Source organism: Streptomyces sp. NPDC046303 (assembly GCF_055588085.1).
The window spans coordinates 57,672-114,518 of sequence record NZ_JBVJFA010000002.1; the positions used below are offsets into that span (position 1 = coordinate 57,672).

49 protein-coding genes (2 of these 49 running past the window's edge) are annotated in these 56,847 nt (G+C 72.8%); 20 read left to right on the plus strand and 29 right to left on the minus strand.

From position 1 onward, the window contains the following. The 12 genes from ACZ6I1_RS02050 to ACZ6I1_RS02105 all read left to right on the plus strand — a co-directional run. On the plus strand, nucleotides 1-1,169 hold the 3' portion of the coding sequence (locus ACZ6I1_RS02050) for a sensor histidine kinase (RefSeq protein ID WP_469282075.1). Its footprint begins 232 nt before the window's first position; 1,169 of the gene's 1,401 nt are visible here — the last part of the coding sequence; its start codon lies off the left edge, out of view; it ends in the stop codon at nucleotides 1,167-1,169. 180 nt (nucleotides 1,170-1,349) lie between these two features. Then, entirely contained in the window at nucleotides 1,350-2,363 is a 1,014-nt protein-coding gene (locus ACZ6I1_RS02055; RefSeq protein ID WP_469282077.1) for a TauD/TfdA family dioxygenase, read from the plus strand. Next, complete coding sequence (locus ACZ6I1_RS02060) at nucleotides 2,360-3,361, plus strand: TauD/TfdA family dioxygenase (RefSeq protein WP_469282079.1); 1,002 nt, start codon at nucleotides 2,360-2,362, stop codon at nucleotides 3,359-3,361. The genes ACZ6I1_RS02055 and ACZ6I1_RS02060 overlap by 4 nt, the downstream gene beginning before the upstream one ends. 111 nt (nucleotides 3,362-3,472) lie before the next feature. Beyond that, the gene (locus ACZ6I1_RS02065) at nucleotides 3,473-4,810 is read left to right on the plus strand and encodes a hypothetical protein (RefSeq protein ID WP_469282080.1); all 1,338 of its coding nucleotides are present in this window, start codon (nucleotides 3,473-3,475) and stop codon (nucleotides 4,808-4,810) included. After that, nucleotides 4,807-5,553 carry an FkbM family methyltransferase gene (locus ACZ6I1_RS02070; RefSeq protein WP_469282082.1) on the plus strand — a complete coding sequence of 249 codons (747 nt, stop codon included), beginning with the start codon at nucleotides 4,807-4,809 and terminating at the stop codon, nucleotides 5,551-5,553. The genes ACZ6I1_RS02065 and ACZ6I1_RS02070 overlap by 4 nt, the downstream gene beginning before the upstream one ends. 50 nt (nucleotides 5,554-5,603) lie before the next feature. Continuing rightward, nucleotides 5,604-6,749: a glycosyltransferase family 4 protein gene (locus tag ACZ6I1_RS02075; RefSeq protein ID WP_469282084.1), complete on the plus strand. Its 1,146-nt coding sequence runs from the start codon at nucleotides 5,604-5,606 to the stop codon at nucleotides 6,747-6,749. Between the two features lie 301 nt (nucleotides 6,750-7,050). Beyond that, on the plus strand, nucleotides 7,051-7,266 hold the full coding sequence (locus ACZ6I1_RS02080; RefSeq protein WP_469282086.1) for an MbtH family protein: 216 nt from the start codon (nucleotides 7,051-7,053) through the stop codon (nucleotides 7,264-7,266). A 40-nt stretch (nucleotides 7,267-7,306) separates the two neighbouring features. Next, on the plus strand, nucleotides 7,307-8,545 hold the full coding sequence (locus ACZ6I1_RS02085; RefSeq protein ID WP_469282087.1) for a cytochrome P450: 1,239 nt from the start codon (nucleotides 7,307-7,309) through the stop codon (nucleotides 8,543-8,545). Nucleotides 8,546-8,599: 54 nt separating this feature from the next. Then, nucleotides 8,600-9,862 (plus strand): LeuA family protein, encoded by a 1,263-nt coding sequence (locus ACZ6I1_RS02090; protein ID WP_469282089.1) that lies wholly within the window; start codon nucleotides 8,600-8,602, stop codon nucleotides 9,860-9,862. After that, the gene (locus ACZ6I1_RS02095; protein ID WP_469282091.1) at nucleotides 9,846-11,831 is read left to right on the plus strand and encodes an aconitase family protein; all 1,986 of its coding nucleotides are present in this window, start codon (nucleotides 9,846-9,848) and stop codon (nucleotides 11,829-11,831) included. The genes ACZ6I1_RS02090 and ACZ6I1_RS02095 overlap by 17 nt, the downstream gene beginning before the upstream one ends. Then, entirely contained in the window at nucleotides 11,828-12,862 is a 1,035-nt protein-coding gene (locus ACZ6I1_RS02100; RefSeq protein WP_469282093.1) for an isocitrate/isopropylmalate dehydrogenase family protein, read from the plus strand. Before ACZ6I1_RS02095 ends, ACZ6I1_RS02100 begins: the two co-directional genes overlap by 4 nt. After that, nucleotides 12,855-14,078 (plus strand): aminotransferase-like domain-containing protein, encoded by a 1,224-nt coding sequence (locus tag ACZ6I1_RS02105; RefSeq protein ID WP_469282095.1) that lies wholly within the window; start codon nucleotides 12,855-12,857, stop codon nucleotides 14,076-14,078. The genes ACZ6I1_RS02100 and ACZ6I1_RS02105 overlap by 8 nt, the downstream gene beginning before the upstream one ends. Before the next feature lie 10 nt (nucleotides 14,079-14,088). Here the strand turns inward: ACZ6I1_RS02105 and ACZ6I1_RS02110 are convergent, their stop codons facing one another. The 18 genes from ACZ6I1_RS02110 to ACZ6I1_RS02195 all read right to left on the minus strand — a co-directional run bounded on the left by ACZ6I1_RS02110 (nucleotide 14,089) and on the right by ACZ6I1_RS02195 (nucleotide 33,193). Then, entirely contained in the window at nucleotides 14,089-14,853 is a 765-nt protein-coding gene (locus tag ACZ6I1_RS02110) for a hypothetical protein (RefSeq protein ID WP_469282097.1), read from the minus strand. Beyond that, complete coding sequence (locus tag ACZ6I1_RS02115) at nucleotides 14,837-16,450, minus strand: substrate-binding domain-containing protein (RefSeq protein ID WP_469282099.1); 1,614 nt, start codon at nucleotides 16,448-16,450, stop codon at nucleotides 14,837-14,839. The genes ACZ6I1_RS02110 and ACZ6I1_RS02115 overlap by 17 nt, the downstream gene beginning before the upstream one ends. After that, complete coding sequence (locus ACZ6I1_RS02120; protein WP_469282101.1) at nucleotides 16,447-17,691, minus strand: hypothetical protein; 1,245 nt, start codon at nucleotides 17,689-17,691, stop codon at nucleotides 16,447-16,449. The genes ACZ6I1_RS02115 and ACZ6I1_RS02120 overlap by 4 nt, the downstream gene beginning before the upstream one ends. A gap of 122 nt (nucleotides 17,692-17,813) precedes the next feature. Beyond that, nucleotides 17,814-18,113, minus strand: a complete 300-nt coding sequence (locus tag ACZ6I1_RS02125; protein WP_469282103.1) for a DUF1876 domain-containing protein — start codon at nucleotides 18,111-18,113, stop codon at nucleotides 17,814-17,816. A gap of 73 nt (nucleotides 18,114-18,186) precedes the next feature. Continuing rightward, nucleotides 18,187-18,390 (minus strand): DUF5988 family protein, encoded by a 204-nt coding sequence (locus tag ACZ6I1_RS02130; RefSeq protein ID WP_469282105.1) that lies wholly within the window; start codon nucleotides 18,388-18,390, stop codon nucleotides 18,187-18,189. Between the two features lie 51 nt (nucleotides 18,391-18,441). Continuing rightward, the gene (locus ACZ6I1_RS02135) at nucleotides 18,442-19,692 is read right to left on the minus strand and encodes an amino acid kinase family protein (protein WP_469282107.1); all 1,251 of its coding nucleotides are present in this window, start codon (nucleotides 19,690-19,692) and stop codon (nucleotides 18,442-18,444) included. Continuing rightward, nucleotides 19,680-20,729: an aspartate-semialdehyde dehydrogenase gene (locus ACZ6I1_RS02140; RefSeq protein WP_469282109.1), complete on the minus strand. Its 1,050-nt coding sequence runs from the start codon at nucleotides 20,727-20,729 to the stop codon at nucleotides 19,680-19,682. The genes ACZ6I1_RS02135 and ACZ6I1_RS02140 overlap by 13 nt, the downstream gene beginning before the upstream one ends. Nucleotides 20,730-20,776: 47 nt before the next feature. Then, nucleotides 20,777-21,736, minus strand: a complete 960-nt coding sequence (locus ACZ6I1_RS02145; RefSeq protein ID WP_469282110.1) for a GlxA family transcriptional regulator — start codon at nucleotides 21,734-21,736, stop codon at nucleotides 20,777-20,779. Between the two features lie 95 nt (nucleotides 21,737-21,831). Then, nucleotides 21,832-22,293, minus strand: a complete 462-nt coding sequence (locus tag ACZ6I1_RS02150) for a response regulator transcription factor (RefSeq protein ID WP_469282112.1) — start codon at nucleotides 22,291-22,293, stop codon at nucleotides 21,832-21,834. 56 nt (nucleotides 22,294-22,349) lie between these two features. Further along, on the minus strand, nucleotides 22,350-23,807 hold the full coding sequence (locus ACZ6I1_RS02155) for an aldehyde dehydrogenase family protein (RefSeq protein ID WP_469282113.1): 1,458 nt from the start codon (nucleotides 23,805-23,807) through the stop codon (nucleotides 22,350-22,352). A 43-nt stretch (nucleotides 23,808-23,850) separates the two neighbouring features. After that, nucleotides 23,851-25,137: a hydroxyacid-oxoacid transhydrogenase gene (locus ACZ6I1_RS02160; RefSeq protein ID WP_469282115.1), complete on the minus strand. Its 1,287-nt coding sequence runs from the start codon at nucleotides 25,135-25,137 to the stop codon at nucleotides 23,851-23,853. 215 nt (nucleotides 25,138-25,352) lie between these two features. Then, nucleotides 25,353-26,591 carry an ATP-grasp domain-containing protein gene (locus ACZ6I1_RS02165; protein ID WP_469282116.1) on the minus strand — a complete coding sequence of 413 codons (1,239 nt, stop codon included), beginning with the start codon at nucleotides 26,589-26,591 and terminating at the stop codon, nucleotides 25,353-25,355. A 38-nt stretch (nucleotides 26,592-26,629) separates the two neighbouring features. Beyond that, nucleotides 26,630-28,039, minus strand: a complete 1,410-nt coding sequence (locus ACZ6I1_RS02170; RefSeq protein ID WP_469282117.1) for an MFS transporter — start codon at nucleotides 28,037-28,039, stop codon at nucleotides 26,630-26,632. A gap of 78 nt (nucleotides 28,040-28,117) precedes the next feature. Then, nucleotides 28,118-29,227 carry a M14 family metallopeptidase gene (locus tag ACZ6I1_RS02175; protein ID WP_469282119.1) on the minus strand — a complete coding sequence of 370 codons (1,110 nt, stop codon included), beginning with the start codon at nucleotides 29,225-29,227 and terminating at the stop codon, nucleotides 28,118-28,120. An 80-nt stretch (nucleotides 29,228-29,307) separates the two neighbouring features. Continuing rightward, nucleotides 29,308-30,075 carry a hypothetical protein gene (locus ACZ6I1_RS02180; protein ID WP_469282121.1) on the minus strand — a complete coding sequence of 256 codons (768 nt, stop codon included), beginning with the start codon at nucleotides 30,073-30,075 and terminating at the stop codon, nucleotides 29,308-29,310. 13 nt (nucleotides 30,076-30,088) lie between these two features. Continuing rightward, nucleotides 30,089-30,817 carry a hypothetical protein gene (locus ACZ6I1_RS02185; RefSeq protein ID WP_469282122.1) on the minus strand — a complete coding sequence of 243 codons (729 nt, stop codon included), beginning with the start codon at nucleotides 30,815-30,817 and terminating at the stop codon, nucleotides 30,089-30,091. A gap of 22 nt (nucleotides 30,818-30,839) precedes the next feature. Further along, nucleotides 30,840-31,928: a hypothetical protein gene (locus ACZ6I1_RS02190; protein ID WP_469282124.1), complete on the minus strand. Its 1,089-nt coding sequence runs from the start codon at nucleotides 31,926-31,928 to the stop codon at nucleotides 30,840-30,842. A 197-nt stretch (nucleotides 31,929-32,125) separates the two neighbouring features. Beyond that, nucleotides 32,126-33,193, minus strand: a complete 1,068-nt coding sequence (locus tag ACZ6I1_RS02195; RefSeq protein ID WP_469282126.1) for a hypothetical protein — start codon at nucleotides 33,191-33,193, stop codon at nucleotides 32,126-32,128. 310 nt (nucleotides 33,194-33,503) lie between these two features. On the opposite strand from ACZ6I1_RS02195, the gene ACZ6I1_RS02200 reads away from it, so the two are divergent. The 5 genes from ACZ6I1_RS02200 (at nucleotide 33,504) to ACZ6I1_RS02220 (ending at nucleotide 36,859) form a co-directional block, all read left to right on the plus strand. After that, nucleotides 33,504-34,058, plus strand: coding sequence for a hypothetical protein (locus ACZ6I1_RS02200; RefSeq protein WP_469282128.1), 555 nt, complete (start codon nucleotides 33,504-33,506; stop codon nucleotides 34,056-34,058). Between the two features lie 84 nt (nucleotides 34,059-34,142). Then, the gene (locus ACZ6I1_RS02205) at nucleotides 34,143-34,616 is read left to right on the plus strand and encodes a transposase (protein WP_469282130.1); all 474 of its coding nucleotides are present in this window, start codon (nucleotides 34,143-34,145) and stop codon (nucleotides 34,614-34,616) included. Nucleotides 34,617-34,715: 99 nt separating this feature from the next. Further along, nucleotides 34,716-35,300, plus strand: coding sequence for a hypothetical protein (locus tag ACZ6I1_RS02210; RefSeq protein ID WP_469282132.1), 585 nt, complete (start codon nucleotides 34,716-34,718; stop codon nucleotides 35,298-35,300). A gap of 130 nt (nucleotides 35,301-35,430) precedes the next feature. Continuing rightward, nucleotides 35,431-36,432, plus strand: a complete 1,002-nt coding sequence (locus tag ACZ6I1_RS02215) for a serine/threonine-protein kinase (protein WP_469282135.1) — start codon at nucleotides 35,431-35,433, stop codon at nucleotides 36,430-36,432. Between the two features lie 34 nt (nucleotides 36,433-36,466). Then, complete coding sequence (locus ACZ6I1_RS02220; RefSeq protein ID WP_469282137.1) at nucleotides 36,467-36,859, plus strand: nuclear transport factor 2 family protein; 393 nt, start codon at nucleotides 36,467-36,469, stop codon at nucleotides 36,857-36,859. A 33-nt stretch (nucleotides 36,860-36,892) separates the two neighbouring features. Here ACZ6I1_RS02220 and ACZ6I1_RS02225 read toward each other — a convergent pair whose 3' ends face one another. The 5 genes from ACZ6I1_RS02225 to ACZ6I1_RS02245 form a co-directional block, all read right to left on the minus strand. Continuing rightward, nucleotides 36,893-37,123, minus strand: a complete 231-nt coding sequence (locus ACZ6I1_RS02225) for a response regulator transcription factor (protein WP_469282139.1) — start codon at nucleotides 37,121-37,123, stop codon at nucleotides 36,893-36,895. 189 nt (nucleotides 37,124-37,312) lie between these two features. Beyond that, complete coding sequence (locus ACZ6I1_RS02230; RefSeq protein ID WP_469282141.1) at nucleotides 37,313-39,724, minus strand: SpoIIE family protein phosphatase; 2,412 nt, start codon at nucleotides 39,722-39,724, stop codon at nucleotides 37,313-37,315. Between the two features lie 104 nt (nucleotides 39,725-39,828). Then, nucleotides 39,829-40,527: a 4'-phosphopantetheinyl transferase family protein gene (locus ACZ6I1_RS02235; RefSeq protein ID WP_469282142.1), complete on the minus strand. Its 699-nt coding sequence runs from the start codon at nucleotides 40,525-40,527 to the stop codon at nucleotides 39,829-39,831. 5 nt (nucleotides 40,528-40,532) lie between these two features. Then, complete coding sequence (locus tag ACZ6I1_RS02240) at nucleotides 40,533-45,155, minus strand: type I polyketide synthase (protein ID WP_469282143.1); 4,623 nt, start codon at nucleotides 45,153-45,155, stop codon at nucleotides 40,533-40,535. A gap of 70 nt (nucleotides 45,156-45,225) precedes the next feature. Further along, nucleotides 45,226-47,487, minus strand: coding sequence for an MMPL family transporter (locus ACZ6I1_RS02245; RefSeq protein WP_469282146.1), 2,262 nt, complete (start codon nucleotides 47,485-47,487; stop codon nucleotides 45,226-45,228). Between the two features lie 177 nt (nucleotides 47,488-47,664). Here ACZ6I1_RS02245 and recQ point away from each other — a divergent pair, with 177 nt between their 5' ends. Continuing rightward, a complete protein-coding gene (gene recQ / locus ACZ6I1_RS02250) occupies nucleotides 47,665-49,689 on the plus strand; it encodes a DNA helicase RecQ (protein ID WP_469282147.1) in 2,025 nt (674 codons plus the stop codon). Nucleotides 49,690-49,718: 29 nt separating this feature from the next. Here the strand turns inward: recQ and ACZ6I1_RS02255 are convergent, their stop codons facing one another. Genes ACZ6I1_RS02255 through ACZ6I1_RS02275 form a run of 5 tightly spaced genes read right to left on the minus strand, consistent with a single transcriptional unit; the run spans nucleotide 49,719 to nucleotide 54,929 of the window. Continuing rightward, nucleotides 49,719-50,591 (minus strand): STM4011 family radical SAM protein, encoded by an 873-nt coding sequence (locus ACZ6I1_RS02255; RefSeq protein WP_469282149.1) that lies wholly within the window; start codon nucleotides 50,589-50,591, stop codon nucleotides 49,719-49,721. Between the two features lie 5 nt (nucleotides 50,592-50,596). After that, entirely contained in the window at nucleotides 50,597-51,952 is a 1,356-nt protein-coding gene (locus ACZ6I1_RS02260; RefSeq protein ID WP_469282151.1) for an STM4012 family radical SAM protein, read from the minus strand. Then, entirely contained in the window at nucleotides 51,949-52,755 is an 807-nt protein-coding gene (locus tag ACZ6I1_RS02265; protein WP_469282605.1) for an STM4013/SEN3800 family hydrolase, read from the minus strand. Before ACZ6I1_RS02265 ends, ACZ6I1_RS02260 begins: the two co-directional genes overlap by 4 nt. 49 nt (nucleotides 52,756-52,804) lie before the next feature. Then, nucleotides 52,805-53,956 carry an STM4014 family protein gene (locus ACZ6I1_RS02270; RefSeq protein WP_469282153.1) on the minus strand — a complete coding sequence of 384 codons (1,152 nt, stop codon included), beginning with the start codon at nucleotides 53,954-53,956 and terminating at the stop codon, nucleotides 52,805-52,807. Nucleotides 53,957-53,966: 10 nt separating this feature from the next. Beyond that, on the minus strand, nucleotides 53,967-54,929 hold the full coding sequence (locus ACZ6I1_RS02275) for an STM4015 family protein (protein WP_469282155.1): 963 nt from the start codon (nucleotides 54,927-54,929) through the stop codon (nucleotides 53,967-53,969). Between the two features lie 165 nt (nucleotides 54,930-55,094). Between ACZ6I1_RS02275 and ACZ6I1_RS02280 the strand changes: the two genes are divergently transcribed. Then, nucleotides 55,095-55,421 carry a hypothetical protein gene (locus tag ACZ6I1_RS02280; RefSeq protein ID WP_469282156.1) on the plus strand — a complete coding sequence of 109 codons (327 nt, stop codon included), beginning with the start codon at nucleotides 55,095-55,097 and terminating at the stop codon, nucleotides 55,419-55,421. Nucleotides 55,422-55,466: 45 nt separating this feature from the next. After that, a complete protein-coding gene (locus ACZ6I1_RS02285; protein WP_469282607.1) occupies nucleotides 55,467-56,537 on the plus strand; it encodes a DUF6745 domain-containing protein in 1,071 nt (356 codons plus the stop codon). Between the two features lie 16 nt (nucleotides 56,538-56,553). Here the strand turns inward: ACZ6I1_RS02285 and ACZ6I1_RS02290 are convergent, their stop codons facing one another. Beyond that, nucleotides 56,554-56,847: the 3' portion of a DUF4383 domain-containing protein gene (locus ACZ6I1_RS02290; protein ID WP_469282159.1), read on the minus strand. The gene runs 162 nt beyond the window's last position; only the last 294 of its 456 coding nucleotides appear in the window; its start codon lies beyond the right edge, outside the window; its stop codon occupies nucleotides 56,554-56,556.

Genomic DNA, 56,847 nt, shown 5'->3' on the forward strand with positions numbered 1-56,847 from the left:
CGCACGCCGGCGCCGAACCCGTGCCGGCCCCGCCGCCGGGACCGACGTGGCGCAACGCCTGGCACTGGGTCGCCGGGGTCACACCCGACGGCCTGCTCGGCATACCGCTGCTGCGCGCCGCCGCCGACCTCGAACGCCTGCTGGCGGCCGCGGTGCTGCAGACCTCGGACGACGACGGGACCGCCGGGAAGCCGGCCCCCGCCCCCCGGCCGCGGAGCGCCGCCGTCTGGGGCGACCTCGGATACCTGGGCCTGCTGCTCCTCGGCCTGATCTGGCTGATGCCCGTCCTCGCGCTGTCGCTGCCCGTGGTCGCCTTCGTGGTGAGCCTGCCGTTCGGACGCACCGAGCAACTGTCCTTCGGCGAGGGCAACACCCTCGTCGTCGAGGGCGCGATGACCCGGATCGGCGTCGGGCTGGGCGCCACCGCCCTGTTCGTCCTCCTGGTCATGCTGCTCTTCTGGCTGGGCAGGCTGCGGGCGCGGCTCGTCCGCAGGATCCTCGGCCGGGTCGACGAGGACGAGCGCCTGCGGCGCGAAGTGCTGGCCGAACAGCAGCGGATCGCCGCGCTGCGGGTCAACGACGCCGACTACCGCAGGATCGAGCGCGACCTGCACGACGGGGCCCAGGCCCGGCTCGCCGCGCTCATGATGCGGATCTCGCAGGTCACCCGCCGCTCCGGGCAAAGTGCCGAGGACCTGCGGAAGGTGCTCCAGGAGACCCACCACGAGATCGACCGGGCGCTCGACGAGATCCGCGACCTCGTGCACGGGATCCAGCCCCCGATCCTCAGCGACCGCGGACTGCGCGCCGCCCTCGCCTCCCTGACCGCCACCTTCCACGTCCCGGTCCGCCTGGACTGCACCCTGGAGCGGCGTCCGGCCGTCAACGTCGAGGCGGCGGCCTACTTCATCATCGCGGAATCCCTGACGAACGCCGTCAAGCACGCCTCGCCCACCCTGATCACGGTGGACCTGGCGCAGGAGGGGAACCACCTGGTCGCCGTCGTCACGGACGACGGGGTGGGCGGCGCCACGCCCCAGGGCGGCACCGGAGTGCGCGGCATGGCGGACCGGGCCACCGCACTGAACGGCGAGGTGGTGCTCACCAGCCCGCCCGGCGGGCCCACCACCGTCCGCGTGGTCCTCCCGTGGTCGCCCGCACACCTGTGAACCCCCCGTTCCGAGGGCTCTGACCTGCGAACTTTCCTCCCAGGGAAACACCTTGCCGCCGCACATACGTCCGATCAAGGATGAAGGGGTACGGCTACCCGCACCGTGGCGTGCGGCAGGGCCGGAGCGATCGAGGGGCTGCCGCCGAACCTCTCGCTGCCACTGATCTGGAGATCCTTGATGACACAGCTGAACGACGTACGCGCCGGGGCACCGTCCGTGACCGTGTCGCAGGAATGGGACGGACGCACCCTGCCGGCCCTGGTCCGTGCGGATGTGCCCGGCATCGACCTGGCCGACTGGATCACCGCCCGCAAGCCGCTCGTGGACGACCTGGCCCGACGTGCCGGGGCGGTCCTGTTCCGCGGCTTCGCCGTCACCGACTCCGCCGCGTTCCGTACCGTGATGGGGGCGCTGTCCGAGGAGGTCCTCAAGTACGGCGAGCGCTCCTCACCCCGTACCGAGGTGTCGGACCACATCTACACCTCCACCGAACACCCCGCCGACCAGCACATCCTCCTCCACAACGAGCAGTCGTACACGGAGAATTGGCCGCTGCGGATCGTCTTCTGCTGCGAACGGCCCGCCGACCGCGGCGGCCGCACCCCGCTCGCCGACTCCCGCAAGGTGCTGGCCCGGCTGCGCCCGGAGACCGTCGCCCGGTTCGAGCGGCTCGGCGTGCAGTACGTGCGCAACTACATCCCCGGCATCAGCCTGTCCTGGCAGGAGACCTTCCAGACCGACGACCCGGAGCAGGTGCGCGCCTACTGCGAGGGCGCCGGGATCTCCGTCGAGTGGGTGGACGGCACCCAGTTGAGGACCCGTCAGACCCGCCCCGCGCTGCACCGCCACCCCGTGACGGGGGAGCGGACGTGGTTCAACCACGCCGTCTTCTTCCACGTCACCTCGCTGGCCGAGGAAGTCTGCGCGGGACTGCGCGCGGCCCTGGGCGAGGAGAACCTGCCGTACAACACGTACTACGGCGACGGCACGCCGATCGAGGACGAGACCCTCGCCGAACTGCGGGCCGCGTTCACCGCCGAGACCACCGGCTTCGACTGGGAGCTCGGCGACGTGCTCCTCGTCGAGAACATGATCACCGCGCACGCCCGCGAGCCCTTCGAGGGCCCCCGCCGCATCCTCGCCGCCATGTCCGACCCCGTCGCCACCGTCCGGGAAGGAGCGGCCGCATGACCGCCCAGGACGTCCGGGCCCGGTTCACCGGACCGGTGACCGCCGCCCCGCTCGACCCCGAACCCTTCCTGCTGCGCATCGAGGCGACCGCGCCCGGACTGCGCCTCGACGACTGGATCCGCGCCCACCGCGCCCGGCTCGGCGAGGAACTCGACCGGCACGCGGCCCTGCTCTTCCGCGGCTTCGCCGTGGACAGCCCCGAGGAATTCGGCGCCGCCGCCCGCGCGTTCTCGCCCGAGCTGCTCGACTACCTCGAACGGGCCGCCCCCCGCACCGAGATCGCCGACAAGGTGTTCACCTCCACCGAGCTGAGCCAGGACCAGTGGATCGCCTTCCACCACGAGATGTCCTACTCCCACAACTGGCCCGGCAGGCTCTACTTCTACGGCGACCGGCCCTCGCGCACCGGCGGCGCCACGCCCCTCGCCAGCGAACGGGCGGTCTTCCCCAGGATCCCGGCCGAACTCCGGGAGCGGTTCCAGCGGCACGGCGTCTGCTACGTGCGCAACTACGGCCCGGTGCTCGACATCCCCTGGCAGGTCGTCTTCCAGACCACCGACCGGGCCGAGGTCGAGGCGTACTGCCGGGCCTCCCACACCGAGTTCGCATGGGTGGGCGAGGACGGGCTGCGCACCCGGGCGGTACGCCAGGCCGTCTCCCGGCACCCCCGCACCGGGGAGGCGGTGTGGTTCAACCACGCCCACCTGTGGCACGTTTCCGCGCTCCAGCCCGAGGTGGCGGAGTACCTCCTCGGCGCGTACGGCCCCGAAGGGGTGCCGCGCAACGCCTTCTACGGGGACGGCACACCCATCGAGGACGAGGCCGTCGCCCTGATCGGGAAGCTGTACGAGGACAGCGCGGTCTCCTTCCCCTGGCAGCGGGGCGACGTCCTGGTGGTGGACAACCACCTTGCCACGCACGCCCGGGAGCCGTTCCGCGGCGACCGGCGCATCCTCGTGGCCATGTCCGACCTCCAGACCGGCCGGGGCCTCGGCTGACCGCCGTGGTGGGGGAAACCCGACCCCCACCTCTCGACCTACCTGTCATGACCCCACCCCTGCCGCTCGGATGCAATGAACGGTGTGCTGATGCGACAGGCTGGAACCGCAATGACCGCAATGACCGCCGCGGCGGACAAGGCCGTGCGCCGGGTGGGCCGACGGCGGATCCGGGTGGGCGGCTGGCTGCTCGCGGCGGCCTGGGCCGCGCTCTTCCCCCTCGTCTCGACCCTGGACACCCACCGCGTCTGGGGCACGTGCGCGGCGGCCGGCTACGGGGCCGCGGCCCTCGCCTCCTGCCTGCTGCCCCGCCCGCGCGCCCGCACCTGGGCCGTGGCCTGCGCCCTGCTCGGGGCGCTCGTCCTGCCGCTGCTCCACCTGCTGCTGACCGGCAACGGGCAGAGCGAGGTGGCGGTGATCGAGCGGTCCGCCGAGCTGATGGCGAGCCAGGCCACGCCCTACCTGGCGGACCCGCAGACCGTCACGGACTACAACCCCTACCTGCCGGGGATGGCCCTGTTCGGCCTGCCCCGCGCACTCCTCGGGGACGGCGGCCCCGCCGGGCCCCTCGGGGACGCCCGCGTATGGTGCGCGGCGGTGTTCCTGCTGAGCCTGTGGGCGGGCCGCCGCGTCCTCGCCGCACCCGCACCCGCGCACGGCCGGGCCGGTCCGCGGCCGGCGCATCCGGCGTCCCGCACACCCCTGGCCGTCCTCATCGCCTCCCCCGTGGTGGCCCTGCCGCTCTGCGTCAGCGGGGTCGACCTGCCCATGACGGGACTGTGCTGCCTGGGGCTGGCCCTCGCGGCGCGCCGCCGGCCGGTGGCCGCCGGCCTGGTGCTCGCCGCCGCCTGCTCGCTGAAGTGGACGGCCTGGCCCGCCCTCGCCGTCGCGGTGGCCCTGCTCGCCGCTGGGTCGTGTCGTCAAAGTCCCTCCTCTGTGACGACACTCCCTGGGGGCGGATCCCGCCCTGCCCTGCGCTGCGCGGGGACGGCACTGGCCGGCACGCTCGCCGTGCTGCTGCCCAGCGCCCTGCTGGCGCCCGGCCCGATGGTCCAGCAGGTGCTGGCCTTCCCCACCGGCCGCGCCCCCGTGGCCACTCCGGCCGCCAGTCCGCTGCCGGGCCGGCTGCTCGCGGACCTGGGTCCCGTCGGCTGGTACGCGGCCGTCGCCCTGCTGCTGTGCGGCGGGATCGCCGTCGCGGTCTCGCTCGTCGTGCGGCCGCCCGCCGGGGTGGTGGCCGCGGCCGACCGGCTCGCCCTGGGCCTGTGCACGGCCTTCCTGCTCGCCCCCGCCGGACGGTTCGGCTACCTCGCGCTGCCCCTCGTCCTCGTCGTCTGGCCGAGGATCACCACCCGGTCCGACCGCACAACGGCCCGGCCCACAGCGGTCGCCAGGGCCGCCGCTCCCCGCCGCCCCGCACCGGCCGTCACCGCCGGAGGCGTGCGATGAGGGCGCCGCGTACGGCCGGCCGGCGCACGGCGGGCGTGGCCGGGGCCCTGCACTGGGCCGCGGCCCGCATGCCGTTCGTGGAGGACGAGGTCGCCGGGCTGCGGGAGTTCGTCCGGCCCGGAGACGTCTGCCTCGACGTCGGCGCCGAGTACGGGCTGTACACCTGGACGCTGTCCCACCTCGTCGGCCGCACCGGACAGGTCCACAGCGTCGAGCCGCTGCCCGGCCCGGCGCGCTGGCTGCGCCTGGCATCGCGCACCCTGGGCTGCGCCAACGTGGTCGTCCACCGCACCGCGCTGGGCTCCCGGCCGGGACACGGCGTGCTGAGCCTGCCGATGCGCCGCGGCACGCCGGTGCACGGGCGCGCGTACCTCACCGACGGCGCCCACGGCCCCGGCCCCAACGCGGAGTTCCGCACCGCCCGGCCGGTGCCGACCACCGTGGACACCCTGGACCGGCTGGTGCGCGGCGCGGGGCTGGAGAAGGTGAGCTTCGTCAAGGCCGACGTCGAGGGGGCCGAACCGGCCGTCCTGGAAGGCGCCCGCGACACCCTGCTGCGCCACCGGCCGGTGCTCCTGCTGGAGATAGAGCGCAGGCACCTCGAGAAGTACGGGGCGAGCCCGGCGGACCTGGTCCGCCGGCTCCGGCCGTTCGGCTACCGGATGCGCCGCTGGCACGGCGGCCGCTGGGCCGAGACCCGGGAGATCCGCGACGACTGCCGCAACTACCTGTTCACCGACTGAAGCCGCCCACGATCGACATCGTCCGGCCCCCGAGGAAAGGAGCCTGCCCCATGGGCACCACTCTGATCATCACCAACGACTTCCCGCCCCGGCAGGGAGGCATCGAGACCTTCGTGCACGCCATGGCCACCCGCGTGCCGGACAACGACGTCGTCGTCTACACCTCCTCCGAGCCCGGCGCCGCCGCGTACGACGCCACCCTGCCCTTCCCGGTCATACGGGACTCCGCCCGCACCCTGTTACCGACGCGCCGGGCCACGGCCCGCGCCCTGGACATCGCCCGCCGGCACGGCTGCGACCGCGTCTGGTTCGGTGCCGCCGCTCCGCTGGCGGCGATGGCCCCCGCGCTGCGCCGCGCCGGGATCCGGCGGATCGTCGCCACCACGCACGGCCACGAGATCTGGTGGGCCCGCGTACCCGGCGCACGCCGCCTCCTGCGGCGGGTGGGCGACAGCGTGGACGTGGTGACCTACCTCGGGGAGTACACCCGGGCCCGCATCGCCCCGGCGCTGGGGCCGCGGGCCCGGATGAGCCGCCTGGTGCCGGGAGTCGACCCGGACGTGTTCCGCCCCGACCTCACCACCGGCCGCACCCTGCGCCGCCGGTACGGACTCCAGCACCGCACGGTCATCGTCTGCGTGGCCCGGCTGGTTCCCCGCAAGGGGCAGGACACCCTCATCCGCGCCATGCCGCTGATCCGGCGGGCGGTGCCGGACGCGGCGCTGCTGGTGGTGGGCCGGGGACCGGACGAGCGGCGGCTGCGCCGGCTCGCCGACCGGCACGCCCCGGGGTCGGTGGTGTTCGCCGGGGGGCTCGAACACGCCGAGACGCCCGCCTGCTACGCGGCGGCCGACGCGTTCGCCATGCCGTGCCGCACGCGCCGGGCCGGACTGGAGGCGGAAGGACTCGGCATCGTGTTCCTGGAGGCCTCCGCGAGCGGTCTGCCCGTGCTCGCGGGGGACTCCGGCGGAGCCCCGGACGCGGTCCTCGACGGCCGGACCGGCAGGGTCGTCGACGGCCACGACGTGACCGCGGTCGCGGACGCCCTGGCCGGGCTGCTGGTCTCCCCGGGCCGTGCGGCGATGGGCGCCGCCGGACGCCGGTGGGTCGAGGAGGAGTGGTCCTGGGAGGCCTCCTCCCGGCACCTCACCCGGCTGCTGACCCCCGTGGACGTCCCCACGGCCAAGCGGTCGTGAACTGGGCCTTTTCCTTGCAGGGAAACTTCTTGCCCCCGGTGTGAGGTCTGAACAACGATGAAGAGGTACGGCTACCCGCACCACTGAGGTGCGGGTAGCCGCACTTCCACCGCCCGGGCCGGCCGTCCGGTCGCCCGTGAGGCCCCGTCACCGGGGCCCCGGCCCGGGGCCGTTGCCCGCACCGGCGGCTTCCGCCGTCCGGTCCGCCCGCGGCCGGCGGGACACCGCGCCGTATCCGCACCGGCGGCACGCCGCGCCGCGCCGCCCTGCCGGCCCCGCGCCCATGTGAGAGGGACACCCCATGAGCAACCCCTTCGAGAACGACGACGCCTCCTACCTCGTCCTGGTCAACGACGAGGGGCAGCACTCGCTGTGGCCGGCCGCCACCGAGGTGCCCGCCGGCTGGCGCTCCGTCCACGGCGCGGCGGGCCGCCAGTCCTGCCTGGACTACGTCGAGGAGCACTGGACCGACATGCGGCCGCACAGCCTGACCGGCTCCGTACCGCCCGCCGCGTGACCTCCCCCGCCCGCGAGCCGAGCGAGGAGCCCGCCGCACCATGACCTCAGCCCCCGCCACCGTCCCGGACCTGACCGACCCCCTCACCCACCTGCCCCCCGACGGCCTGGACGAGACCTGGGCGCACCTGCGCAGCGAGGACCCGGTCCACTGGCACCCGGGCGGCACCGACACCCCCGGCTTCTGGGTCCTCACCCGGCACGCCGACGTCTCGGCCGTCCTGCGCGACTCCACGCGCTTCACCTCCGAGCGCGGCAACGTGCTCGCCACCATGCTGCACGGGGGTGACAGCGGGGCCGGCAGCATGCTCGCCGTCACGGACGGGCCGCACCACACCGCCCTGCGCACCCTGCTCCTCAAGGCGTTCTCCCCGCGCGCCCTGGAGGGCGTGGTGCGGCAGGTGCGCCGGACCACCCGACGGCTCGTCACCGAAGCGCTGGACAAGGGCGGTTGCGACTTCGCCCAGGACATCGCCTCGTACGTGCCGCTCGCCACCATCTGCGACCTGCTGGCCGTGCCCGAGTCCGACCGGGAGTACATCCTCACCCTGACCAAGTCGGCCCTGGCGTCGGACTACGCCAACCTCCAGGAGGGCGAGGACCGTCTCGCCCGCGCCGAACTGCTCCTGTACTTCCACGACCTGGTACGCCACCGCCGCGCGCACCCCGGCGCGGACGCCATCAGCCTGATGGCGACGGAGCCCGCGGGCTCCACCCTGCTCGACGACGACGCCATCGTCCTCAACTGCTACAGCCTGATCATGGGCGGTGACGAGACCAGCCGCCTCTCCATGATCGGCGCCGTGCGGATGCTGGCCCACGACGCCGGGCAGTGGCAGGCGCTGCAGTCGGGCGCGGCCCCGCTCAAGGAGGCCACCGAAGAAGTCCTGCGCTGGACCACCCCCACCCTGCACTTCGGCCGGGCCGCCACCGAAGACGTCGCACTGCACGGCCGCACCATCGCCAAGGGCGACCTGGTCACCCTCTGGCTCTGCGCCGCCAACCGCGACGAGCGGGTGTTCACCGACCCGTACCGCTTCGACCTCGCCCGGACGCCGAACAAGCACCTCTCGCTCGGCTACGGCCCGCACTTCTGCCTGGGCGCCCATCTCGGCCGGGTCGAGATCACCGCGATGCTCGACGCGCTGCGGACCTTCGTCGGCTCCATCGAGCAGACCGGTGCGGAGCAGCGCATCTACTCGAACTTCCTCACGGGCATGAGCAGCCTGCCCGTCTCGCTCAGCCCCCGTACCGGGCCGCTTCCCGCCTGGCAGGAATGACCGCCGGAACCTGCCCTTCTTCCCGTACCACCACCAGAGCACGCGGAGGTCGCAGTGAACAGCAACACCGGCCGGAATGCGCACCCCAGCCCCGACGTCTGGTTCAACTGGAACAGCGTCGAAGCGGTGCCGGCCACCCCGGCGCCGGCGTACACGGGGAAACTCTTCGACGAGACGCTGCGCGACGGACTCCAGGCTCCGAACATCCGCAACCCGTCACTGGACCAGAAGCTGGCGCTGGTGGAGCACATGGCCCGCACCGGCGTCCACTCGGCGGACCTCGGCTTTCCCGGCTCGGATCCGGTCGCCCTGAAGGAATGCGTGGAGATCGCCCGGTACATCGCCGACCACCGGCTCCCCCTCGTCCAGGGGTACGCGGGCCGCACCCACCCGGCGGACATCCACGCGATCTGCGAGATAGCCCAGCAGGCCTCGGTGCCCGTCGACGCCTACCTGTTCATCGGCGTCAGCCCCATCCGCCAGTACGTGGAGGACTGGGACCTGTCCACCATCCAGCGCCACGTCCGCGACGCCGCCGTCGCCTGCCGCGGCGAGGGAGTGGAGTTCGTCCTGGTCCTCGAGGACGCCGTACGGTGCACGCCCGAGGTGCTCGCGGGGGTGTACGACGCGGCCGTGGAGTCCGGGGTGTCCCGCCTGACCCTGTGCGACACCGTGGGCGCGGCCCTGCCGGCCGGCGCGGCCTCGCTCCTGCACTGGTCCCGGCGCCACTTCCTGGACCGCGGCCATCCGGTCGCCTTCGAATGGCACGGGCACAACGACCGCGGACTGGCCCTGGCCAACTCGCTCACCGCCCTCGCCCTGGGCTGCGAACGCGTCCACGGAACGATCCTGGGCATCGGCGAGCGGGCCGGGAACGCCTCCCTGGACCAGCTCATCGTCAACACCCACCTGGACGGGCACGACAGCTACGACCTCAAGGCGCTGCGCGACTACTGCGACTACGCGGCGCCCGTGCTGGGAGTCGACATCCCGCAGAACTATCCCGCGCTGGGCCGGGACGTGTTCAAGACGAGTGCCGGAGTGCACGCCTCGGCGATCCTCAAGGCCCACGAGAAGGGAAACCTGCTCGTCAAGGACAGCGTGTACTCCAGCGTCCCCGCGAGCTTCCTGGGCCGCGAACAAGAGGTCCTCATCGACGAGGCCTCCGGCACCAACAACGTCAAGTACTGGCTCACCGTCAACGGCTACGACAGCTCCAACGCCGCATACCTCAAGAAGGTGCTGGCGAAGGCCAAGTCCACCCGCGGCCCCCTCACCGACGAGCAGATAAGGCAGATCATTGCGACCGCCGAGTGACATCACGGACGGCGCCGCCGAGCGCCGCACGATCCGCCTCCGGGGCAACGTCCTCGTCGTGACCGAGGACACGGACGCGCTCGCCGCCCAGCTGGACGGCGGCAGCGGCCTCACCACGGCCCAGCTGCTGCGCACCCCGCTCATGAACAACATCTCCACGGACGAGATGATCCCCGGCTGGTGCTGCTACTGGTACGACGAGAAACTCGGCGACTACGCCTATCTGGGCCTGCGCGGCAAGCGGGTCGGCGAGGGGGCCCTGCGCGCCTTCGGCCCGCAGATCATCGTCAGCGGTGAGGCGAAGGGCTGCGGCTCCTCCCGGGAACACGCCGTCTACGCCGAGAAGTACGCGGGCGTCGAAGTGGTCTTCGCCCGTTCCTTCGAGCGGATCTACGAACAGAACTGCCGCAACGTCGGCATCGTCACCTGCGACGACTTCGAGCTCCTCGACGCGCTGCTGGCAGGCGAGGAACTGCCGCTGGAGGCCTTCACCCGGCGGGCCAACGACATCGAGCGCGCGATCATCGACCTCGGGGGACTCTTCGGCTTCAACCGGGCCGGCTCCCGCATCGAGCCCGCGTTCGAGGCGGGCCGCCCCCTCAACGTGGTCGAGAAGATCATCCAGAGCCGGCTCTCGGACCGGAACCGGCTGCCCGCGGACGCGAGCATACGGATCGGCCAGTCCTACTTCGTGAGGACGGACGTCCGCTTCTCCCACGAATACGTCACCCCCATGGCCGCGGGCATGTTCACCCAGCAGTTCGGCCCCGGCGCCGCCCTGGCCGACCCGCGGTCCGTGTACTTCTTCCAGGACCACCTGTCGCTGGCCGCGCCGGTGCTCGCCCGGCGCGCGAACGGCGCCGAACTGATCGAACGGGTGGAGAACCTCGGAAGCCGGCAGCAGGAGTTCGCCGCCCTCAGCGGCGGCAACTTCATCGGTCCCGCACCGGACGGCGGCAGCCGCGCCATCTGCCACAACCACATCGTCGAACACGTCGCCCGCCCCGGAGACGTGATCATCGGCACCGACAGCCACACCTGCACGGCCGGCGCCGTGGGCGCGTTCGCCTTCGGCGTGGGCGCCACGGACATCGCCAACTCCTGGTACAACCGCGAGATCCTGCTGAAGGTCCCGGCCGTGATCCGGATCAACCTGCTCGGCGCACTGCGCCCCGGGGTCTGCGCGAAGGACGTCATGCTCGGCCTGCTGCGGCACCCCGCCATCGAAGGCAGCCAGACCCTGGGCAAGGTCCTCCTGTTCACCGGACCCGGCTGCGCCGGACTGTCCATGGACGAGCGCGCCACCCTGTGCAACATGGCCGTCGAGGCCGGCGGCATGACCGCCCTGTTCGAGCCCGACGCGATCACCCACGCCCACCTGGCCCGGCGCGATCCCGCCGAGCCGCCCGGCAGCACCCTCACCTCGGACGAGGACGCCGCCTACGCCGCGGTCGTCGACATCGAACTGGGCGCCACCGAGCCCATGGTGGCCCTGCCCGGCGACCCGCGGAACTCCGTCCCCCTCGCCACCCTGCGCGAGGAGGTGAAGGTCGACAAGATCTACGGCGGCTCCTGCACCGGCGGCAAGGCCGACGACATGGACATGTACGCCAGCGTGTTCGAGCGGGCCCGGGCCCGCGGCGCGCGGGTGCCCGCCGACGTGCAGGCGTTCATCCAGGTCGGCAGCGAGGCCGTGATGCGGTACGCGTCCGAGCGCGGCTACCTCGAGCTCTTCTCGGAGGTCGGCGTGACGGTCCTGCCCCCCTCCTGCGGAGCGTGCATCAACGCCGGTCCGGGGGTCTCCGAGAACCCGACGGAGGTGACCGTCAGCGCCCAGAACCGCAACTTCCCCGGGCGTTCGGGGCCCGGACAGGTCTACCTGGCCTCGCCCTACGTCGTCGCCGCCAGCGCCATCGCGGGCCGGCTCAGCTCGGTGGAGGACATGTTCCCGATGCGGACGGGCTCATGAAGATAGCGGTGGTTCCCGGCGACGGCATCGGCCGCGAGGTCGTCCCGCCGGCCCTGGAGGTACTGGACCTGCTCAGCGAGGAGTTCGGCCTCGGGATCGGGTACGAGGTCTTCGGCTGGGGCGCGGACCAGTGGCTGAGCACCGGCGTGGGGCTTCCCGAAGGGGCGCTCGGCATGCTGTCCGAGCAGTACGCGGCGGTGTTCCTGGGAGCCCTGGGCGATCCCAGGATCCCCGACATGGCCCACGGCCGGGACATCCTCCTCGGCATGCGCAGAGGACTCGACCTCTACGTCAACCACCGCCCGCTGACCCTGCCGACGGGACCGGTCGACGTCTACCGCGAGAACACCCAGGGCCTCTACGCCGGGGTCGGCGGCACGGTGCTGCAGGGCGGGCTGGCCGGAGTCGCGATCGACGAGTGCGTGTACACCCGCCCCACGGTGGAGAAGTTCGTCCGCTACTGCCTGCGCCGACTCGCCGAGGGACACCGCAGGCGCGTCGTGCTCGTCCACAAGTCCAACGCCGTACCGCACACCGGGAGGCTGTGGCAGGAGGTCTTCCGCCGCGAGCTCGAGGACTTCCCGCAACTGGAGGGGTCCGAGGAGTACGTCGACTCCTTCTGCTACCACCTCGTGCGCGATCCGTCCCCCTACGAAGGCGTCGTCACCTCCAACCTCTTCGGCGACATCATCAGCGACATCGGCGCCGCCCTGATGGGCGGCCTCGGCCTCGCCGCGAGCGCGAGCATCTGCCCCGAGACGGGGTTCGCCCTCTTCGAACCGGTGCACGGCAGCGCCCCCGACATCGCCGGAAAGGGGGTGGCCAACCCGTACGCCGCCCTCCTCTCCCTGGCCATGATGCTCGACCACCTCGGGCACGGGGCACCGGCCGCCGTGCTGCGCCGGGCCCTGGCCGGTGCGCTGCGCAGCAGCGCGGCCACCCCCGACCTCGGCGGCCGGGGGACCACCGCCCGGTTCACGGCCGAGGTGACCACGCGGATCTCCCAGGAACTCGAGGTGCGCCGTGCGTAGACGCGTCCCGCCGCCCGGGCTGGCCCGCCGGACCGACACGGCCGGCAGCTCGGTGATCCGCGAGGCCCTCGCGCTCACCGCCCGGCCCGAGGTGATCTCCTTCGCGGGCGGCCTGCCCGCCTCGGAACTGATCGACACCGACGGCATTCGCGCCGCGTACGACCAGGTGCTGCGCGAGGCCCCGCACCGGGTCCTGCAGTACTCCGTCACCGACGGGGACCCCGGCCTGCGCGAGGCGGTCGCGGCGCGGCTGGTCCGCGGCGGGCTCGCCGCACGCCCGGACGGCCTCCTCATCACCACCGGCGCGCAGCAGGCCCTCACCCTGCTGGCGACCGTCCTGCTCGAACCGGGCGACACCGTCCTCGTCGAGGAACCCACCTACCTGGCCGCGCTCCAGTGCTTCGGCTACGCCGGCGCGCGCGTGGTCCCGGTGCCCACCGACCGGCACGGCATCGACGTCGAAGCCCTGGCGGAAGCCGTCGGACGCGAGCGGCCCAAGCTGCTCTACCTGGTGCCCGACTTCCAGAACCCGACCGGGCACACCCTGCCGCTGGAGCGGCGCCGGGAGGTGGCCCGGCTGGCCTCCGAGCGTGGGTTCTGGATCGCCGAGGACGATCCGTACGGCGAACTGCGCTTCCGCGGCGCCCGGCTGCCGTGGATCTCCGCCCTGGAGGGCGCCGCGGACCGGACCGTGCTGCTCGGCAGCCTCTCCAAAGTGGTGGCACCGGGCATCCGGCTGGGCTGGCTGCACGCGCCGCCCGGCCTGCGCCGGGCCGCCGTACTCGCCAAGCAGGCCCTCGACCTGCACAGTTCGACCGTCGACCAGGCGGCCGCGGCCCGCTACCTCCGCGACCACGACCTCGACGCCCGCCTGGGCCCGGTCAGGGACCTGTACCGCGAACGCTGCGACACCCTGCTCGACGCGCTGCCGCAGGTGCTGCCCGCCGGCAGCACGTGGAGCCGTCCCGACGGAGGCATGTTCGTCTGGGTGCGGCTGCCCGACGGCTGGGACGCGGCGGCCCTGCTCCCGCACGCCGTGGCGCAGGACGTCGCCTACGTGCCCGGCGCCCCGTTCTTCGCGGGGCGCCCCGACCCGGCCACGCTGCGGATGTCCTTCGCCGGCCACGGACCGGCCGACATCAGGGAGGGGACGCGCAGGCTGGCCGTGACGTTCGCGGGGGCCGCCGCGCCGCAGCGGGTCCAGCTGACATGCTGACGACGAAGGTCTAGCGGAAGATGGCCATCGCCTGGACCTCCAGGACCCCCTCGTCCGGGTTCCACTCCTGGACCTTGCCCAGGCAGCGGGCCGAGAAGGTGCCCCGGGGGACCTGGTTGCGCAGGCCCTCCGTGGCGCAGGTGACCCGGACCCGGGGCCCGCGGGACGGGTCGGCCGGATCCCCGTACGGGGCGAGGAACACGGTGGAGCCGGCGCGCTCAGGGTCGTCGCCGGTCGCCCGGAACCGCCCCCGGATCAGGACGAAGCCCTCGATGTCGCGCAGCCGGACGGCGCCCTGCGCGCCGGAGGCCGTGCGCAGCAGGGCGGGGCTGCGGGTGACGGAGTGGCTCGGGAGGTCGACGTGCACGATGACGCGCTTCTCCTCGAGCACCTTCATGATCAGGCCGATCACCGTGATCGGTTCCGCGACCTCCAGGTAGCGGCTGACGATCTCGGTGTTCTCCTTGCGGCCGCCGTCCGCGCCGACCCCGAAGACCTTGGCGCGGACGGTGCCGTCCTTGCTGTCGCTGGTGCGCTGTTCGACCTCCTTGCGCAGGGCGGCGGTGTACCCGCGCATCTGGTAGTGGTCCATGACCGTCTTGTCGTGCAGGTAGAAGCAGATGCCGTCGGTGAGGTCCTGGGCGGCGGCCCGCCGGGCGCGGACCAGCCGCAGCACCGCCACGGCCAGGAGCGCCGCGAGCCCGGCGCCCGTGGCCGCCCACAGCAGCATCCAGGGCCACCACACGGCCCACCACGCTTCACTCGTGACACCCACGGATCTCCTTGAAGGCGTTGAGGAGGGACTGCCCGGTGGCGTCGGCCATGTGCCCGCCGGTGGCCCGGGCAGCCCGGTCGAGCTCCTCCGGGTCGGCCTCGCCGTACCGGACGGTGTACGTGCGGACGGCGCGGGCGGCCGGCGGCAGGGCCGCGTACCGGGCGAGGAACGTGTCGAGGCCGATCCCGGCGTTGTTCTCGCCGTCGGTCATGAGCACGAGGGAGACGCGCTGTCCGGCATCCTTCGCCACCGCGTCGGCCGCCGTCCGGTAGCCGTGGTCGAGCGCCGACCACACGGCGGTGCTCGCGTCGAAGCCCTCGCCGGCGACGGCCGCGCGCAGCCGTTCCAGGTCGGCTTCGCCCGTGTACGTCACGGTCTGCTCGTCCAGGACGCGGCCGCCGAAGCGCACCACCGTGATGGTCTCGCCCTGGTGGAAGCGGACGAACTTGCCGGAGCGGGAGCCGTCCGCCCCGCTGAGCCCGGCCATGGTGGCGCGCAGGCCCGCGATGCGCTCGCCGCGCATGGATCCGGAGAAGTCCAGCAGAAAGATCACCCGCGCCCGGCGGCCGCTGCGCGCCTCGCCGTAGTCGGCCAGCAGCCGGTCGATGACCGCCTGGCTGTCCGGGAAGTACAGGGCGTTGCCGAGCGGGGCGCGCAGGCTGGGCACGCGCGTGAGGCCGGGGTCGACCGGCCGGCGCAGCGTCCGTTCCATGATCTTCCGCTGGACCGGCTCGCTCCGCAGCCAGGCCGTCAGCCGGTCGTACGCGGCCCGCCGGGCCGGATCCAGCAGCATCAGCGGGTAGTCGGACAGCACGATGCCGTCCTTCGGGTAGACGAGCTCCAGGGGCACGCGCAGGGTGCCCGCGCGGTTGAGGGCGAGCAGCTCGGACTCGTAGGTGATCAGCCCGTCGAGGCCGTCCTCGCCCCGGGCGTACGCGTCGGTGAGGCGGCCGGAGGAGTCCTCGGTCACCGCGTGCCCGGCGAAGAAGCCGCGCAGCCGGTCGCAGGAGACGTCCTCGGGGCGCAGCGCGCCGCCGGTCCCCGCGGCCGCCGTCGCGACGCCCACGAGTGCGGCGAGCCCGCTGTGCGCGGTGCGGGGGTCGGCCATGGCGTACTTCAGCGTGCCGGCCGCGGCGGCGTCCGCCAGGTCCGCCCACGACAGCTGCCCGTCGGGGGCCGCCCGCCGCAGCCGCTGGGCCGCCTCGGGCTTGAGGCCCACGACGACGGGGGAGCGCATGGTGCTCGTCGACAGCGGACCGTCGGACTGGCGGCCCCTCTCCTTCAGCAGGAGCTGGAGCGGGCGGGAGGAGGAGAGCCAGGCGAGGTCGTGCCGGTAGTGGCCGCCGGCCAAGGAGGCGGTGGCCTCGACGGTGCCCTGGTACTCCATCGCCAGCGTGATCCCGGTGTCGCGGCGAAGGTCCTCCAACAGGGGCTCCATGTCGGCCAGTTCGGAGCCGGCGAGCACCCGCAGCGTCACCGGTTCGTCCCGGTCCCCGGTGCAGGAGGTGAGCGGGGCCAGGACGCACAGGCAGGCCGCCAGGGCGAGCGCGGCCAGCGCCCGGCGGCGGAGCCGGCCGGGAGCAGGCGGGGCCGTCACGGCGCCCCGTCCGGCAGCGGCGCGGGCGGGCAGTCGCCGACGATGGAGATCATCTGCTCCAGGTGGCGGATACGGGGCATGGGCGAGCGGGTGTTGTCCGTGCGCAGGGCGGGCACCGGCACCCTCCGCTCGGTCAGGAACCGCGACAGCTGGTCGCCGGCGATCTCGCCGGCCGGGTCCAGGATCCGGAAGCCCAGCTCCATGGCGCGCCGGCGCAGCTGCGGGTCCTTGAGGACGAGGTCGCCGAGCCGCTCGCCCCGGGCGTTCAGTGCGATGAACTGGGGCTGGGTGACGAACTGGCTGGAGGGGTAGAGCAGGACGCGCTCCGTGTCGAGCCGGCCGGACTCGGAGCGGTGCCGGACCTGGTAGGTGAGGTACTGGTGCTCGTACGCCACGACCACCGGGGCGATCCCCTTGCCCTCGGGCGAGAGGTACGTCCGGAACACGTCGGCGGCGGGCAGCCCCTGCTCCATGAGGTGCTTGACGGAGTTCGCCCGGCTGGTCGCCTCCTGCGGGGTGGAGGGGACGTCGGGGCCCTCGCCGCGCCAGGTGAAGGAGACCAGTGCCAGATAGGTCCCGGCCGAGTTGGAGGTGCACACGTCGGGGCTCTGGGCGACGATCCGGTTGGCGTTGGAGATCCCGTGCCGGCGGATGCCGAGGTCGTTCCAGCGCTGTTCCCGGTGGATGTGGTCGAGGAACTTCTGCATGTCCAGCGCGTAGTAGAGCGGCTGGTCCGCGCCCTCGGCGGGCAGCGGCGCGGCGATGCCGGCGTCGTGCAGGGTCTCGGCGTACTCCCGGTAGGTCGCGAGCACGATGGGGCTCACGAACGGCCGGTGCACCTTGGCGTACTGGCCGGCCGCCCCGCGGACGCCGGTGATCAGGTCCCCGGCCGGCTGGCCGGAGGGGAAGACGAAGTCGAAGGCGGCGAGGTCCCGCAGGGCGACCTCGCGCGAGCCCGAACTGGTGATGTGGACCTTCACGCGGTGTTTCAGGAGGATTCGCTGGACCTCCTCGTCCTCGAAGAAGTCCCGCTTGGAGGCCATCTTGCCCTCGAGCACGACGATGCTCTCGAAGGGCAGCAGCAGATTGCCCGACACGGCCAGCGTGGTCAGCCCCGTCAGTACGGTGGCCAGCGCCGGCAGGAAGAACAGCAGCAGGCCCCGCCGCGACCACGAGCCGGACGGCCGGCGCCGGACGGCCAGCCGGGGCTCCTCGACGACCGGTCTCTCCCCGACAACCACCCATGCCCCCCAGCACGCCAGCGTCACCCTTGAAGCGGCAGCATCCACCGCCCGGTTGGCCATTCACTCACAGCCGGGCCAATCCCGGATGAACAACTGGGTTGAAAACGTGGAGGGTTGGCTCAGGAACCGGCGTCTTCCGGCCATCCGTAACCCGTGCGCGGATCGGGAGGTACGGCGCCCATCGCGGCCAGGTCCCGGTCGGCGGCGCGCATCAGCTGACCGGCCAGGTCGCGCATCGCCCTGCTCGCCGCGAGCTCGTCACCGATCGCGGGGACGTCCAGGTCCTGCGGATTGCAGCGTGCCGCACCGCGGCCGACCATCGTCGACTTCCCGTTCTTGTCGAGCACCGCCCGGGCCTTGGTCGTACCGCCCTCCTCGATCAGGTAGACGCCCACCTTCCATTCCTCGGCGTGTGTCATGACGTGCCTCCTCACACCCCGGATCCGCCCTGTCTCCAGGATGCATCCGGGTGCGCGGTACCGGCCACTGCCGCTACTCGGCGATCTCCGTCCGCTCCCACCACTCGTACACGGGCAGCTGCCCCTGCGGGCTGTCCTGGAGCCGCGACGTGGGCTTGAAGTGCTCGTATCCGCCTCGGTGCGGGATCTTCAGGTCTTCTCCCGGGGAGGGGGCCGCGACGATCCGCTCGGGCAGGTCGTCCGGGCCGCCCACGAGTGCTGCGCTGTCTGAAGCCATGCCTCCAGTCTTCCGACCCGCGCGCGCGTCCGCATGTCGAACCCGGGGCGCTCAGCGCCCGCCGTCCCCCGCCGCGCGGCCGGGCCGGGGGCCGGACAGGAGGTCACTGTGCGCGGAGCGGGCCTTGACCGGTGCCGGTACGGCCGGCCCCGCGGCGCCCACCGCCTCCGCATGCGGGTGCTGGTCCGGGTCCGGGGCCTGGTCCGGGTAGAGCAGGCCGTGGCACCGGCGGGCCTCGGCGTCGGCGTCCGCGCGGGACACCAGGACGTGCTCGGCCCGCCCGTCGGCGTGCACCGTGGTGATCAGGCACAGGCCCTCGTGCCGCCGCCCGGCGCCGAGGTGCCGCGCCGTACCCCTGACCCCGCCCGGCACCACCAGATACGTGCCGCTCGCCGCGTCGAACTCCGTGGTCCGCAGCCCCTCCGCCAGCAGCCCCCGGGCCGCCGCCCTGCGCTCCGGCCCGGACCGGAAGCGCCAGACGTCGCTGCTCTTGTGCGCGACGACCGCGGCCGCCTCGGGACCCTCGCCCACCACGGTCCCGTCCCCGCCCGCGCCGCCGGTCCACGGGAAGGGCCGGCAGTGCAGCCGCACGTCCCCGCGCTCCGCCCAGTCCACGGCGCTCTCGTGGACGACCTTGGCGCCGTGCCGCGACATCCGCCGCACCCCCTCGTAGCTGATCGCGGGCAGCGTCCGCGCGGCCGGCACCAGATAGGGGTCCGCCGTGCACACCCCGGGCACGTCGGAGAAGAGCACGCAGGTGCCGGCGCCCAGCGCCGCGGCCATCGCCGCCGCCGACAGGTCGGAGCTGTTGCGCCCCAGCATCACGGTCCGGCCGGCCGCGTCGACCGCCTGCCCGCCCGGGACGACCAGGACCGGACGGTCCTCCAGACCCGACAGCAGCGCCGCGGGATCGGCCCGGACCAGCTTCGCCCGATCGGCGGGCCCCTCGCCCAGCAGCCCGGTGCCGGCCGCGGAGAGCGCCAGCGCGGGGACGCCCCCGGCATGGAGCGCGGCCGCGAGCAAGGCCACGCTCACCGTCTCGCCGCTGGTCAGCAGCATGGCGGCGACCGGTGCGGGCGGATCGTCGGCCAGCACGCCGAGGGTCTGCTGGAGCCTGCCCGTGGTGCCGGACATCGCGCTCACCACGACCACCACGGGCCGCTTCCCGGCGGCCACCCGACCGGCCGTGTACCGGGCCACCCGTGTGTAGCCGTCCAGGTCCGCGAACGCCGATCCGCCGAACTTCACCACCAGCGGGCCCCGGTCCGGCGAGGCGGCGCCGCCGCCGGTCAACCCCACCACCCCTTCTCCACGGCGAGTTCCACGATCTGCAGGGCGTTGAGCGCCGCCCCGACCCACAGGTTGTCGGCGACCACCCACACCGCCACGGCCCGCGGGTCCTCCGGCTCGACCCGGATGCGGCCGACGTGCACCAGCGCCCGGTCCTGCGGCCGGGCGAAGACGGAGCGGGGCATCGGGTACGAGGGGCTGTCCGACCGGGTGTAGACCCGCAGCCCCGGGGTGGCCGTGAGCGCCTTCTCGACGGCCGCGGTGGTGACCGGCTCGCGCAGCCTGACGTGCACCGCCTCGGAGTGGCAGTGGAAGACCGGCACCCGCACCGCCGTGGCGCTCACCCGCAGCTCCGGCAGGCCGAGTATCTTGCGCGGTTCGCGGACGAGTTTGCGTTCCTCGTGGGTGAGCCCGGAATCGTCCTGGAGACCGATCTCGGGCACGAGGCTGAAGGGCAGCGGCTGCCCGAACCGCCCGCCCGGCCCGCCCTGCGCCCCGGGGTCGGCCAGGATCGCCCGGGATCCCGAGGCCAGTTCCTCCAGCCCCTGCAGTCCGCCGCCCGACGCCGCCTGGTAGGTGGCCACCACCACGCTGTCCAGCGTGGCGAGTTCGTGCAGCGGCTGGAGGGCGCGCACCAGCTGGATGGTCGAGCAGTTCGGATTCGCCACCAGGCCGGAGGCCGGCCGGACCGCGAGGGCGCCGGGGTTCACCTGCGGTACGACGAGCGGCACGTCCGGCCGCATCCGGAACGCGGAACTGTTGTCGACGACCAGCACACCGGCCGCGGCCAGCCGCTCCGCCTCCCGGTTGCTGACGTCCACGCCCGCGCAGAAGACGGCCGCGTCCAGACCCCGGGGGTCGAGTTCTCCGACCGTGACCAGCGGGGCCATGGGCAGGGACAGCCCGAGTTCGGCGCCCAGGTCCCGGCCGAGGCTGCGGGCCGAGCCGACCGGCACCACCTGTTCCACCGGCACGATCCCGCCGTCGAGCAGGGCCAGGCACTCCCTGCCCACAGCGCCGGTGGCGCCGACTATCGCGATGCGCAGCATTCCCGTCCTCCTGTTCGCCCGGGCAGGGGCCCGGTGTGTGTGCCGTATCAGGTGAGAGAACCCCGGAAGGCGCGCCGGTAGGCGTTCGGGGTGGTGCCCAGCGAGCGGACGAACTGGTGGCGCAGGGCAGCCGCGTTGGGGAATCCCGTACGGGCGGCCACCGCCTCCATCGTCTCGTCCGTCTTCTCCAGAAGCCGCTGGGCGCTCAGTACCCGCTGCGCCAGCAGCCAGCGGTACGGGGTGGTGCCGGTCTCCATGCGGAAGCGCCGGGCGAAGGTCCGCGGCGACATGCACGCCAGGGCCGACAGCTGTTCCACGCTGATCTCCTGGTCCAGGTGCTCCTCGGCCCAGGCCAGGACGTCGCGCACGCCGTCCTCGCGGAACTCCGCCACCGGCCTCTCGATGTACTGGGCCTGGCCGCCGTCCCGGTGCGGGGGGACGACCATGCGCCGGGCGATGGCGTTGGCGACGTCGCTGCCCTGGAGCTTGCGCACCAGGTGGAGGGCCGCGTCGATGCCCGCGGAGGTGCCGGCCGAGGTGAAGACCGGATCCTCGTCGACGTACAGCACGCCCGGTTCGACCTCCGCCTTCGGATAGCGTGCCGCGAGCGCATCGGCGTACCGCCAGTGCGTGGTGCAGCGCCGCCCGTCCAGGAGCCCGGCGGCCGCCAGGACGAAGGCCCCGACGCAGACGCTGAGCACCCGGGCGCCGCGCGCCACCGCCTGGCGCAGGGCTTCCAGGAGCTCCGGCGGGAAGTCCCTGGTGTGGAAGTCGTCCCCCACGGGGATGGCGATGAGGTCCGCGTCCGCGAGCCGGTCGAGGCCGTAGGGCGTGCTGATGGTGAATCCGGGGACCGCTCGCACGGACGAGGATTCCGCGGCGACGAGCGCGAAGTCGTAGGCGGGCAGCCCCTCCTCCTGGCGGTCGATCCCGAACACTTCGCATACGACGCCCAGCTCGAAGGGGTGGACGTTGTCGAGTAGCACCGCGGCTACGTTCTTCAGCATGGGATCCAATGTGGCAGGGATTCGTGGTGTTCTGACAGTCCCACCACTGTCAGGTGGCCAAAAGCTCCCGCACACTGACGGCATGGATCCCGCAATCATTCGCCGATGGAGACGATACCGCCGCGGATTCCCATGACGACGGCTTGGGTTCGATCGGAGGCGCCCACCTTCGAGAAGACGGCGGACAAATGGTTCCGCACGGTCTTCTCCGATATGCCGAGCGAACTGGCGACCCGCCGGTTCGACTTCCCCTGGGAGACGAGGACCAAAATCTCCCGCTCGCGCGCCGTCAGGGAGGAAAGGGGTTCCCGGGACGTCGGATCCGCCGGGGGAGCGGACGGGGCGGGATTCGCCTCCGGCTCTTCTCCGGTATCCGTGCGCAAGACCTCGATCATCTGCTCCTGGGCTTCCAGCGCATCCTGCACCTCACCGAGGGCCTTGTGCATCCTGTCGACCGCTTCGGCCAGGGCCGTAACGGGCTGCGGTGGCGCACCGCAGAATTCGCAGCACCTCTCGCCATTCAACTCCACAACTCGCCTCTGCACGACACGTGCCATCAGGTGCACTCCCTTGATGCAGATGTGATAACCGAACCGCTCTTTTCGGTGAGGGGTCAAGAAGGAAGCTGCGTGTGGAGGGCCACTGTCTTGCACCGCGTGTATTCGCGCAGCGCCTCCAGCCCCTTCTCCACGCCTATGCCCGAGCGCTTGTATCCCCCGAAGGGAAGCTCCACGCCTCCCGCCGCGCTGTAGTTGTTCACGAACACCTGCCCCACCCGCAGCCGCTGGGCGAGCCAGTGGGCGGTGGTCACGTCGGAGGTCCAGACACCGGCGGCCAGCCCGTAGGTGGTGTGCTCGGCGAGCTCGACCGCTTCGTCCAGCGCGTCGAAGACGGTCACGCACAGGACCGGGCCGAAGATCTCCTCGTTGAACACCCGGTGTTCCGGTGCCACGCCGTCCAGCAGGGTGGGCTGCACGTAGAACCCTCCGGCGTGGCCCTCGCCCTCGGGTACGCCGCCGCCGGCGCGGACCTCGGCGTGCCGGGCGCCCTCGGCCATGTAGCCGAGCACCCTGTCGCGCTGTTTCGCGGAGATGAGCGGTCCCATGTCGGGATCGCCGATGCCCGGGCCGATGCGCAGGGCGCGGAACGCGTCCGCGAGGGCCGCCACCAGCTCCTCGTGCACGGACCGGTGGACGAGCAGCCGGCTTCCGGCCGAACAGTTCTGCCCCGCGTGCTCGGTGATCGAGTCGACGATCAGCGGCACCGCACGTGCGGCGTCGACGTCGGGGAGCACGATGTGCGGGGACTTGCCGCCGAGCTCCAGGGTGACCGGAACGATGGTGCGCGCCGCCGCCGCCATCACGGCCTCGCCGACCTCCCGGGAACCGGTGAAGGCCAGGCGGTCCAGGCCGGGATGCGCGGCCAGCGCGGCGCCCGCCTCCTCTCCGTACCCCGGCACCACGTTCAGCGCGCCCGCCGGGAGCCCCGCTTCCAGGACGATCTCCGCCAGGCGCAGCGAGGTCAACGGCGCGTCCTCGGCCGGCTTGAGCACGCAGCAGTTCCCGGCCGCGAGGGCGGGTGCGACCGTCCGGGCGGCGATCTGCAGGGGGTAGTTCCACGGGATGATGTGCCCGCACACCCCGTACGGCTCGCGGAGGGTGAAGGCGAAGCGGTCCGCTTGGTGCAGGATCGTTTCGCCGCCGAGTGCTTCCACCGCACTGGCGTAGAAGTCGAAGTAGCGTGCGGCGACATCGGCGTCGACCAGCGACTGCCCGAGCGGCTTGCCGGTGTCGAGGGTCTCCAGCACGGCCAGTTCCCGGCGTTCGGCGCGGATCGCCGCGGCGATCCGGCGGCAGACCCCGGACCGCTCCGCCACCGTGGCGAACCGCCAGGAGGACTCGTACGTGTGCCGGGCCGCGTCCACGGCGTCGGCGACCTCGGCCGCGCCGCAGCGGGCCACTCGCGCGAACGGGCGGCCGTTCGACGGATCGAGGACGTCGATCCACGCCACCGCGGGAACCTTCTTTCCCGCGATCACGGCCGTGTACTCGGTTAAGTCTGCTTCGCTCACGGGGGTCTCAAGCTCCTTGCATGGGGGACCGCAGCACTCGTCGTCAGCCGGTCATCGAACCGCCGAGGATTCTTTCCAGATCATGAGCGGCGACGCGGCGCGGGCAGCACACCAGCAGGCGCTGCTGTTTGAGCGCGCCGTCGACAAGCGCAGGGAGATCCTTGCCCGAATAACCGAACGACGCAAGGCCGCCTGGTCCGCCGGTATCCGACACCAGCCGTTGTAAAGTGGCCGGAAGTACATCCGCTCCATGGGACGTTGACACTCCGGCCAGATTCGCGCCGAGCAGCTCGGCCGCACGCAGATGGCGTTCGGGCGATGTCGGATAGGTGAATTCGAATGCCGCGGGGGCGGTGGAGACGACCGCGGCGCCGTGCGGCACCATCGCGTGATCGACCGCATATCCCTCCGGCCGGTAATCGCGTACGAGTCCGGCTATCGGATAGGCGCACGCGTGCGGAATATGGGTTCCGGCATTGCCGAACCCCATTCCCGCATAGCTTGCCGCCTGGCTCATTCCGATACGGGCTTCCAGATCGTCGGGGTTGAGCACGGCCCGCCGGAGATAGCGGCCGACCAGCCGCAGTGCCTGCTCCACCCACACGTCACTGATCGGGTTGGCGCCGACGTACAGCGGCCGGTCCTCCGGAGCGGGGTAGGGGGGACGCCGGTCGTAGGGGCGGGCGGTATACGACTCGCAGGCGTGCGTCAGCACGTCGTACCCCGAGGACGCGGTGACCGCCGGCGGCAGCGTGAGGGTGTTGGCGGGGTCGACCAGCGCCAGGGCCGGCAGCAGCCGCAGGTCGCTGATCCCCGTCTTCACGTTCAGGCCCGACACGCCGAGGGCGACCATGGCGGTGCACTCGCTCCCGCTCCCGGCCGTGGTGGGCACCGCCACCAGCGGCTTCAGCGGGCCGGGGATCCTCAGTCCGGCGCCTATCGGCGCGTTCAGGTAGTCGCGTACCGACCGGCCGGGGTAGGTGAGCAGCAGGTTCAGCATCTTGGCGGTGTCGATCGCGCTGCCGCCTCCGAGGCCGACGTACCCGTCCACCCGGAGGGACGCCAGTTCGCGGGCGGCCCGGGTGACGCTCTCGTCGGTGGGCTCCACCTGGGCGCGGTCGAAGACCGAGACCGCGATCCCCTCCCGCTCGATGAGGCCCGCGACCCGGGCCGGCAGGCCGAGGCCGGCCAGCACCCGGTCGGTCACCAGCAGGACCGACCGCAGGCCCGCCCTGCGCAGTTCGTATCCGATCTCCCGCGTGGCGCCGACCCCGATCTTCAGTGGCGGGGCCTGCCAGCCGATGATCCTCTCGTGCTCTGGAGAACTCATCCCGACCCACGCAACCGGCTCCACCGTCTGCCCTCGCCCTCTTGGCCGCCCGGCAACATTACGTTGCATATTCCCACCGCATTTGATCAGGTGAGAGCCACATTAGTCGGGTGAATTCGACCTCACCATAGGACTCTCGTCCCATGCGGAAAGGGGCGGGGTGGCCGAATTCCCACCCCGCCCCTTTCCGCTCCCCACCCCGCCCCCACCAGCGGTCAGACGGTTTCCACGGTCAGCCGCGCCTCGATCTCCTTGACACGGACGGTGTCCGCGTCAACGGATTCCTGACTCGGGCCGGCGAGAATGACCCAGCCCAGACTGGTGAACAAGTCCTCCGTGCACGGCACCAGTTCACCGTTCGCGTACGGCAGGCCCAGCCGCTGGAAGGTCGGCAGGGCCCGGACCGCGTCCAGCGCCTCGGCGTTGCGCAGGATCCCCTCGCGCGGACTGGACAGCCACACCACGCGCACCGGCTGCACGATCTCGTAGCCGGGGGTGAACGTACCGTCGAGGTGGTGGCGGACCGTGCGGTCGATCTGGCAGTCCCCGGTGGCCAGCCGCGCCGAGTACTGCAGACAGCTCCCGGCCAGCCGTGCGGCCGTCTCGATCAGCCGCGGGCCCTCGGCCGTCAGCATGACCTCCGTGTGCGTGCAGCCGGTCCGGATCCCGACCGCCTGCGCCACCTGCCGGGTGTACTCGCCCAGCGCGATCGCGATCGGGTCCTGCGGGGCCAGGTAGTCGACCGCGTCGTAGATCCCGATCCTGTCGTTCTTGGCGGACTTGCTGTAGCGGCTGACCGAGACCAGCCCGAACTTCCCGTCGACCGAGTACGTGTCGACGATGTACTCCGTCCCCTCGGCGAACTCCTGCACCAGAACGGTGTCGTTGCGGAGGTCGAAGCGGTTGACCGAGCCGAGGAGGCGGTGGAAGTACGGCCGCCAGTCCTCCCGCGCGCCGACCTTGTGCACGTCGTCCGTGCCCCCGCTGCGGCGGGGCTTGAGCACGAGCGGCCGGCCCTCGAGGCCGTTGTCCCGGATCCACGCGGCGACCTCTTCGGGGTCGTCGGTGGCGATCTGCCGCAGATGCGGAATGCCGGCGGCGGCGACCGCCTGGCCCATGGGCCATTTGTCACGGCGCGCTTCGGACAGCTCGAACACGTTGCCCGTGCCCGGCATCAGCTCCTCGATCAGCGCGTCGACCAGCATGACCGCGGATTCGTTGCCCGGGACGATGGCGACGGGGTCGTACTCCTTCACCGTCCGGACGAGCTCGGCGAAGTCCCCGTCGTGGTGGTGGGTACGGAAGAAGGCGTCCGGATTCCAGGTACGCCGGTAGGAGTTGAGCGGGCCGGGCGTACTGAGCACGGCCACCGGTTCGACGTCTCGCGCCCGGAAGGCGTTCGCGTACTCGGCCGCGCCGGAGTAGGGGTCGACGAGGATCGCGTAGCGGGGCATTTCTTCTCCTCCTGAGTAGTGCGTGGGCGCTGCCTGCCTCACCTGCCGACGGTGGCCTCCGTGCCGGTGCCGGTGCCGGTGCCGGTGCCGGTGCCGGTTCCGGTTCCGGTCCCGGTCCCGAGGCCTTCGCCGGACCCCGTGCCGCCGTCCGGCTCCGTGCGCGGAGGCTTGCGGTCGGCGGCGGGCGAGGGCCGCACGCCCAGCCAGGCGGCGCCCACCGCGAGCAGCCCCAGGGCCCCGCACCCGAGCCACAGGCCGTCTCCGAACCGGTTCCAGAACATGACGCCGAGGAACGGGCCCACCGCGGTGCCGAGTCCGTACAGCGAGTTCGACGCGCCCAGGTAGCGGCCGCGCAGTTCGGGCGGTCCGGCCTGCGCCGGATAGGCGAAGAAGAGCGTCGGATAGCCGATGATCTCGCCGAGCGACCAGACGAGGGTCGCGATCACCAGCGCGGCGATCCCCCAGGGCAGTGCGTACAGGCTCATCCCGATGCCCGTCAGGGCCACACCGGCGATCACCGCGATCCTGGCCGGCCAGCGCTGCACGACCTTGGCGACCAGCAGCTCGCAGGTGATGACGAGTGCGCCGTTCAGCGCGACCATCGCCGCGTACACGCCGGTGCCCAGGCCGAGCTGCTTGACCGTCAGCGGAAGCGTCGACACGTACTGGATGTAGATCACCGAGCTCACGAACATCGCCAGCAGGAACAGCAGGTAGCGGCCGTCCGCCAGCACCGCGAGATAGCTCGGCTTGCGGCCGCCCGCGGCCCCGGACTCCGAGGCCCGGCCGGCCTCCTTCTGCGCGGCCGCGGCAGCGGCCGCGTCCGGGCCGCGGGGCAGGGTCACCCCGGCCACGGTCGCGAAGACCAGGATGGCCACGGCCTCGCCCCAGAAGAGGAAGTCCCACGACACCTGGACCAGGGCCGCGCCCAGCAGCGGGGCCGCCGTGGTGCCGAGGTTGATGGCCAGCCGGACCATGGCGAAGATCATGACCTGGCGTTCGGCGGGGATGAGCTGGCTGATCATGCTGGTGGACGCGGGTCGGTACGCCTGGCTCAGCGCCGCGCCGACCCCGATGACCGCCAGGATCGCCGGATAGCTGTCCAGGTAGAGGACCGCGGGGAACAGCAGGGCCGAGCCCACCAGCGTCGACATGATGGTCAGCCGCGGACCGACCCGGTCGGACATCCAGCCGCCGGTCAGCACCCCCAGCACGGTCCCCGCGCCGTACACGCCGAGTGCGACGCCGGCCTGGGCGTCGGAGAACCCGCGCTGCGTCATGTACAGCACCATGAAGACCTGGATGAAGCCGCCGAGTCTGTTCACCGCCGTGCCCACGAGCAGGGACTTCACCGCGGTCGGCGACTCCCGCCAGACCGTCTTGACGCCGACATGGACGGGCTCCGGCTCCGTCTCGTTCACTGCGGAGGGGGAATCGCTGCTTGCCATGGGATTACTCTGCGGTGGGGCAGGCCGCGCCGACAGTGGCCAGACTGACGACCATCCACGATTTCCTGCCACGCGCGGTCATCCGGCGTCCCCCGGCTTCGCCTCCGCGAGACCGGCCAGGGCCTGGGCGAACACCTCGCGCGCCCGCCGGCCGATCTGCTCGCGCCACACCGGGTCCTGCGCGGGGCAGAACGCCGCGCGGATCAGCTGCTTGAGTTCGGAGCGGACCGCCTCGGCCGGCGCGAGGTGCCGGTGCAGCCAGGCGTCCGCGCACAGCGCCAGCAGCACCTCGGGACCGGGCTGCGTGCCGAACTCCAGGGTGATGGCCGTGAGCAGGCTGCCGGGGCCCAGGCCGTCGGCCACCGCGGTCGCGGTATTGCCCACGATGGGCGTGGAGGAGGAGGTGCCCAGCTCGGAGGCGGTGAGCGCGTCCCCGTACCAGCGCCGGGCGCGCTCGTGGGCGCGGGTGTCCCGGCCGCCGCGGAAGATGGGTTCGCCGACACCGCGCTCACCGAGTCCGGTGTGCAGGTCGATGTAGGCGACGTGCGCGGCGCCGGCGATCTGCTCGGCGACCACCGTCCGGAACACCCGCTGGGACCAGGTGGGCCGCAGTCCGCCGTAGAACAGGCCGTCGGGGTGCCGGTATTGGCCCCGGGTCACGGCCTCCTGCAGCATCTGCGGGCCGAGCCGGTCGCGGAGCGCGGTCAGGCCGGCCACCAGTTCGCTCGGGGAGAACGCGGGGGACTCCAGCGGCACCAGCGCCGCGTGGACGGCGTCGTACGCGTCGTTGTGCGGCGGAGCCCCGTGGTCGACGAAGTTGCGGTTGAGGTCGACATTGTCCTCGTTCACGCGCCGCAGGTACGCGAAGCCGTACGGATTGAGGGCGTGCACCAGCAGCACCCCGGTCCCCGGCCCGGCCTGCCGCGCCACCCCCTCCCGCAACAGGATGCCCGTCTGGCACGCCGAGCCGCAGAACCCCTCGATGCCGTGCGTCCCGGAGACCGTCACCAGCAGCTTCTCCGGACCGGCCGGACCCACATAGGCCGTGTCGACGTGCAGTTCACCGCCGTCCGGCCCGCGTTGCCCCGGCAGCGCGAACGTCCTCAGCCGCGCGCCCGCCGCTGCGGCGGCCTCGAGGAAGTCCGCGCGGGCCTGCGCGTAGTCGGAGGGGAAGACGACGTCTGCCATGGCTGTCTCGCGTTCCTGGAGATGCGGGTACGGAGTGGCGGGGCCGGGCCCGGGCCCGGGCCCGGGCCCGGGTCCGGGCCTCAGCCGCGCCCGGTGGGCAGCGGCACGCCCAGGGCCGCGAGGATCGAGTGCGCCCCGTCCCGGGTGGGGACGTGCAGCATGCACAGCACCCGGTCCCCGGGCGCCGCGTGCCGCTCGAAGTACGCGTTCGCCTCGGGGACGTAACTGGTGGGCCGCTCCCGGTAGAGGTCGCGCGGGCGGCCGATGCCCGGGAACACGCCCAGAGCCGCGTCGAAGGCGGCGCCCGGCGCGAGCGCCGCGGCCACCTCGGCGGCCAGCGCCGCCAGACGGTCGTCCTTGCCCGTCAGATCCGGGTACATGCCGATGTCCGGATGCCCGCTGAACGCCGACATCGCGCAGTGCACCACGGGGTTGTACGTCTTGAGCGCGATCACCTCGGGGAACGGGCGCCCGTCGGCCAGCAGCCGGGCGAAGTGGACGGACCAGCTCTTCCCGAAGACCGGCCCGTTGCGGTACTTGTCGCCCACGAACTGGATCATGACGTGCAGGCAGGAGCGCCCCGAGGGCATCTGCGCCCAGTGGGAGGTGAGCAGCGAGACGACGCGGTCGCGCTCCCGGTCCACCCCGGCCACGATGTAGTCGGCCTCGGTCAGCATGTCCCGGCGGAGCGTGAACAGCTGCCGGGCGTGCAGGCCCGGCATGGCTTCCACCAGGCCGTCCACGATCCACTTCTCGGTCTCGGTCGGCAGCTCCCGGCCGGGCGGCAGGGCGATCACCTCGACTCCCTGCCGCCCGTTCGGCCGTGCGGCCCCGTCGTTGTCCGGCACGGAAGGGCCCCGCTCAGACGTCGGCCGACGTGGGCAGCGGGATCTGGGAGCCCGTACGGCCGAGCACGGTGAGCTGGTGCAGCTCCACGAAGTAGAGCTTCCACAGCCAGTACACGTGGTTCAGGTGCTCGACGACCTTCTGCTCGTCCGCGTCCGTCGTGACGAGGGTGGACATCACCCGCCACACGAAGTCGTCGTGGTCGTCGTCGAGGTCGGTGTTGACGTGGGCGCGCGCACCCTTCACCTTCTCCTGGCCGAGGACGTTCTCCAGGTTGTCCAGCCACTCGGGCTGGGTGCGCGTGGTCACGTACTCCACGAAGTACACGCTGGTGATCAGCGCGAGCGGGCTGTCCTCGAACTCCATGCCGTACTGGAGGTAGCCGGTGAGCAGCTTGGTGGAGAGCATCGGCTCGGTGGAGTAGATCTGGTCCTTGGTGACGCCGACCTTGGCGAGGTCCGCGGCGAACAGCCGGTCGTGCAGCATCTCGTCGTCGGTGTAGTGCGCCCACGCCTTGGCCTGCACCGGGTCGACCTTGGTGAAGTACTTGATGGCCAGCGCGTCGATGGTGCGCTTGCGGCGCAGCCGCAGGATCGTCTCGATGTTGTGGCGCTTGTAGTAGTCCAGGTGCAGTTCGGCGGCACTCTTCTGGTGCTGGGCGAACGGCACCGTCTCGTAGAAGTCCTTGATGAAGGTGTCGAGGATGGCGTCGACCCGCTTGCGCAGTTCGGGGTTGATCGTCATGGGCTTGCTTCCCTCCTGGGGGTCAGTGACAGCCGCAGCTCGCGCTGGAGACGCGCTGCATCCGGCCGCGGCGCACCGCTTTGCGGGCGCCGAGCACGGCCGTTCCGTCCGATGTCAGCAGCGAGCTGCGGGGGCAGAGGAAGGCCAGGGCGAAGCGCGTGGCCGGGGTGATCCCCAGACCGAGGTTCACCACGCCGCCGCCGGCGCCGTACACCTCGTTGGGCCCGCAGTTCGCCGGAATGACCTCTGTGGTGGTGTTGATGCCGAAGCCGAGTTCCCAGATGACGCGGTACCGCGGATCCTCGGTGAGGAGCTTGTCCAGCTCGGCCGCGGCCGGCGCGGCCCCCGGGGTCTGCGGGGTGACGCCCTCGATGCTTCCGGCGGTGACGTGGAGCGTCACGGCGTGCGAGACGAGGGGGGTGAGCGCTTCGAAGAGCCGCTGCTGCTCGGGGCCGTCGGCGGGGTCCGCGTGCCGGTGCACGATCGGCCACCCGCGCAGGGTCAGGTCCCCGTGGAGACCGAGCAGCCGGGCTTCCGGCGCGAAGGTGGTGATCTCCGCGGCGGTGACGCTCACCTTGCCGGAGGGGAAGATCTGCTGATCGCCCGGCTCCAGGACGCCCGCCTGCATGTTCCACACGCAGTCGCCCACCGTGTGGTCGAAGACGGCCTCGGTGCCGGCCGCGTCGTCGACGATGGTCAGCCGGTCGCTGTCCCCGACGAGGTCGAAGAACTCCTCGGCGGTGGCCGCCTGTCCGGCGACGTCGGTCTTGGCCGCGGAGCGCAGGAAGTAGCGGACGTATTCGTCGGTGAGCGGGGTGGAGCCGGCGGGCAGCACGGCCAGTTTGCGCGCGCCCAGCTCCTGAGGCGTCGGCGAGTCGAGGAAGCGGCCGGGGCAGACGGCCAGTACGTGCGCGTCCGGCGGAACGCCCTCCTCGATCAGGGTGCCCAGGCGCGTCCCGCGGGGCAGGGTCAGATGGACCACGCGCGCGTACCCGTCACCGGGAAGCAGCGAGAGGGCCTCGCCGGCGTCCTCGCTCGTCACCAGACAGAACGTCTCGGCCGGCTCGCCGAATTGACTGAAATCACGGGTGCTGAGTTCCAGCGGTGACACGTGCGCGCTCCTTACTGAAAGACGACGAGAACCCCGTGGCGGGGCATTCGCATGCCCCGCCACGGGTCGGTACTCAGCCCAGGAGCGTGCCCAGGTAGTTGCGGTTCTTCTGCACCTTGATCTTCTTCATGACAGTCACCTCCCGCCTCCATGGATTCCTTTGTGTTCACCCCGAACGGTCCGAAGGCCGAAAGCCGCTAGTCCGCGGTGACGACCCTCTCCACCGTGGGGTGGTCCGGGTGGCCGATCAGCGCCAGTCCATTGCTCGTGAGGACGCGCGTGTCGGGCGAAATGATGTCCAGGTGGTATTGGGTGTACGGGGTGAGCCCGAGGCCGTAGTGGAGACAGCCTTCCGTGCCGCCGTACACCTCGTTCATGGCGTGGTTGCCGGGCAGGATGTCGAGGGACGTGTTCAGCGCGTGGCCGATCTCCCAGACGATCCGGTAGCGGGAGTCCACCGCGAACATCTGCTCCAGCATGTCGACGGCCGGCGCGGCTCCCGGGTCCAGCGCCTCCAGGCGCGTGATCCTGCCGTCCTCGACCTTGGCCTTGATGGCGTGGTCGCGCATCGTCCAGAGCCGGGAGTGGATGCGGGCCTGGTCGGTCCGGGAGAAGGACGGGGTGCCGTTGTGCAGGATGGGGTACCCGCGCAGCGTGATCTCGCCTTCCAGCGGCAGCTTCAGGGCCTCGTCGAACTCCCTGATCTCCACCGGCAGCACGCTGATCTCGCCGGACGGCACGATCTGCTGGTCGCCCCAGTCCAGCGGACCGGCCTGCTGGTTCCACACCAGGCCGTCGCGGAGGTGGTCGAGTACGGCGCGGGTGCCGTGCACGGGGTCGCTGTACACCAGGTGGTCGGCCTCTTCGGCGAGCTCGAAGAAGGTGTCGCAGAACGCCGCCTGCTCGGCCGACGAGGTCCGCTCCATGACGCCGAGGAAGTGCCGGATCTCCTCGAGGGTGGTCGGCGTCGAGTTGCACGCCATGCCCATGATCTTGCGCTGCCCCACCAGATCGGGATCCGGGGACGCGAAGAACCTGTGGGGTGAGACCACCAGGACGTGCGCGGGCTCCGGTATCCGCTTTTCGAGGATGTCCTCGAAACGGTCGCCCGTGCCCATCGGAATCGTGAGGCAGGCCTTGTACGCGGCGGATTCGACGATCTCGAACTGATCGACCAATTCGGGGTTCGTGACCAGGCAGAAAGTGCTTCCGGTGGCCTCGCCGAACTGGCTGAAGCGTCCGGGATCTATGGATATCCGAGTCATGGTCACTCCCTCATGGCCTGCGCCGCTTGCCCTCGCCGTGGTCATCACTCTGGCTTCCGGGAGCTGTCGGGCGCTATAGGACCAATGTCCCGGGGCGCTCCGTGCCCGGTCAGGACGCCGCGGAGCCGTCCGGGCGGGCCTTTTATCCGACGTTTAGGGACGTGTCAAGTCCCGACTTTCCGGAACATGACCGGGGTGTGGCCCCCGGGGCTTACTTGTGGTGCGGGCCTCACCGGAAACGAAACGAGGAAACCGCACCCCCCGAATTACCGGGACCTCGCAAATTCATCGGAATAGGTAGGAGAAAGTCATGAACCGCAAGATTCGAATCGCCACCCTCGTTGCCTCCGCTGCCGTCATCGGCGGCGGGATCGCCCTCCCGGCCACGGCGTCCGCGGCTCCCATGCCGAGCCACGTCGTCGCCCTCGTGGAGGACGGCGGCGCCGGAGGCAACGGCGGTAAGGGCGGCGGCGGCCTCATCGGCGGCGGCGGTGGTTCCGGTGGTGCCGGCGGCGGCAGCGTCCTGGGCACCGGTGGTAAGGGCGGCGACGGCGGCGCCGGAGGGGACGGGGTCCTCGTCGGCGGTGGCGGCGGCGGTGGCGGCGGCGGCGGTGAAGGCCGCATCGGTGGCGCCGGAGGCAACGGCGGCAAGGGCGGCTCCGGAATCTTCGAAGGCGGCGAGGGCGGCGGCGGCGGTGGCGGCGGCGACGGCTGGCTGGTCGGCGGCAAGGGCGGCAACGGCGGCGACGGCGGCTTCAGCATCTTCAAGGGCGGCAAGGGCGGCAACGCCGGAGACGGCGGCTTCGGCGGCCTGATCGGCGGCCTCGGCGGCAACGGCGGAAAGGGCGGTGGCTCCCTGTTCTGACCGGCACACCCCGCCCCACGGGGGAGGCCTCCGGGCCTCCCCCCACCCCCCAACCCCTTCTTGACCACACCAACGGAGACCCCCATGTTCACGATTTCCTGGCAGCGTCCGCTCGTCCTGGCCGCGACCTCGTTCGCCCTGGTGACCGGTACGGCCTGCGCCGCGCAGGCGTCGGTGCACGACGCTCCGGCAGGCATCAGCACGGCGGCCGTGTCCGCCGACCTGCCCTCCCACTGCATCGAGGGCGGCAAGGGTGGCGAAGGCGGGAAGGGCGGCGAGGGCGGCAAGGGCGGGCAGCCCGGCCAGCCGGGTGAACCCGGCAAGCCCGGCCGGGTGGGCTGCCTCCTGCAGTTCGGCGACCTGCCCGACAAGGAGAAGTCGGAGCTGACGGTGGTGGACAAGGTCCGCATCGTGCTGACTCTGCTGGCCGACGACTCGGACGAGACCAAGGAGAAGATCGCCAAGAAGTACGACATCTCGCAGGAGCAGCTCGACACCTGGAAGCGGCAGTACGTCGACGGCGACTGGTTCGCCCTGATGGGAAGCGGCCTCACCTGAGGCAACGGGCCGGCGGATGAACCGCCGGTGAGGCACCGGGCCGGCGGGTCGACCGCCGGTCCCTTCCGATCAACCGATTTCTTGGCAAGGGAGAATCTCATGCGCACGCGACGTTCTTGGAAGTTCCGTCTCGGTCTCGTCGTTTCGACGACTCTGCTCGGCGCCGGTGCGATGGCCCCCGTCGCCACGGCGGCGCCGGCACCGTCGGTCCAGGCGGTCGAAACCCTCGGCAGCCAGCAGAACGGTCTCGCCTACGGCGGGGACGACCGGCAGGGCGGGAGCCGCTTCGGCGGGGGCTCGGCCTTCGGCGGCGTCAAGGTGGGCAACGGCAGCGTGCGCGTCGGTGACAAGGTGTGCGCGGGCAACTGCACCGGGTCGGTCAACGGCACGAACGGCGGCAACGGCGGGGTCTGCGCCGGCCTCTGCAACGGCAGCGCCAACGGCGGCAACGGCGCCAACGGACGTCCGGGCGGGGGCAACGGCCAGAACGGCGGCCACGGCGGCGTCTGCGCCGGGGTCTGCCACGGCAGCGTCAACGGGGGCAACGGCGGCAACGGCGGGGCGGCGCCGGCCGGCGGCGACGGCGGCGCCGGGGGCTGGGGCGGCAACGGCGGCATCTGCGTCGGCGTCGGCTGCCAGACCAGCGGCCAGGGCGGCCGTGGCGGCGACGGCGGCGAGGGGTGATCCCGACCGGCCCGAGCAGCCCCCGCTGCCCGTCACCCGCCCTCGCGGCGGGTGACGGGCAGCACGCGTGTGGATCACTCGATAGACTTCTCTGTACGGCTGGTCACGGACGATCGAGGACGGGGTCGGCATGACGGCACCGAACCTGAGCAGCTACGCGGGCCGGCCCTCCGCCCTGATCGGCAAGCAGATCGCGGGCTACCGGGTCGAGCGGATGCTCGGCCGCGGCGGCATGGCCGTCGTCTACTGCGCCAAGGACCTGCGCCTGGACCGTACGGTCGCGCTCAAGCTGATCGCCCCCGAGCGGGCCCGCGACGAAACCTTCCGGCGCCGCTTCACCCACGAATCGCGGGTGGCCGCGTCGATCGACCACCCGCACATCGTGCCCATCTTCGAAGCCGGTGAGACCGAAGGCGTCCTGTACATCGCCATGCGGTACGTCTCCGGGCTGGACCTGCGCGCCCTGCTGGACCAGGAGGGCCCGCTGCCCGTCGCGACCGCCCTGCGCATCGCCGCCCAGGTGGCCTCCGCCCTGGACGCGGCCCACGAGCACGACCTGGTGCACCGGGACGTCAAGCCCGCCAACATCCTGGTCGCCGCCGGAACCGACAGCGAGCACCCCGAGCACATCTACCTCACCGATTTCGGCCTCACGAAGAAGGCGCTCGCGATCACCGGGTTCACCACCACCGGCGAGTTCGTCGGCACCCTCGACTACATGGCGCCGGAACAGATCTCCGGCCGGCCGGTCGACGGCAGGTGCGACCTCTACAGCCTCGCCTGCGTCGTCTACGAATCCCTCGCGGGCGGCCCGCCCTTCGAGCGCGACGACGCCGCGGCCCTGCTGTGGGCGCACCAATACGACCAGCCCCCTCTCCTGACGGAGAGGAGGCCGGATGTCGCACGTGCTGCCGACGAGGTGCTGGCGAAGGCACTGGCGAAGGTCCCCGAGGACCGCTACGGCTCGTGCCTGGAATTCGTGGCGGCCCTGCGCGCCGCCACCGGGAACGGGGCCGGCCATCGGGCCGGCCCGTCCTCCCCGGTGGACGCCCCGCACCCCGGGACCGTGGGCGTCCCCCTCGCCCCGCCGGAGCCCCCGGCCTGGGCCAGGCCGGTCTTCGGAAACCTCTAGAACCCCCGTACCGCGCCGATCAGAGGAGGCTGCGATGGCCGATCACCCGAACATCGAGGTGTTCCACCGGACCCTGGAGGCGTTTTCGGCCGGCGACATGGAGGCGCTGGCGGAGGTGTTCCACCCGGACGTGGTGTGGCATCTGGGCGGCCACGGGCCGCTGGCCGGCGACTACCGGGGCCGCGACGCCGCCTTCGCCATGTTCCGGCGGGAATTCGAGCTGACCGGCGGCACGTACCGCCCCCAGCTCCACGACGTGCTCGCCAACGACGAGCACACGGTCGCCCTGCTGCACGTCACGGCCTCGCGCGAGGGCAAAGAGCTGGACATGAACGAGACGATCGTCTTCCACATCCGGGACGGCCGGATCACGGAAGCCTGGGGGCTGTGGTCCGACCAGAAGGCCTACGACGCGTTCTGGTCGTAGGCCTTCTGGTCGCACCCCTGAGGACCGGTCCGCTCAGAGGCCCATGGAGATCGCCAGCCGGGTCATTTCCGCCGTCGTGTTGATGCCCAGCTTGGCGCGGATGCGGCGGAGGTAGGCGTCGACCGTGTGCTTGGAGAGCCCCATGTTGCGGGCCGCCTGCAGGTAGGTGCAGCCTGCGGCGATGTGGCGCAGTGCTTCCTGCTCGCGGGGGGCCAGCGCGGTGGCGGGGGCTTCGGTGTGCGGCGCGACGAGGGTGAGGCTCATGATTTCCTCCGACGGATCGGCTCGGTCATCACTGCTCACGCCCTCGGAAGCAGGGGACTTATTGGCGAATGTCGCCGTTTGTCCCTGATAAAGAGATTCCTCTCCCTACTTCATGACGCTGTCCGCCGACTGTCACAGGCGTGTCACAGGGGACGCCACACGCCCGCACGCCCCGCGAAAACCCGCCCCTCAGAGCCCCACGAGCGACTGCTCGGCCCAGATGGTCTTGCCGATCGGGGCGTGCCGGGTGCCCCAGCGCTGGGCGAGCTGGGCGACCAGCAGCAGGCCCCGCCCGCCCTCGTCGAAGGTCCGGGCACGCCGCAGGTGCGGGGCCGTGTTGCTGGAGTCGGAGACCTCGCAGATCAGCGTGCTGTTCTCGTGGATCAGCCGCAGCTGGATGGGCGGCTGGCCGTAGCGGATGGCATTGGTGACGAGTTCGCTGACCACCAGCTCGGTGACGAAGGCGGCCTCGTCGAGCCCCCAGGCCGTCAGCTGCTCGGTGGTGTGGCGGCGGGCGCTGGCGACGACGGAGGGATCGGGGGGCAGGTCCCAGACGACGACCCGGTCGGAATGCAGGGCCCGGGTCCGCGCCACGAGCAGGGCGACGTCGTCATCGGGAGGGTGCGTCAGCATGGCCGTCAGCACCCGGTCGCACACCGTGTCCAGCGTGGACGCCGGGCGGGAGAGCGCCGCGAACATGTTGTCCAGGGCCTCGTCGAGGTCGTATTCGCGGGCTTGCAGCAGACCGTCGGTGTACAGGGCGAGGACGCTGCCCTCGGGAAGCTCCACCTCGAGGGGCTCGAAGGGCAGGCCGCCGAGGCCCAGCGGCGGGCCGGCGGGCACGTCGAGGAGGTACACCGAGCCCTCCGGGGACACCACCACGGGCGGCGGGTGGCCGGCCCGCGCGACCGTGCAGTGCCGGGTGACCGGGTCGTAGACCACGTACAGGCAGGTGGTGCCGATGCCCCCGGCGGACTCCCCGGCGGCGTCCCGGTCGGCCTCGTCGGCGGCCAGGTGGATGATCAGGTCGTCGAGGTGGGTGAGCAGCTCGTCCGGCGGCAGGTCCACATCGGCCAGCGTCCGTACCGCGGTGCGCAGCCGGCCCATGGTGGCGGCGGCGCGCATGCCGTGGCCGACGACGTCCCCCACGACCAGGGCCACCCGCGCGCCGGACAGCGGGATCACGTCGAACCAGTCGCCGCCCACCCCCGCATCGGTACCGGCGGGCAGGTAGCGGGAGGCGATCTCGAGCGCCGCGTGGGCGGGCAGCGTCCGCGGCAGCAGGCTGCGCTGCAGCGTCATCGTGCTCGTGTGCTCCCGGGTGAACCGGCGCGCCTTGCGGATGCCGAGGGCGGCCCGCGTCGCCAGCTCCTGGGCCAGCCACAGGTCCTCCGGCGGGAAGGGCTCGCGGCGCTGGTGACGGCCGAAGAGGGCCAGACCGAGCGCGGCGCCGCCGGCCCGCAGCGGCACCACCATCATCGAGTGGGTTCCGTACTCGCCGATCCAGGCGGCCCCGGGGTCCTCGGCCATCCACCGGGCGACGGCGGGATCGCTCGTCGCGTACACGGCTCCGCGGCCCGCGGCCAGACACTCGACAGGAGGGGACAGCGCCGGATAGACGGTCGTCCCGCCGACCGCGGCCTGGGACGCCGGGCTCCCGCCCAGCACCGACCGCGCGGCGGTACGGGACACGGTGACCGGGCCCGCCACCGGACCCGTGGACGGCTCATCGCCGCGCGGGGGAGGCTCCAGCAGGTCGACGACCGCGAAGTCGGCGAACCGGGGAACGGCCGCGTCGGCCAGCTCCTGCGCGGTGCGGGAGACGTCCATGGTGGTGCCGATGCGGGCTCCCGCGTCGTCCGGCAGGAGCATCAGCTGGCGGTCACCCTCGATCCCGGTCCTGTCGTGCGCCGCCAGGCACACTCCGTGCACCCGGCCGTCCGCGTCCCGCAGCGGGGCCAGCGAGGTCGCCCAGCCGTGCTCCGTACTCGCACCCGTGGGACGCACGAAGGCCTCCACGTACTCGGCCTCACCGGTCTCCAGCACCGAGCGCATCTTGCGCTCCGTCTCGTCGCTCACGGGATCCGGCGCGATCTCCGGCAGGCGCAGCCCGCGCATCTCGGCCTCCGTGAGGGACAGCGTGCGCTCCATGCCGGCGTTCGCCCGCACCAGCCGCAGGTCCGCGTCGAAGACCGCCAGGAAGCAGGGGGACTGGCTGAACGCCCACTCCTCCAGCGGTTCGCCCCAGGCCGTGGGGGGTTCGCCCGGCACGGCGGAGACCACGAACCACTTGGCCGCCCCGCCGGTGGACGTCCAGCGGTGCGCGAGCAGTCCCAGCTCCAGCCGCCGGCCGTCCCGGTGCCGCAGCGCCACGGTGCCGCTCCACCGGTCCTGCCCGGGCGGGATCCGCCGAGCCGGATCGCCGGGGTCGCCGGGCTCGGCGGCGTAGTCGGCGAGCAGGCGGACAGCGGGCACGCCCAGGACCTCCGAGGGCGCGTAGCCGAGCAGCCGGCCGGCTTCCTCGCTCCACTCGGTCACGACGCCCTGCTCGCTGAGGGTGGCTGTGGCCGTGTAGGCCGGCTCATGGGAGGCGTCGCTCATCTCACCCTCGCTAGTTCCTGCCGCGGCTTCACGGCAACCTGCACGGCCAGGGGCTCCACTGACAAGCATGATCCGGCCGGGCGAGGAGCACCAACGCAGTGCCGTCAGGGCGGCGCGGCCCGGTGCGCGAGGACCAGGGCGAGGACCGCGTCGCCCGCCTGCCACACCATCGCGCGGCGCGGTCCGCCGAGTACGGGCGGCCGCAGGCCCAGGATCACGACGCGGCGCGGAGCGGCGCCGAAAACCCCGCTCCGGTCGGCCTTGACCGCGGCCTCCTTCAGCGCCCAGGCGCCGGCCAGGGCATCGGCCCGGTCCGTACCGATGAGGGAGAGCTCCCCGGGCGAGAAGGCGTGGTCCGCGACCCGCCGTACCGTGTCGGCCGAGGCGGTCTCGCACAGGTCCACCCCGAGCGGTTCCGGTCCCAGGGCCGCGGCGACGTGGTGGGCGGTGTGGCTGATCGAGACGTGCGGGGCGGGCATCGGGCTGCCGCCCACGACGGCGCGGGGACTGCCGTCGTCCCGCGGGAGGATCTCCACCTCGTGCGCGGGCACGGCGAGGAGTGCGCAGACCAGGCGCTTGGCGAGCAGCCGGCCGGCCAGCCACTCGGCCTGCCGCCAGGCCGGCAGCGCCCGGACCACGCGCCGCTCGGCCGGTGAGAGCGGCGGTGCCTGGCGGAGGCCGGCGCGCCGGGCCACGACGAGGCGGGCTCCGCCCCACCGGTGGATGTGTCCCGGCGCGATCGGCTGGAAGGCGGTGTCCGCTCCGCGCGCGGGGTGCGCGGTGTGCACGGCGACGGATGCCATGCCGATCACGCGGCCGCGGGGACCGGGTCCAGGCGCCGCAGCTCGCGCTGCAACGCGGCCACGGTGTACCGGATCTGGTCGGGTGTGTGGTCACAGGTGAGGAAGAAGCGCAGCCGGGCCAGCTCCTCGGGCACCGCCGGGTAGAGGATCGGATTGACGCTGACGCCCTGCTCGAACAGGGCCTCGGCGAGGCGCAGCGTCTTCAGCGAGTCCCCGACGATGCACGGGACGATCGCGGTTTCGTGGCTGTCCCCGGTGTCGATGCCCGCTTCCCGCGCGAGGCGGACGAACAGCGCCGCGTTCTCCGCGAGACGGGCCGGCCGCTCCGGCTCGGCACGCAGCACGCGCACGGCCGTCAGGGAGGCGGCGGCGTCGGCCGGGGTCATACCGGCGCTGAAGACGAAGCCCGGCACGGTGTAGCGCAGGTACTCGACGACCGAGCGGCTCCCGGCCACGTAGCCACCGCAGGACGCGAGGGCCTTGGACAGCGTGCCCGACCACAGCTCCACCGCGGAGCGGTCGATGCCGAAGTGCTCGCCGATGCCGCGGCCCGTCGCACCGATCGTGCCGATGCTGTGCGCCTCGTCGATCATCAGCAGCGCGCCGTGCCGGCGCTTGACCTCGACGAGGGCGGGCAGGTCGGCGATGTCCCCGTCCATGCTGTAGACGCCTTCGATGACGATGAGCACCCGCCGGTACTGGTGGCGGACCTGCGTGAGGATGGCGTCGAGGGCGGCCGCGTCGTTGTGGGGGAACGGCCGCCGGGTCGCGCCGGACAGCTTGCATCCCTGGAGGATGCTGTCGTGGGCGAGGGAGTCGTGGACGACCAGGTCCCCGGGCCCGACCAGGTGCCCGATCACGGTCACGTTGGTGGCATGCCCGTTCGCCAGGGTGATCGCGGCTTCGCATCCGAGCAGGCCGGCGAGCTCCGCGTCGAGTTCCAGGTGGAGCGGACGGCTCCCGGACAGCAGCCGGCTGGCGGACACCGAGGTCCCGTAGCGCTCGATCGCCTCCTTGGCCGCCTCGTTCACCCGGGGGTGCGTCGCCATGCCCAGGTAGTTGTAGCCGGAGAAGGACAGCAGCTCCCGGCCGTCGATCACGGTCGTGTCCGTCATACCGCCCTCGTGCACGAGGAAGTACGGGTTCGGCAGCCCCAGCCCGGAGAGGGAGGCGAGGCGCTCCCGATGGGCGGTGACCTCCGGGAAGCATTCGATCCGCGTGTGCTCCTCGGGAACCGGAGCGGTGACGGGGGCGGCCGGCTCCGAGGCGGCGGGCTCCGAGGCGGCCGGGACCACGTCTTCGCGCAGGGTGCGCTGCGCGGGGACGGCCGCCGGCCGGGCGTCCGCGGAGCGGCCCGCGATCATCGCGGCGATCCGGCCGGCGGTCGGCCGGTCTGCGGCCGATGCGTCGAACGACCACGCCGGCCACTGCCGCTTGAGGGAGGTGAACAGGTCCGTCAGCATCAGCGAGTCAAAGCCGAGCTCGTCGATCAGCAGCTGGTCCTCGCGCAGATGACCCACCGGGAACGCGCTGATCCGGGCCACGTGCGCCAGTACGGCCCGGGTGACCTCGTCGACCTCCGCGGTCGGCGACGGCTCCTCGGCGGCCGGCGCGGGGGCGGGTGCGGGCGCAGGGGCGGCCGCAGCGCCCGGGAGCGCCTCGGTGAGGCGGGTCAGCAGCGACACCTGCTGCCGGGCCAGCTCGAGCAGTGCGTCCACCGGGTCGTTCGCCGAGTCGTTCTCCGGGTGGTGCACGGGGCACTCCTCGGGGGTCTCCTCGGGCAGTACGGGCAGGGGCATGGGCGGCACGGAGGCGCGGCGCCGGTCGGACACCCAGTACGACTGGGTCTCGAGCTTCGCGACCGGCAGGTCCAGCAGGCGGCGGTCCTCGAGGGGAACCAGGGCGCGCGGGTCGACCGGCGCGCCCAGCACCGCGAGCCGGGCGAGGGCCAGTACGAGGTCCCGTCCGTCGTCCGGAGCCGGGCCGGTGGCGGGGACCACGTGGACGTCGCCGTGGCCGGTGAGGTCGCGGCGGACCGAGGTGAGGAGCGAGCTGCCGCCGGTCACCTGGACGAACACACGGGCCCCCTGCTCGTAGGCGGTGCGCACGGCATCGCCGAACCGGACCGGCGAGGACGCGTGCCGGGCCCACAGCTCGCGCAGCCCCTCGGGGCCGGTGCAGACCGCCGCGTCCACCGACGAGACGAACGGCAGGACGGGAGCGCTGATCGGGTGGCCGGCGAGGTCCTCGCGCATCGTCTCGTCGGCCCCGGCCAGCAGCGGCGAGTGGAAGGGATGGGAGACGTCGAGCGCCGCGGTGACGATCCCCGCGTCGGCGCAGGCCCGCCGCACCGCGTCGAGCCCGCCCGCCGTGCCGCTGACCACGATCTGCCGCTCCTGGTTGAAGCAGGCCGGCCAGACGTCGTCGATGCCGTCGAGGAGCCGGTGGCAGGTCTCCTTGTCGCTCTGCACGGCGAGCATCCCGCCCTCCAGGCCCGCCCCGGCCCGCCGCAGGGTGGCCCCCCGGCGGACCAGCAGCCGGACGGTGTCCTCGTCGGTGAGCGCTCCGGCCGCCGCGGCCGCCGCGAACTCCCCGACGCTGTGGCCGAGCGTGAGGTCGGGGGTGACGCCGCAGTCCGCGAGCAGGCGGGCGGCCGCGATCTGGACGGTGCCGAGCAGCGGCTGGCAGACGTCGGTGGCGGCGAGCCGCCGCCCGAGCTCCTCGGCACCGCCGTGGCCGGCCGCCGCCTCCCCGTACAGCAGGTCGGTGGGATCGGAGCCGCTGTCCGTCCGGGCCACCGCGCCGAGGGCGTCGACGGCGGCCCGGAAACCGGGGAACCGCTCGTAGAGGTCCCGCATCATGCCCGGCCGCTGACTGCCCTGACCGGGGAACAGGAAGGCGACGCGGCGCTGCTCGGCCGGCAGGGGGGCGCCGGCGGCGAAGGCGCCGTCACCCAGGTCGCCCCCGGTGCCGTCACCCGGGTCGCCGCCGGCCCCGTCGGCGAGCTGCCGGCGCGCGCGGCGCAGCCGCTGGATGAACTCCTCCGTGTCGGAGGCGACGATCGCGAGCCGTGCCGTCAGCGGCCGGCGCGCGCCCAGCGTGTGCGCCACCGCCGCGAGCGGTACGCGGGGCGTGCGGTCCAGGGTGTCGAGCACCTCGCCGATGTGCCGGTCCAGCAGTTCGCGGTTGCCGGCCGAGAGCAGGACGAGGTGCGGTCCGGCGGCTTCGGGGCGTACCGGGAGGCGGCGCAGGGCCGGGCCGGGCTGTTCCTCCAGCACCACGTGGACGTTGGTGCCGCCGAATCCGAACGAGCTGACGGCGGCGCGCCGCGGCCCGCCGGTGCCCGGCCAGGGCCGCGCCTCCTCGGCGATGCGCAGCCCCGCGGCGGAGATGCCCAGGTCCGGGTGGGGGGTGGTCTGCGGCTGCGGCACGATCGTGCCGTGATGCACGACCAGGGCCGTTTTGATCAGGCCCGCGATGCCCGCGGCGGACAGGGAGTGACCGATCAGGGCCTTGCCCGCGGCGAGGTAGCACAGGGCGGGGTCGTCGTCGGGGAACTCGGTGCGCAGCCGGCGCAGCGCCTCGATCTCGGCGCGGTCGCCGACCGCGGTCCCGGTGCCGTGCGCCTCGATGAAGCCCACGGACGAGGGGGCCACGCCCGCGTCGTCGTAGGCCCGGAGCATGGCGCGCAGCTGGCCTTCGGCGGTGGGGACGAGCGGTCCGGGAGACGCGCCGTCGTTGGCCGAGCCGATGCCCTTGATCACCGCGTAGATCCTGTCGCCGTCGGCGAGCGCGTCGGCCAGCGGCCGGATGACGACGGCGCCGCAGCCCTCGCCGAGCACGAAGCCGTCGGCCTCCTCGTCGAAGGGGCGGCACACCCCGGTGGCGGACAGGGCGCGGAGCCGGGAGAAGCCGACCAGGCTGTCGGGCGTGAGGTTGAGGTACACGCCGCCGACGACGGCGATCCGGCAGCTGCCCTGGCGCAGGTGGGCCACCGCCTGGTCGAGGGCGACCAGCGAGCCGGAGCAGGCGGCGTCCACGGCGAAGCTCGGGCCGCCGAGGTCGAACTGCCGGCTCACGGTGCCGGCCGCCATGTTGAGCAGGCTCCCGGGCAGGGTGTAGCTCTGGATGGTGCCGAGCTGCGCCGCCTGCGCCCTGATGGCTTCCGGACCGCCCCGGTCGTCGGCGGCGAGGGACTCCTCGGCCAGGGTGATGGCCCGGATCGGGGCCGCCATCAGGTCCTTGTAGTCGGACACCGACAGCCCGAGGAAGACCCCCGTGTTCTCCCGGTCGAAGTCGCCGCGGCCCATCCCCGCGTCCTCGAGGGCCTCACGGGCGACATCGAGCATCAGCCGGTGCTGCGGGTCCATGGCCCGGGCGCGGGCGGGCGGTATCCCGTAGTGCAGGGCGGCGAACCGGTCCACGCCGTCCAGGAAGGCGACCTGGTCGGTGTACGCGGCATTGGCGGCCGACCGGTTCCCGGGCTCGTGGAAGGTCTCGTGGTTCCAGCGCTCCCGGGGAACGGCGGAGAACTGCCGCTCCCCGCTCTTCAGCAGCTCCCAGTAGGCGTGGATGTCGGGGGCTCCGGGGAAGCGGCAGCCGAGTCCGGTGATGGCGATGTCAGACATGAGGGGTCTTCCTTGTCGGGTGGGTGGTACGGGGGTGCGGGAGTGTGCGGGGGTGTGGGCGTTCTGGTGGTCAGCGGCGCGCGGGAGCGCGGGCGGGCGCGTGGGCGCAGAGGCCGGTGCGTACCGGGGCCGTGCGCCGCGGCGCCGGGGGGCACCGCCCGGAGGTGCCGGGGGGCGGGCGCGGCGTCGGGCGCGGCTCCTTGCGCCGCAGCGGCCGCGGCGCCCACCAGTTCAGGTCGCCCGCCAGCCGCATGAGCGCCGGTACGAGGACGCCCCGCACGAGCGTGGCGTCGAGCAGTACGCCGAGACCCGCGCCGATCCCGAAGAACTGCAGGAGCGACACCTGGGAGGTGCCGAAGCTCAGCAGGGTGAACGCGAGCAGTGCGCCGGCGGTCGTGACGATGCCGCCCGTGTGGGCGATGCCCGAGACGATCGAGGCGGAGTTGTCCTGCCCGGCGTCGTGCGCCTCCTTGATGCGGGCGAGGACGAACACCTCGTAGTCCACCGAGAGCCCGAACACGATGCAGAACAGCAGCACCGGCATGGTGGTGCTGAGCGGTCCGGGCGTGAAGTCGAGCAGCTGGTGCAGATGGCCGGACTGGAAGATCCACACCATCGCGCCGAGGACGGCGGCGAGGCTCAGCGCGTTCAGCGCGATGGCCTTCAGCGGCAGCAGCAGGCTGCGCGTGAAGCCGAACAGCAGCAGGAACGTGGTCACGGTGATCACGGACAGCGCCAGCGGAAGCCGGTCCCGCACCGTCGCCTTCGCATCGACCAGGACCGCGCTCGGCCCGCCCACCAGGACGTCCGTGCCGGCCGGGGCGGGGACCCCGCGGATGTCGTGCACGAGCTGCTGGGCAGCGCGCGACTGGGGGTCGACCAGCGGTACCACGGAGAGCCGGGCCGGTCCGCCGCCGACCGGCTCCACGACGCCCGAGACCTGCGCGGACCGGGCGACCTGCGGGAGCGCGGACAGCCGCCGGGCGTACTCCGCCCGCTCCGCGGGGGACGCCGTACCCGTCATGACGACCGTGAGGGCGCTGGAACCCTTCATGTCGAACGCGCTGCGCACCAGGTCCCCGGTCTGCCGGCTGGACGCGCTGACCGGCAGCGCCCGGTCGTCGGGCGTGGCGAAACCGGCGTGCGCGAACGGCCCCGAGAGCACCACCAGCAGGCCGACCACCGGCAGCGCCGCGATGAGCGGGCGGCGTACGACGATCCGCGCCAGCCCCTCCCAGAAGCGGGACCGCGAACCGCTCCGGGCCCGGCGGCGCCACGGCACGGACCAGGCGTTCACCCGCGGTCCGAGCAGCGCGAGCAGGGCCGGCAGCACGGTCACGGCGCTCACCGCCGCGATCGCCACCACGGCGATGCCCGCGTAGGCGAAGGAGCGCAGGAAGTACGGCGGGAAGACCAGCAGCGTCGCGAGCGCGGCGGAGACCGTCGCGGCACTGAAACCGATCGTGTGGCCCGCGGTGCGCACCGTCCGGATGGCCGCGTTCCGCGGCCGGTACCCGGCGGCGAGCTCCTCACGGAAGCGCGAGACGATCAGCAGTCCGTAGTCGATGCCCAGCCCCAGCCCGAGGGCCGTGGTCAGGTTGAGCGCGAACACGGACACGTCGGTGACGGCGCCGAGAACGCTCAGGACCAGCAGCGTCCCGGCGATGGACAGGACCCCGATCAGCAGGGGCAGCGCAGCGGCCACCACACTGCCGAACACCAGGACCAGCAGGATCAGCGTGCCCGGCAGGACGACGGACTCGGCCCGCTTCAGGTCCGACTCCGCGATGTCCTGGAGCTCGGCGTCGACGAGCGCCGGACCGCCGACCCGGACCGTCAGGGCCGTCCCGCCCGTCCCGCCCGTCCCGGCCTTCCCTCCCGCGGCCGGGGTGCCCAGCTCGTCGCGCAGCCGCTCGACCCGCTCTGCGAGCTGTTCCCCCGCGCCGTCCACGTGCGCGACCACCATGGCCGCCTGGCCGTCCCGGCTGCGCAGCTCCGCCGCGCCGCCGGTCCAGTACGAGGTGACGCCACTCACGTGCGGTGCGGCGGCGAGGCGCCTGGTCAGCGCCTCGCCCTCGCTCCGGGCCGCGGGGTCGTCCACGTAGCCGCCGCGGGACTGCGCGACGAGGACCAGGTTGGGGGACGCCCCCAGGTGCTCGGCCGCCACCCGGGCCGCGCGGCTGGACTCGGAGCGCGGATCGTCGTACCCCTGCGTCTTCAGCCGGCCGGTCGCCTCCGCTCCGAACACCGCGGACAGCACGAGGAACACGAGGGCGGCCAGCAGGACGAGCCGGGGGCGACGGGTCACGAAGACCCCTGCGCGACGGTTCATCGAGCCCTCCGTTCCGGGTGGCGGGACGTTCCCGCTCTTGTGCGGGACGATCGGCTTCCACCGTGCCCGGGGGAGGAGCCGGGCCGTAGCCCCGGCTTTTCGTTACTTGACAGGAGGTTGTCCACAGGTTCCGGCGGGCGGTCCGGGGGTGTCGGCGCCTGCCGTTAGGCTTCGTGGATGGCCCTTCCGGACGCTTCCCCTGAGACCTCCGACGCATCGCAGGTACTGCACCGCGTGTTCGGTTACAGCTCCTTCCGCGGCGAGCAGCAGGAGATCATCGAGCAGGTGGTCGGCGGCGGTGACGCCCTCGTCCTGATGCCGACCGGCGGCGGCAAGTCGCTCTGCTACCAGATCCCGGCGCTCGTCAGAGAAGGCACGGGCGTGGTGATCTCGCCGCTCATCGCGCTGATGCAGGACCAGGTGAACGCGCTCACCGCTCTCGGGGTACGGGCCGGATTCCTCAACTCGACGCAGGACCAGTACGAGCGGCAGGCCGTCGAGCAGGCGTTCCTCGCGGACGAGCTGGACCTGCTCTACCTGGCGCCCGAGCGGCTGCGCACCGAGAGCACGCAGCGGCTGCTCGACCGGGGGAAGGTGTCGCTCTTCGCGATCGACGAGGCGCACTGCGTCGCCCAGTGGGGCCACGACTTCCGGCCCGACTACCTGGCGCTGTCCATGCTGCACGAGCGGTGGCCGAAGGTGCCGCGGATCGCGCTGACCGCGACGGCGACCGAGGCCACCCACGCCGAGATCGTGGCACGGCTCGGCCTGGAGGACGCCCGGCACTTCGTCGCCAGCTTCGACCGGCCGAACATCCAGTACCGCATCGTCGCGAAGAACAACCCGCTCAAGCAGCTGCTGGAGCTGATCCGGACCGAGCACGACGGGGACGCCGGCGTCGTCTACTGCCTCTCGCGGTCCTCCGTGGAGAAGACCGCGGCCTCCCTGGTGGAGCACGGCATCGACGCCGTGGCGTACCACGCCGGGATGGACGCCCGTACGCGCGCCGCGAACCAGGCGCGCTTCCTGCGGGAGGAAGGGGTCGTGGTGGTGGCCACGATCGCCTTCGGCATGGGCATCGACAAGCCGGACGTACGCTTCGTCGCCCACCTGGACCTGCCGAAGTCGGTCGAGGGCTACTACCAGGAGACCGGCCGCGCCGGGCGCGACGGCGAACCGGCCACGGCGTGGCTGGCGTACGGCCTGCAGGACGTGGTGCAGCAGCGCAAGCTCATCGAGGGGTCCGAGGGCGACGAGGCGCACCGGCGGTCGCTCGGCATGCACCTGGACGCCATGCTCGCGCTGTGCGAGACGGTCGACTGCCGCCGCACGCGGCTCCTGGAGTACTTCGGGCAGTCCGGCGGGGCGTGCGGCAACTGCGATACGTGCCTGGCGCCGGCCGAGTCCTGGGACGGGACGGTGGCCGCGCAGAAACTGCTGTCCACGGTGTGGCGGCTGGCGAAGGAGCGGCGCCAGAAGTTCGGCGCCGGGCAGATCATCGACATCCTGCAGGGCAAGAAGACCGCCAAGGTCATCCAGTTCGACCACGACGCGCTGTCGGTGTTCGGCGTCGGGTCGGACCTGAGCACCGCCGAGTGGCGCGGGGTCGTCCGCCAGCTGCTGGCGCTGCGCCTGCTCGCGTTGGAGGGCGACTACGGCACGCTCGTCCTCACGGACGCCAGCGGCGAGGTGCTGGGCGGGCGCCGCAGCGTCTCCCTGCGCAAGGAGAAGGCGGTCGTCGCCCCGCCCCGCAAGGAGTCCGGGTCCCGCTCGGGCAAGGGCGCCCGGGTGCCGGTCGACCTGCCGGCCGCGGCCGAACCGGTCTTCCTGGCCCTGCGCGCCTGGCGGGCCGCGACGGCGCGCGAGCAGGGCGTACCGGCGTACGTCGTCTTCCACGACGCGACCCTGCGGGAGATCGCGACCCGGCTGCCCGGCACGGTGGAGGAACTGGCCACCATCGGCGGCGTCGGCGAGGCCAAGCTCACCAAGTACGGCCAGGGCGTCCTGGACACCCTGGCGGAATGCGCCGCCACGGTTCCGGCGTCCGCGCCCGCGCCCGCGCCCGTGCCCGCTCCTGCCGCGGCCCCCGATCCTGCCGCGGCCGCCGCACACGAGCCGGCGGCACGGTCCGCGGAGCCCTACGCCGACGAGCCGCCCTTCGACCTGGACGAGATGGACCCGCCGTGGGACGACTGGCAGTAGCCGCGCCTCGGCCGGGATGAAGCCGACGTTCAGGTGCCTCCCGGCACCTGCCGCATGACGGGAACGCTCGGGATGCGTTCGAGGATGCCGCCCGCGAAGACGTCGTAGAGCGGGAGGGTCTCGAGGTGGACGTAGCCGATGTGGCAGTCGCAGACGGCCAGGGGACAGCGGCGGGGGGCCAGGGCGGCGCGGTAGGAGCCGTCGTAGAGGTTGCCGAGCTCGGTGCGCACGAAGTGGCACCGGCGCACCGTGCCCTCGCCGTCCACCGAGATCACCGATTCCCCGGTGCGGCACGGCAGTCCGGCCGAGCGGTGGGGGTGGCGGCTGTACGGGAACAGCGGGTCCAGGGCGGTCCAGTCGTCCGCCTCGGCATCGCCGTACGTGTGGCCCTCGGCCGCGTTGGCCCAGAGGTAGACCTCCTCGGGCAGGTCCGCGCGCAGCCGGCGCGCGTGGGGCAGGTTCTCGGGCAGGCCCACGATGCCGACGCTGTGGCGGATGCCCCGGTCGGCCAGCTCCCCGAGCTTCGACAGGAAGCGTGCGTAGGGGGTCTGGCCGGGGTGGTACGTGCACCACAGGGCCACGGTGGCCGGGTCGGCCCCGGCGAGCCAGTCGGTCCGGCAGCTGAGGTTCGTCTGGATGGCGACACGGGCGATGTGCGGCTGGTGCGAGAGGTCCACGAGGGCGCGCCGGTACCAGGAGCGGACCAGGCCCTCGCCCCAGGGAGTGAACAGGATCGAGAGCCGGTCGCCCCGCTGCGCGGCCGCCCAGGCCGTGAACCGGTCGAGGGCCGCGCGGTCGGCGCGCAGCCCGTCGGGGGTGTCGCGGCGCTTCGCGAACGGGCAGTAGGGACAGTCGTAGTCGCAGGAGGCGAGCGGGCCGCGGTACAGGATCGTCAGGTCCACGGCGGCTACTTCGGGTCGTAGGCGGCCATGGCGGCCCGGACGGCGGGGGAGAACAGCGCCGGGCCGAGGGCGTCGGAGTGAGCGAGCCCCTCCGGGGTCAGGCGCAGCACCCCGCCCCCCGTCCCGGCTCCGTCGAGCCAGCCGCGGGCGGCGAAGGCGGCGAGTTCGGCGGGGAAGTCCTCGTGCGGGTCGGTGCCGAAGCGGCCGCGGTAATCGGCGAGCGGCATGCCCCGGGCCTGGAGGAGGGACTGGAGGAGGTGGCGGCGGCGCGCCTCGCCGCCGTCCATCTCCCAGCCGCGGTCGACGCGGCCGAAGTCCTCGGTGGCCGTGTAGTCGTCGATGATCGTCCGGATCTCGCCCATGTCGACGGCGTAGTCGAAGGAGTAGTGGAGGGCTGAGGTGTAGGAGCGGGCGCCGCAGCCGAGTCCGATCATGCCGTCCGTCTGGCAGGCGTGGTCATCGGGTCCCTGCGGCGCGCTCCCGGCCCGGCGGAACATGCGCATCGACAGCTGTTCGTAGCCGTGGGTGAGGAGGTGGTCGCGGCCGCGGCGGTAGAGGTCCAGGCGCTGCTCGTCCCACTCGGTGTCGGTGTGGGCGGTGCGCCGGGCGAGGCCGGTGAGCGGGCGGACGTACAGCGGGTAGAGGTACAGCTCCTCGGGCTGCCAGGCGAGGGCGGCGTCGAGGGAGGTGCGCCAGGTGGCGGGGGTCTGCCCGTCGATCCCGTAGATGAGGTCGATGTTCAGGACCGGGATGCGGGCCTCGCGGATCCGGCCGAGCGCGGCCTCCACGTCGGCGCGGCGCTGCGGGCGCACGGCGGCCCGGGCCTCCGCGTCGACGAAGCTCTGGACGCCGATGCTGAGGCGGGTCGCGCCGCGCTCGGCGAGGACGGCGAGACGGTCGGCGGTCGCGGTGGCGGGCGAGGTCTCGACGGAGAGGGGGACGGCGCGCAGGTCCGCGCCCATGCGGCGCTCGGCGATGTCGCACAGCCGGGTCAGCTCGTCGGCGGTGAGGAAGGTCGGTGTGCCGCCGCCGAACGCGGCGTTGGCGAAGCGCACCGGACCGTCGTCGCCGAGGGCCGCGCGGGCGGCGGCGGCCTGGCGGTCGAGTGCGTCGAGGTAGCGGCCGGTGAGTCCGTCGGGCGCGCCGATGCGGGTGAAGAGGTTGCAGAAGCCGCAGCGGACCTCGCAGAACGGTATGTGGAGGTAGAGGGAGAGCGCGCTCTTGTCCTCGCCGCGCCACAGGTCGCGCAGGGCCGGCCGGCCGGGCAGCGGGCCGTACGCGGTCTTGTGCGGGTAGGCGTAGACGTAGCTCTCGTAGGGGCGGACGGCCGCCGTGGTGACGGTGGTGGCGGTGGCGGTCATGCGGACTGCTCCAGGAAGAAGTGGGCGTACGGCACGGTCCACACGGCCTCGTGGGCGAGCCGGTGGCCGGTGTAGCCGTCGTCCCCGTAGGTCGTTCCGTGGTCGGAGCAGACGATGGCGAAGCAGCGGCGGCGGGAGCTCATCGCGGCGAAGAGCCGGCCGATGTGGCGGTCGACGTACTCCAGGGCGGCGGCGTGGGTGGCGCGGCTGTCACCTGCCTCCCGGGTGGCGCCGGGCAGGTGGAACCAGTTGGGCTGGTGCAGCGCGGACGCGTTGACGAAGAGGAACAGCCGCTGCTCCGCGGGGAGGGAGCCGACGATCCGCTCGGCCCGTTCCACCTGGGCCTCGAAGGAGGTGGGGGAGGCCACGCCGAATTCCGGCTCCCAGTGGCTCTCCTGGAACATCCCGGGCAGTACGCCGCCCAGCGCGCCCTGCTTGTTGAAGAAGCCGACGCCGCCCACGCACACGGTGCGGTACCCGGCCGCGGCCAGACCGGAGACCAGGTCGGGGGTGTCGAAGACGTAGGTGCGTCCGGCGGTGGACTCGCTGCCCGCGAAGCGCGCGGCGAACAGCCTCGGGTGCGGTCCCGGCGCGGCCGGCGTGGGCAGGAATCCCGCGAACATCGCCTGGTGGGAGGCGTAGGTGAAGCTGCCCGGGGCGTGCCGCTCCTCCCAGGCGCCACCGGGCAGGTGGCGGGCCAGGTGCGGGATGCGTCCGGCCGCGGCCAGTTCGGCCGCGACGTCGTGCCGGAGGGTGTCGAGGGTGAGCAGGAGCAGGTCGTCGCGGCCGACGACCTCGTTCATGTCCGGCTCGCTCGTGCCGGGTTCGTTCGCGCCCCGGAGCGGGCCGGTATCAGGCTGGTGCACGGTGGTGGTTCCTCGGGTGGTGGTGCCGGTGTGCGGGGTGCGGGTGCCCGCGGCGGCGTGCGTACGGCGGTCCGGCGGCGACTTGGGCGGCGTACGTGTCGAGTCCCTCGGCTCCGCTGCCCGGCAGTCCGGTCAGGCCGGGCAGCAGGTCGCCGAAGGCGTTGACCTCCGCGACGGCGAACCGCCGCCAGCCGACGGCGGGCAGCAGGTCGACGCCGACGGACAGGGTGCCGGGGAAGCAGGCCGCGGCCCGCTCGCTGATGTCCAGGGCGTCGGCCCAGCGGGGCCCCGCCGCCTCGACCACGGCGGACAGGTCGCCGCGGCGCCCGCCGAGATGGAGGTTGGTCATGGGCGAGCGGCTGGTGCGGACCACGGCGTGGGTGGCCCTGCCGGCCACCACGACGACGCGCAGGTCCGCCGCGCGGCCTCCCAGGGACGCCTTGGGCCACCAGCGTTCGACGTGCAGTCCGTCGGGGGCGAGCGCGTCGACGAGCGCGGCGGTCTCCCGCTCGCTGGTGAGGCGGCGCACGCGCAGGGAGTTGTGCAGGCGTCCGTCCGCGTCCGTCTCGACGGAGGTGGTGGCCCGGATGCGGCCCCGGCCTGCCGTCTCGACGGCGACGATGCCGGACGCGGAGGAGCCGTGGGCGAGTTTGACGAACACGCGGGGCATGCCGTGTTCGCCCATGAGGGCGCGTACGTCGTCCCAGCCGCGCACCGGTGTGCCGCCGCCGGAGGTCGGGGACCGGGGGACGGGTACCCCGGCGGTGTCCAGGGTGCGGTGGCAGCTGCGCTTGTCGAAGAGGACGGCCAGCTCGTCGGGGTCGTCGAGGCGCACGCCGCCGGTGAGGCTCCGCACGGCTGCGGTGAACCGCGCGAACCAGCGGGCGCCGCCCTCCACGCGGGTGGGGTCGTCCAGCCCGCGCAGGGCCCGGTCCACTTCGGCGTTCTCCCCCGGCGAGTCGAGGCGTACGAGCTCGTCGGGGGAGAACGCCGCACCGCCCTCGCGCAGGACGCAGGCCCACGGCACGGTGCGGGGCGCGGGCAGCCCGGCGTCGAGGACGGCCCGGGTGAACAGGGCGACGCGGCGGTTCTCCGGGTTGCCGACGACTGCCCAGCGCAGCGGCGTGTGATCCGCCATGGCCGCCGCGCTACTCGCCGACGGCGACGAAGCGCCAGATGCGGCCGTCCCAGTCGTCCTCGTCGGCGTGGCCCCGGTCGAGGTCCAGCCGCACGCCGGCGCTCTCCAGGGTGTCCCGGAAGCGCTGCTTCAGCGCATCGCTGAGGTAGTTGTGGTGGAGGTCGAGGGCGGCGAGGTGGGTGAGGGGCTGGCCGCCGAGCAGCGCGGCGCCGCCCTGGTCGGTGAGCACGCCCATGGACAGGTCGAGGACCTCCAGCCGGGCGACGACGGGCGCGGAGGCCACGGCGGTGGCGATCTCGTCCTGGATGTCGCTGTTGCGCAGCCCGAGGTGGCGCAGGCTCGGCAGGCGGCCGCCGTCCAGGATGGGCTGCACGTCGGTGAGCTCGCAGTCGCCGCCGTAGTTCGCCGTGCCGAGCCACAGGTCGAGGTGGTGCAGGGCGGGCAGGTCGCCGGCGGCGATGTTGCGGACGGCGCGGGCGGGCATGCCGCCGGTCTCGACGGTGAGGGAGCGCAGCCGCCGGTGGGTGAAGGGAGGAATGACGAGGCCGGTGCCGCCGCGGACGCCGAACTCCTCCAGTTCGGGGAAGCCGTCGAGGAGCGGGCCGACGTCGCCCTGGTTGATCCAGGATATCTCGCACTCCTCGGACTCCATGTCCCCGAGGAACAGGGCCCGCAGGGCGGGCAGTCGGGTGCGGGCGGCGAGGAGCGCGGCGATGATGTCCTCGGGGCCGCTGTCGTACGCGTCCTCCCACGCTCCCACGACGATCGCGCGGACCCGGGTGGTGTCGACGGCCGCGGTGAACCGGTCGAACGCCTCGGGCCAGGATTCGTCCGCGTCGTAGGTGTCGGAGGAGATCCGCCAGGCGACGGCGTCCGCCTCGGGCAGCCGGTCCATGCCCTTCTCGTCCCCGGACCCGGGGAAGTCGAAGACGGGCAGTCCGTACGACTCCCGCAGATGCCTCGCGTAACTCATGGTCCCCGCCGTTCCTCGTCCTTCGTGTCCGGTGCGCCAGCAAGTTGTAGCAAGCGGCGCTGACAACGGCCCGGGCGGGGGAGGGCGGAGGGCCGTTGTCAGACCCCCGCCGTAGCTTCGGAGGTGACGCGGCGCACCGGGCGGCGCGTGGGAAGGGGGACGCGGATGTACCGGCAGGGGGACGTACTCATCGTGCCGCTCGAGGAATCGGCGGTGCCGTCGTACGCGGCGGACGCGCCGTCGGAGCCGCGGGACGGGCGTGGGCGGCTCGTACTGGCGCTGGGCGAGGTGACCGGCCACGCGCACGCCGTGCTGGGGCCAGGCCGACTGGTGCGCGAGCCGGGACCGTCGGCGCCACTGCTGCTCCAACTGCCCGACGGGGGGCGGGTGGTGCACGAGGAGCACGCCGCGATACCGCTGCCGAAGGGCTGGTACCGGGTGGTGCGGCAGCGGGAATACGTGCCGGGCTCGGTGCGGATCGTGGCGGACTGAGGGATGGACGTGGCGAACGGGGCGGACACGGTGGACGTGGTGGACATGACGGAAGAAGCGGAAGAGGCGGACGTGGTGGGGGCGACGGGCGGGGTGCACGGAGTCGACGGGTGGCGGGCGGTCGCGGCGGCGACCGGGCCCGCGGACCGTGCGGCGGCGGAGGCGGGCGTGCGCCTCGCCTACCGCGCGGCGGGGCTGCCCGAACCCGAGCGGATCGTGTGGGCGGACTCGCCGCGGGCAGCGGTGGGCCTGCTGGGCGATCCGGACGGCCCGTGGGGGACGGGCGTGCGGGGGCGGAGCGTGCGGGAGGAGGTCCGCAGCGCGCCGTGGGCGGCGGAGCGCGCCCGCGCGCACGAGCGGCTCGGCCCCCGGGGCTGGAGCCGGAATTGGGCCCTGACGGGCGCCCGGCTGTGGGAGAACACCGACCGGCTGGCCGGCCGTGTCCGCACCGGGCTGGTCGAGGAGCTGGCGGAGGACGCCGCGGAGGAGGCGGAGGTCCGGCTGCTGCTCCTGGACGCCGTGCTGGGCCAGCACGACGCGGCATGGCTGTGCGCGTTCGGCACGGGGGAGGGCACCCGGCTGGAGGGGCTCGCCGCGGTGGCGCGGGCGGCGGGGTGGTGGTGGCCGTACGAGCGGCTGGCCGTGGTGTGCGAGCGCCCGGTGGAACTGCACCGGGACGAGGCGGGCCGCCTGGACCGCGGTGACGGGCCCGCCCTCGCGTTCCCCGACGGTTTCGCGCTCCACGCCTGGCGGGGGATGCCCGTGCCCGCGGATTTCCTGTCCGGGCTGGACGCGCTGACGCCCGAGCGCATCCGGCAGGAGGAGAACGCGGAACTGCGCCGGGTGATGCTGGAGCACTACGGCTACGAGCGCTACCTGACCGCATCGGGTGCCGAGCCGGTCCACCAGGACGCGACGGGCATCCTGTGGCGGATGCCGCTGCCGGGCGACGAGGACGTGGTCATGGTCGAGGTGGTCAACTCCACGCCGGAGCCGGACGGTTCGAGCCGCACGTACTGGCTGCGCGTGCCGCCGGACACGCGGACCGCCCGGCAGGGCGTGGCGTGGACCTTCGGCCTCGAGGCGGAGGCGTACGCGCCGGTGCGGGAGACCTGACGCGGCAGCGCGCGCCTCAGCGCCGGCGCGGGAGCGGCGGCGTGCGGCCGAGGATCAGGCCGAGTACGACCATGACCAGACCCAGGCCGAAGTGCAGCCAGTTGTCCGGGGAGTTGACGGGGATGAAGTTGGCGTCGGTGCCGTGGTCGACGAGGAGCCCGTACAGCCACAGGACCAGGTAGACCGCTCCGCCGCCGATCAGGAAGGTCCGCGCCATGCCCGGGGCGCGCGACATGGCGATACCGGCGAGCCCGAAGATCAGGTGCACGATGTTGTGGAGCACCGAGACCTGGAAGAGGCCGAACAGCTC

Excerpts from the sequence above, each read along its gene's own strand:
- ACZ6I1_RS02055 (WP_469282077.1), top strand. The coding sequence starts at position 1,350 with ATGACACAGCTGAACGACGTACGCGCCGGGGCACCGTCCGTGACCGTG.
- ACZ6I1_RS02060 (WP_469282079.1), top strand. The coding sequence starts at position 2,360 with ATGACCGCCCAGGACGTCCGGGCCCGGTTCACCGGACCGGTGACCGCC.
- ACZ6I1_RS02065 (WP_469282080.1), top strand. The coding sequence starts at position 3,473 with ATGACCGCAATGACCGCCGCGGCGGACAAGGCCGTGCGCCGGGTGGGC.
- ACZ6I1_RS02070 (WP_469282082.1), top strand. The coding sequence starts at position 4,807 with ATGAGGGCGCCGCGTACGGCCGGCCGGCGCACGGCGGGCGTGGCCGGG.
- ACZ6I1_RS02075 (WP_469282084.1), top strand. The coding sequence starts at position 5,604 with ATGGGCACCACTCTGATCATCACCAACGACTTCCCGCCCCGGCAGGGA.
- ACZ6I1_RS02080 (WP_469282086.1), top strand. The coding sequence starts at position 7,051 with ATGAGCAACCCCTTCGAGAACGACGACGCCTCCTACCTCGTCCTGGTC.
- ACZ6I1_RS02085 (WP_469282087.1), top strand. The coding sequence starts at position 7,307 with ATGACCTCAGCCCCCGCCACCGTCCCGGACCTGACCGACCCCCTCACC.
- ACZ6I1_RS02100 (WP_469282093.1), top strand. The coding sequence starts at position 11,828 with ATGAAGATAGCGGTGGTTCCCGGCGACGGCATCGGCCGCGAGGTCGTC.
- ACZ6I1_RS02125 (WP_469282103.1), bottom strand. The coding sequence starts at position 18,113 with ATGACACACGCCGAGGAATGGAAGGTGGGCGTCTACCTGATCGAGGAG.
- ACZ6I1_RS02130 (WP_469282105.1), bottom strand. The coding sequence starts at position 18,390 with ATGGCTTCAGACAGCGCAGCACTCGTGGGCGGCCCGGACGACCTGCCC.
- ACZ6I1_RS02140 (WP_469282109.1), bottom strand. The coding sequence starts at position 20,729 with ATGCTGCGCATCGCGATAGTCGGCGCCACCGGCGCTGTGGGCAGGGAG.
- ACZ6I1_RS02145 (WP_469282110.1), bottom strand. The coding sequence starts at position 21,736 with ATGCTGAAGAACGTAGCCGCGGTGCTACTCGACAACGTCCACCCCTTC.
- ACZ6I1_RS02150 (WP_469282112.1), bottom strand. The coding sequence starts at position 22,293 with ATGGCACGTGTCGTGCAGAGGCGAGTTGTGGAGTTGAATGGCGAGAGG.
- ACZ6I1_RS02160 (WP_469282115.1), bottom strand. The coding sequence starts at position 25,137 with ATGAGTTCTCCAGAGCACGAGAGGATCATCGGCTGGCAGGCCCCGCCA.
- ACZ6I1_RS02165 (WP_469282116.1), bottom strand. The coding sequence starts at position 26,591 with ATGCCCCGCTACGCGATCCTCGTCGACCCCTACTCCGGCGCGGCCGAG.
- ACZ6I1_RS02170 (WP_469282117.1), bottom strand. The coding sequence starts at position 28,039 with ATGGCAAGCAGCGATTCCCCCTCCGCAGTGAACGAGACGGAGCCGGAG.
- ACZ6I1_RS02175 (WP_469282119.1), bottom strand. The coding sequence starts at position 29,227 with ATGGCAGACGTCGTCTTCCCCTCCGACTACGCGCAGGCCCGCGCGGAC.
- ACZ6I1_RS02185 (WP_469282122.1), bottom strand. The coding sequence starts at position 30,817 with ATGACGATCAACCCCGAACTGCGCAAGCGGGTCGACGCCATCCTCGAC.
- ACZ6I1_RS02195 (WP_469282126.1), bottom strand. The coding sequence starts at position 33,193 with ATGACTCGGATATCCATAGATCCCGGACGCTTCAGCCAGTTCGGCGAG.
- ACZ6I1_RS02200 (WP_469282128.1), top strand. The coding sequence starts at position 33,504 with ATGAACCGCAAGATTCGAATCGCCACCCTCGTTGCCTCCGCTGCCGTC.
- ACZ6I1_RS02205 (WP_469282130.1), top strand. The coding sequence starts at position 34,143 with ATGTTCACGATTTCCTGGCAGCGTCCGCTCGTCCTGGCCGCGACCTCG.
- ACZ6I1_RS02210 (WP_469282132.1), top strand. The coding sequence starts at position 34,716 with ATGCGCACGCGACGTTCTTGGAAGTTCCGTCTCGGTCTCGTCGTTTCG.
- ACZ6I1_RS02215 (WP_469282135.1), top strand. The coding sequence starts at position 35,431 with ATGACGGCACCGAACCTGAGCAGCTACGCGGGCCGGCCCTCCGCCCTG.
- ACZ6I1_RS02220 (WP_469282137.1), top strand. The coding sequence starts at position 36,467 with ATGGCCGATCACCCGAACATCGAGGTGTTCCACCGGACCCTGGAGGCG.
- ACZ6I1_RS02225 (WP_469282139.1), bottom strand. The coding sequence starts at position 37,123 with ATGAGCCTCACCCTCGTCGCGCCGCACACCGAAGCCCCCGCCACCGCG.
- ACZ6I1_RS02230 (WP_469282141.1), bottom strand. The coding sequence starts at position 39,724 with ATGAGCGACGCCTCCCATGAGCCGGCCTACACGGCCACAGCCACCCTC.
- ACZ6I1_RS02235 (WP_469282142.1), bottom strand. The coding sequence starts at position 40,527 with ATGGCATCCGTCGCCGTGCACACCGCGCACCCCGCGCGCGGAGCGGAC.
- ACZ6I1_RS02240 (WP_469282143.1), bottom strand. The coding sequence starts at position 45,155 with ATGTCTGACATCGCCATCACCGGACTCGGCTGCCGCTTCCCCGGAGCC.
- ACZ6I1_RS02245 (WP_469282146.1), bottom strand. The coding sequence starts at position 47,487 with ATGAACCGTCGCGCAGGGGTCTTCGTGACCCGTCGCCCCCGGCTCGTC.
- recQ (WP_469282147.1), top strand. The coding sequence starts at position 47,665 with ATGGCCCTTCCGGACGCTTCCCCTGAGACCTCCGACGCATCGCAGGTA.
- ACZ6I1_RS02260 (WP_469282151.1), bottom strand. The coding sequence starts at position 51,952 with ATGACCGCCACCGCCACCACCGTCACCACGGCGGCCGTCCGCCCCTAC.
- ACZ6I1_RS02265 (WP_469282605.1), bottom strand. The coding sequence starts at position 52,755 with ATGAACGAGGTCGTCGGCCGCGACGACCTGCTCCTGCTCACCCTCGAC.
- ACZ6I1_RS02270 (WP_469282153.1), bottom strand. The coding sequence starts at position 53,956 with ATGGCGGATCACACGCCGCTGCGCTGGGCAGTCGTCGGCAACCCGGAG.
- ACZ6I1_RS02275 (WP_469282155.1), bottom strand. The coding sequence starts at position 54,929 with ATGAGTTACGCGAGGCATCTGCGGGAGTCGTACGGACTGCCCGTCTTC.
- ACZ6I1_RS02280 (WP_469282156.1), top strand. The coding sequence starts at position 55,095 with ATGTACCGGCAGGGGGACGTACTCATCGTGCCGCTCGAGGAATCGGCG.
- ACZ6I1_RS02285 (WP_469282607.1), top strand. The coding sequence starts at position 55,467 with ATGACGGAAGAAGCGGAAGAGGCGGACGTGGTGGGGGCGACGGGCGGG.